We start from the raw sequence: 57,671 nt of genomic DNA, 5'->3' as shown, positions 1-57,671 counted from the left end.
GCCGGAGACGATTCTCGAGTACACGAACAATGTCATCAATTGCGACATTCATACCCGATTCAGAACCAGAAATAAGCTGAAGGATCTGGGCGCAAATGTTTACGGCATGGATGAGATTCTGAATGCACCGGTAAACGGAAGCGGCTTCAACGAAGAGTACGGCCTTCTGGGAACCAACAAATCCACCGACGACCGCGTAAAGCTCTTCCCGAGAGATTGTCAGCCTTTTGTGGATGAGGTTCAGGCCATCATGAAGAAGAAAACCGGAAAGCAGGTGGAAGTTCTGGTATACGGAGATGGCGCTTTCAAAGATCCGGTGGGCAAAATCTGGGAACTGGCGGATCCGGTGGTTTCGCCGGCATATACGGAAGGCCTGAACGGAACACCGAATGAGCTGAAGCTGAAGTATCTGGCCGATAACGAATATTCGGATCTTACCGGAGATGAGCTGAAAGAAGCGATTAAGCAGGCCATCAGCGATAAGCCGGAGGAGAGCCTTGTGGGAAACATGGCATCGGAAGGCACCACGCCGAGAAGGCTCACCGATCTGATCGGTTCGCTTTGCGACTTGACATCGGGATCCGGAGATAAGGGAACACCGGTAATTCACATTCAGGGATACTTTGATAATTACACCACCGGAATGTAAAGGAAAAAGAGCGGAACGGAGGTTTGGAGGATGAGTAACAGGCGAAACTTCTTTTATTATGTGATCCCCTCCGTGTTGTCCTTCGCACTCTCCGGAATTTACGCCATTGTGGACGGTTTTTTTGTGGGCAATTCCATCGGGGATGCGGGGCTTTCCGCAATCAATATCGCGTATCCGATTACTGCGGTGCTGGTTGCCACCGGAACCGGAATCGGCATGGGCGGTGCTGTCAAATACTCCATACTGAACGCCGGCGGGCACGAAGAAAGGGCGCGGGATTACGCCGCCGAGGCGATATGGATGATGCTGTTGTTCAGCGTGCTCCTTACCGGATCTTTCTACGTGTTGTCGGAACGGCTTCTTTCCGCGCTGGGGGCATACGGCGAGCTGCTGGTCCTGGGAAAAGAGTACACGACGGTAATCATCCTGGGAACCGTGCTGCAGGTATTCGGCACCGGAATGGTTCCTTTTATGAGAAATTACGGCGGCGCGATGTGGGCCATGATCGCTATGATGTGCGGTTTTGCCACCAATGTGATATTGGATTACATCCTCGTATGGGTGCTGAACCGGGGAATGACCGGTGCGGCCCTTGCGACGGTGAATGAACGACAAACTGAACATCCCGCACTGCATTAAGAACTACGGCGGCGACAGCTATCCGACCGAACAGGGCTTCGTACCGGAAGATGTATTCCTGGAAAGACTCCCGGAAATCGCTGCAAACGCAATTCTGGATGCCTGCACCGGTTCCAACCCGAGACAGCCGAGTCAGGAAGACATGGAAAAACTGCTGAAGTGTTGCTACTACGACACCGAAGTAGATTTCTAGAATGCGTTGTATAATTCGAGACAACTTAATTCAAAATAGTCACTAGAAGAAAAGGACCTCCGCATTTCAATCCAATGCGGAGGTCCTTTTTTCTATACACATAAAACAAAATGCACTCGCCCCGGGTCGAACCGATCTTCCTGAGGGCGGACGTTTTCCGGCTTTACCCCGATAATATCACAGATGACAAATTTTTGAAATATACGAGCGAATAGGCTATAATGATAAAGTTCGAGAAAAAAATATTCAGAGAGAAGATTGCATTATGAATAAAAGAAATATTGTTATTGTAAATGGAAATTTATGCGATGCGTCAGAGTACGATGCCCTGATTAATTCCCAGGAAGCGTATGCGTACGAAGTGATTCGGGTTATTGGGGGAAAACCGCTTTTCTTGGAGGATCACCTGGAGAGGCTGAAGAATACCCTGGCGGGAATCGGGATGCAATGTAATTTTACGGCGGAGTCGCTTCGGGCGGATTTCGGACGCCTTTGCACGGCAAACGGTGTTTCGTCGGATAACGTGAAAATCATCATTTGGGAGGACACGGTGTGCATGATGTTCACCGGGGCCACCTATCCCAGTGAAGAGATGTATCGTGATGGCGTGGGCGTAGGGGTTCTGGCGGCGGTTCGGGAGAACCCACAGGTGAAGATCAGCAACTTCTGGCTGCGGGAATTCGCCAATCGCATGATTGCGGAGAACGGGTTTTTCGAGGTGATGCTGGCCAATCGGAAGGATTGCATCACGGAAGGCAGCCGATCCAATATGTTCTTCATTAAAGACGGCGTTGTGGTGACCAGTCCGGCCGAGAGCGTTCTTCTTGGAATTACTCGTAAAAGAATCATTTTGGTGTGCGAGGAGCACCGGGTGCCCATCGAATATCGGGAGATTTCGCGGAAGGAACTGGGGGATTTCGATGCGGCGTTTATCAGCGGAACGTCGCCGAATGTACTGCCGATTCGCTTTGTGAAGGATGAGAATCGGATGATAGAATATGATGTGAATGATGCAACTCTGAGACGCGTGATGGCGCTGTACGACTCGGAGATTGCCGGATACCTTGGATGTTAAGAAAGCTGTTTTTAGAGAGTACAGGAGGACGTTATGAATAAGGCAGACCGAGCGGAAGAATTATTCCGCAAAGGATACAACTGCAGCCAATCGGTATTTGTGGCTTTTGCAGAGGAACTTGGAATGAGTGAGGAAGAGGCGGCGAGAATGGCATCTCCCTTCGGTGCGGGTTTCGGCAAGCTCCGGGAAGTGTGCGGGGCCGTCTCCGGAATGACGATGGCAGCCGGTGTTCTTCGGGGATACTCCGACCCGGCAGATGCGCAAGGGAAAAAAGCACTGTATGCGCTGGTGCAGAAGATGTGCCGGGAATTTGAGGAGAAAGAGGGATCCCTCATCTGCCGCGAGCTGCTGGGACTGAAGAAGGGACAGGATTTGGAGGAGCCGGCGGTGAGAACCGAGGAGTATTACCGGAGCCGCCCTTGCGTGGGCGCCTGCCGCACTGCGGCGGAAATCGCAGAGAAATATTTGCAGAAAGAGAATGGTTAAGATACAAAAAATTAATCTAAGCACACATTTATATTGAAATCGTGAATTTGACTTCACTTTTTTCGGCGATTACAATGATCGGGGAATTTGTATCATCTGAGAAAGGATTGAATAATATGCCTAATTTAGAATTACCGAAGTCATTTGACGAATTTGTGGATGCGAGAAAAGCCGGCTTCATTCACGTAAAAGATTACGTGGAAAACGGCGGACATCTAGTCGGAATCTTCTGTTCCTACACTCCGCTGGAACTGTTCGATGCGGCCGGCGTATGTGCGATTGGTCTGTGCGGAACCAGCAATGAGCCGATTGCGGATGCGGAGAAGGTGCTTCCGAAGAATCTATGTCCACTGATTAAAGCAAGCTACGGTTTTGCATATACGGACAAATGCCCGTATACCTACTTCTGCGACTTTATCGTTGGCGAAACCACCTGCGACGGGAAAAAGAAGATGTTTGAACTGCTCAACGACATCAAGGAAACCTACGTAATGCAGCTTCCGCAGGGTCAGAAGAGAGCGTATGCGAAGGATATCTGGTACGAAGAAGTCAAACTCCTGAAAGAAAAGCTGGAAGAAAAATACGGTGTGGAAATTACCGACGAAAAGCTGAGAGAGGCGGCCGGAAAGAGAAACGCCCTGAGAAGAACTCAGCTGGAGCTGTACGCACTTCAGGGAATGAATCCGCCGGCATTGAAATCCACCGAGGTGATGTCCACCCTCGCTCAGGGACTCTTTCACTTCGGCGTGGATGCACAGCATGCAACTTACCGGGCAAGGGTCGATGCGGCAAAAGCAGCATATGAAGCGGGAGAAAGACCGGTTTCCGAGAAGGCCAAGAGAATTCTCCTGACCGGCTGTCCATCCACCGGTGTTATTCAAAAGGTGGGCGTTACCATTGAGAACAACGGCGGCGTAATCGTCTGTCTGGACGACTGCGGCGGTGAACGTACCACAAAGATGATGGTAGACGAGGATGCGGACGATATTCTGAGAGCGATTTCGGACCGTTATCTGGAAATCCATTGTTCCGTTATGACCACCAATGAGGGCCGTATCGAGAACACAAAGGAAATGTGCAAGAAGTATAACGTGGACGGCGTGGTAGAACTGGTACTTCAGGCGTGCCACACCTTCAACGTGGAAGCAACCCGTATGCAGGAGATGTGCGACGAAGAAGGAATTCCGTATATGAAGCTGGAAACGGATTACTCCACAACCGACAGCGGTCAGATTGAAACAAGACTTGCAGCGTTCCTGGAAATGTTATAGACTTTCAATAGCATCACAAAGAGCAAGATTTCTCTTGCTCTTTTCTATAGGAGAAAAATATGTATCAAGTAGGAATAGATATCGGCTCCAGTGCCGCCAAGGTGGCTGTAATCAAGGATGACGAAGTGGCAAAAACAATGCTGCTGGACACCGGGTTCAGCAGCCGAAAGGTGGCAGACAAAATCTATGAGTCATTAGCGTCCGAAGGAATTACCAAGGACAATGCGAAATACGTGGCCACCGGATACGGCCGGGTTTCCGTTCCGTATGCGGACAATGTGGTAACGGAAATCACCTGTCACGGAAAAGGCGCAGACTACCTGTTCAAGGAAAACGGAACGGTAATCGATATCGGCGGACAGGACACCAAGGGAATTTCTCTTAAGAGAGGGCGCGTCATGAAATTTATCATGAACGACAAATGCTCCGCGGGGACCGGCAAATTCCTGGAGGTTATGACCGGCCGGCTGGGATTGACATTGGAAGAATTGTCGGATTTGGCAAGAGAAGGAAATGAGATTTCTATCAGCTCCATGTGCACCGTGTTTGCGGAATCGGAAGTGATCAGCTTGATTGGAAAGGGGACACCGAGAGCGGATATTGCGTTTGGCGTAATCGAATCCGTCATCAACAAGGTAGTAGCATTAATTGCCCAAGTGCCGGCGGATAAATACTTCCTCACCGGCGGACTGTGCGAGGATGACTATGTGCGGGAGCGCTTGGAGCTGGCATTAAATGCGCCGGTAAAGAGCACACCGCTGGCAAGATATGCCGGAGCCATCGGTGCTGCAATTCTGGCAGCGGAGGAATAACTGATTAAAACGGAAAAATGAAACCGGCATCTGAGGGGGATGCCGGTTTTGCATGAGAAAAAGCACAGATTTATCTTGTTAAATTAGCCTTTCTCTCTGTACAATAACAAAAAAATAACAAATAAACTACAGGTAGAATCCCTTGATACCATAGGTACATTGACATCATAAAGAATAGCATGTAAAATAAAAATACGAAAATGCATATGAATTTTCTTTGCAAAAAGGAGAGGGATATGATTGATTTTCATTGTCATGTTTTGATGGGCATTGATGATGGAAGCCGAAATTTGGAAACCTCCGCATCTATGTTGGAGGCATCGAAAACGCAAGGGGTGCAGCAGATTGTGTGTACACCCCATTTTGATGCGGCCAAAGATCGGATGGAAGAATTCCTGATAAACCGGGATCACGCATTTCAAGTACTTCAGAAATGGATCGATGCGTCGGACGCAGTTGACATTCGGCTATATCCGGCTGCAGAGGTCTTTTTTTTCCGCCACATGAGCGAAGTGAAGGATCTGAAGAAGCTGACCATCCGGGGTACAAACGTGTTGCTTTTGGAAATGCCCTTTGATATCTGGGAGGATTCCTACATAAGCGAGATTGAAGACCTGTGCCGCGAATATCGAGTGGTGCTGGTTCATTTAGAACGGTATATGAACTTCAAGAATCGAAAGTATATTCGAAAGGTAATTGAAATGACGCATCGGCTGCCGCTGTACGTTCAGATTAATTGTCGATCGGTTGCAGAAGGATTGATGCGAAAAAAACTCATCAAGATGTTTCGGAACGGAGAGGCTCATTTCCTAGGGAGTGATTCTCATAACATGACTCGCCGGCCGCCGAACATGGACAGCGGTATGAAGGCGTTGGAAGACAGCCTGGGAACGGCTTTTGTGAAACAGCTGAAAGCGCAGAATCGGAAGTTTCTTCAGGATGCTCGGGACGAAGGGCACGATAAGTAAGAAATAGAATAGAACAAACAGATATACAGGTATGGAGTGAGTGGATGAACGATAGGAACCGAAAGGCAAAATTAAACAAAAAATCCATGGTGATGATCGGCGCAGCATTTTTGATAGTTCTGGCGGTGGCCGCCCTTATGTACTATATGGATCACCGGTCCACCGGTACAAGCGAGGGCTCCGGCAAAAAGGTCTACACCATTGACGGGGAGGAATGTTACAAAAAACAGAACATCGAGACGTACCTGTTCCTCGGTGTGGACGCTGCCGGCGACAGTAAAAATACGAAGCAGAAAAAGAATCAATCCGTTCAGTGCGATTCCGTGATTCTTCTGGTAATCGATCGGGTGAACAAAAACTTTGCCATTCTGCCGTTAGATCGGGATGCGATGGTATCGTTGGAGATCCCGGACGAAGATGGAAACATACTGGGCGAGAATACCATGCAGCTGGCATTAGCCTATGCCTACGGAGACGGCAAAGAACAGAGCTGTGAGCTGGCCGAGGATGCGGTTTCCGGACTGCTGCACGACCAGCGCATAGATGGATACGTGTCTTTGAGCATGGACGCTATCGGCACGGTGAACCACCTGGTGGGCGGTGTGGATGTTACGGTAACGGATGATTTTGCCGGAGAGAGCGGCCTGGCAAGCGGTCAGACCGTACACCTGTCGGATGCTCAGGCGGAAACCTTTGTGCGCGGACGAAAGTCTGTCGGGGACGGCACCAACGAAAATCGAATGAACCGGCAGCAGACCTACATCGAGGCGCTGTATCCGGCGGTGATTGACCATGCAAAGCAAGACAATAATTTTGTTTCAAACGCCCGCAAAAAGTTGGACAAGTACATGGTCACGAATATGACGGATTCGGATTTCAGCAAGATTATCGAAGCACTTTCCTCCGATAAAAAAATAAACGTATCGGATATCAAGTATTCCCGTACAATCAACAAGGATACCGGTTATGCGGAAGTGGAATACGACGAGGGGAGTCTGGAGGGCGTGATTAAGAAACTTTTCTACGAACCGGTGGAAGAGTGGCCGGATGATTCGGACGAGAAATAATTTCAAAAGAAACGGAAAGAAAGATATTGAGAGAGAGCAGTTACGGAAGGAGTACACAGACAGATGACAGAGAAAACGATTGCGGAATCGTCGAGAAGGGGGAATGAGGTACGAGAAGATGAAATCGATCTTCTGATGTTGGCATCTCATTTCCTGGAACATGCGAAATTTATCATTGTAAGTTTATTTATCGGGGCATTCCTTTTCGGTGCCGTATCGATGTTTTTAATTCATCCGAAGTATGAATCTACGGCGAAGTTGTATATCATTTCCGCTTCCAAGGGTTCTATTGTGGATTTAACAGACTTGAATGTAGGTACTACTTTAACAGCGGATTACGAAGAACTGATTATTAGTGAACCGGTGGCGGAACAGGTTATTAAGAATCTGAAGCTGAAGGAAACTCCGGAAAAACTATTAAAGAAGATTTCCATCTCCAATCCGCAGGATACTCGTGTACTGTACATTACCGCTACAACGGAATCTCCGTCCGAGAGTATGAAGCTGGCCAATGAATTCATGGATGTCTCCTTGAAATACCTCCCGGATACCATGAGCACGAATCCGCCGAATGTGGCACAGCGTGCGAAGATGCCGGATAAGAAATCCGGACCGAGCAACAGCCGGAATACGCTGATTGGCGCGCTCCTTGGTTTTATCCTGGCATGCGGAATTCTGACCGTACAGTATCTGAAGGATGATACTATTCACTCGGCAGAGGAATTCGAAAACTACTTCGGAATTATGCCGATTGCATCCATTCCGGAAGGAAGCGGAGACCTGTTTGACAAGGAAGAAGAAGGCAAAAGGCGAGAAAAACGAAAGGGACGGAAACATCGTACGAAGAAAAATGGAGGTGCAAGATAAATGAAAAGTTTAAATATAGAATTACCGGCACTTCCGTACATGATGGAAGAAGCGTTTAAGAAGCTGAAAATCAATTTTCAGTTTGTGGGAAATGATACGAAGAAAATTCTGATTACCAGTAGCATTCCCAACGAGGGAAAAAGTTTTGTGGCGGTGCAGCTGTGGCAGATGCTGGCGGAATCCGGAAGCAAAACCCTGTTCCTGGATTTGGATATGAGAAATTCAGTGCTGATCAAGCGGCTGAATATGGAGTTTGAGGACGAGAATCCGTTGGGCATCGATTACTACCTTTCCGGACAGTGTGAATACGAGGACGTCATCTACAAGACCAACGTGGAGCACGGCGATTTCATTCCGTGCATCAACCTGTTGGAAAATCCGACATCGTTGATTGAGGACCATCGGTTTGAAGAGCTGCTGGATCGGCTCAGCAAGGAATATCGATATATTATCATCGACTCCGCTCCTTTGGTGGCGGCAGCGGATGCCAATGTCATTGCGACAATGAGCGATGGGGCGGTATTCGTGGTACGAAACGAATACACATCCCGGAAGTTAATTCGAACATCCATTCAGCAGCTGGAGCAGATTCACTGCAAATTGCTGGGGGTCGTATTGAATCGGGAATCCGTTTCGTCCAAGTCCTACGGGAAATATGGCTATTACGGTTATGATGGCTATTATGGAGGAGACCGGGAAGACAAATAGTGGATACGGTTATCAGATTACGTGGCGAATCGTTAATGATAATAATATAAAGAAAGGAGATTTTAGCTTGAAGAGACTTAAGTTAATTTTGTTAACGGCTATTCTTGCATTTACCATGGTAATGCCTTCGTTCGCTTTTGCGGCAGTGGACAGTCCGGCGAAGAACCCGACTTACACCGCAGTTGTAAAGGGTGCGAATTCCAAGACCTACGATGGAAAGTCTGCTGTAGTAAAGGTATACGTAATTACCGATGACGGTAGCGACAACATTAAGACGGAAGTAAAAACTATTACAACCCCTGTTAATGCCGGAACGTATAAATATACATTTAACGGCAAGACTGTGTATTACACCATCAAGCAGGCAAAGAACGTAGTATCTGTTACAAAGAACAAGACTTACACCAAGAAGCAGCTCAAAAAGAAGGGCAAGAGCTTCCAGATTAAGACGAAGAGCAAGAACAAGGGTAAGGTAACTTACAAGAGTTCTTCCAAGTATGTCAAGGTAAGCAAGAAGGGCAAAGTTACTATTTCCAAGAAGGCAAAGAAGGGTACTTACAAGATCAAGGTTACCGTTGCGGCAAAGGGCAACTACGGTAAGTGCGTAAAGTACATCAAGATTAGGGTAAAGTAATTATAAACAACCTTTTTACTTAAATACAGTTGCGAAATCTCCCCTCATTATTCTGGCCACGAAGAATATTCCGGGGGAGGTTTCGGCGGTTGTAATGAAATTTAAAAACAATAAAAATAGGAAGCAACACAGTACATTTTTACAATAGACATATTTTTGCTGGGGGGAGCGAAAATGCAGCAGAAAAAAGAAACAAGAAGACCATTCATCGAACATTGGCAAGTAATTAAAGCCATGTTGGTTATATACGACGTTATTTCAATTGCGGCAGCTTATTTCATCGCATTGCTGCTGCGGTTTGATTTTCATTATTCCGAAATTCCGTACGAATATCTTTCTCCGTACAAGAAGTATATCCCGTTCTACATTGTAATATGTGTCATAATCTATGCCGGAATGCGGCTCTATCGAAGCATTTGGCGATTCGCCAGCTACGATGAACTGTTGCGGGTGGTGAAATCTACCGGATTATGCGTACTGGTTCACGCAGCATTTGCGATTACTGTTCGCATGCCGATTTCTTACTATTTAATGGGACTAACGCTTCAGTTCGGTTTTACAATCGGTATTCGTTTTGCATATAGATTCATTCTTCTTTTACGATCTGATAAATACAAGAAGAGTCATAAGGTGAAGAACGTATTGGTAATCGGTGCCGGGAAAAGCGGATCCATGGTTATCCGAGAACTGAATACCACCAAACATCTGAACGACGAACCGCGATGCATAATCGATGATAATCCAAATAAATGGGGACGATTCATCGACGGGGTTCTGGTGTTCGGCGGCAGAGACCGCATTCTGGAAGCGGTGGATCAATTTAACATCGACAAAATCTATCTGGCAATTCCGTCTGTATCGCCGCAGATTCGGAGAGATATTTTGAACATTTGCAAGGAGACGGACTGCGAGTTGAAGAGCCTTCCGGGAATCTACCAAATCGCTAACGGAGAAGTATCTCTGTCGAAGATGCGTAAAGTGGAAATTGAGGACTTGCTGGGCAGAGATCCCATTAAGGTCAACCTGGATGATATTTGCAGCTATATTGAAAAGAACGTAGTTCTGATCACCGGCGGCGGCGGATCCATCGGATCGGAGCTGTGCCGGCAGGTTGCCGCACACAACCCGAAACAATTGATTATTTTCGATATATACGAGAACAACGCATATGATATTCAGCAGGAATTGATTAAGAAATATCCGGATTTGAACCTGGTAACGCTAATCGGTTCGGTTCGAGATAACAGAAGAATTTTCCAGGTGGTCGAGCAGTATCATCCGAATATCGTATTCCATGCGGCGGCCCACAAACACGTACCGTTGATGGAGGGCAGTCCGTGCGAAGCGATTAAAAACAATGTCATCGGTACCTACAATACCGCATTTGCGGCAATGATTCATAACGTCGATAAATTTGTGCTGATTAGTACGGACAAAGCGGTAAACCCGTGCAATATCATGGGCGCCACCAAGCGATTGTGCGAGATGATTGTGCAGGCCTTCGACCATTTGGTGAAGACGGGCAAAGCGGATGAAGCACCGCAGCTGTTCTGCAATCCGATTCTCAAAAAATGGGCGTCGACGCCGGAGAAGGATGAACAGCTGCGCCAAAGCAAGACGGAATTCGTTGCAGTACGGTTCGGCAATGTACTGGGCAGTAACGGCTCCGTGATTCCGCTGTTCAAGAAGCAAATTCTTGCCGGTGGTCCGGTTACCGTCACCCATCCGGATATCATTCGTTACTTTATGACAATTCCGGAGGCGGTCAGCCTGGTGCTTCAGGCCGGATGTTACGCCCACGGCGGCGAAATCTTCGTGTTGGACATGGGCGAGCCGGTAAAAATAGATACGTTGGCACGCAACCTCATCCGTCTGTCCGGACTGAAACCGGATGTGGACATCAAAATAGAGTACACCGGTCTCCGTCCGGGGAAAAGCTGTATGAAGAGAAGCTCATGGCGGAAGAAGGTCTTGAGAAGACGGACAACGAGCTGATTCATATCGGAAAGCCGATTCCCTTCGATGTGGAGTGGATGTTGGATCAATTGGAGCCTCTGATGGATGCGGCATATAAGAATAAGGATTATATCCGCGATTTGGTAGCGGATTTGGTGAGCACCTATCAGATTACTGACGAGAATCGGATGGTAAAGGGTGCTCAGTAGGGCAAATACGAACCGGCATGGAAGCGAACTCCATGCCGGTTATTTGTTGAGCAAGAATTGATTTTCGGGCAGAAAAAAAGAGACTTTGTTCATTTTCACGAATAAGCCTCACAACACTCTTATTATACCACTAAAAAATTTTAAAATTAAGACTGTTTTTAAAATTCTTTCCGCGCTATTATATAGACAACAAAAGAAGAAGTCCAAAGAACCAAGCGACAAACCTAACGGTTTTGGATATAGAAGGGTGTATCTGAAAGACTTCGGAATCGGAGGAAAGACCAATGGGTAAGTTCGAAGGATAGCTGATCCGAAACAGCAAATTTAGTCGAAAGGAGGTTAGACCAAAGGAAAAATTTAGCAGACAGGCTGGTCTGAAATAAAGCCAATGAGCTTTCATTAAAAAATCGGGGAAGCAGAAAGTGGAGGTAAGACCAAAAGTAGATTAGAAAACGGTAACTGACCTACAACAGTAATCTATCACAGGGAGGACGGACCAACACACAGTCTTAGCAGATAGCTGATCTGAAACACAGCAAATAGCCAACGGCAGAAAGTAGAGGTTAGACCAATGGGTAACGTAAAGGAAGGTATCCGAAAGTAGAAAATCCGTAAATTGTGGCTGATTAAGCTAAAGTAAAAACGGTTGATACGATAGAGGACGGAAGTTAATTTTCAGGATATCAATAAAGAAAGAAGTGGAAAAGTTAATGAATATGAAAGAAGAGTGCTAGGAGCCAGGTGAAATGAGGATATGTCACCTGGCTCTTGTGGTGCTATAAGAAAATAATGGCCCGTACCGGGCATACCGGCGCACAGTAGCCGCAATGAACGCATTTCTTCGGATTGATTTCCGCCAGCCCATTCTCGTTCCAGAAAATTGCTTCACTGACGCAGCGATTTTTGCAGGTGCCGCACCCTTCGCAGTCGGACTGATCCACCATCAATCGCTTGTTCGAAACATCCGGTTGGTAGTCCGCAGAAAGGCGTCCGCTAAAGAATTCCACCGCTCGATCTACCTGTTCCGTGTCCGCCATCCCAATCATTACCGAGGTATTACCTGGGATTCCGGCAGCGTACTCCAGACAACTCCTGTAATCGTGAATCAAGTTTCCGCCCCCAAAAGCTTTCATGGTAAAAATACCCTTTCCCGCATCCGCACATTTCCGAATTGCCGCTTCCATCTCCTTTCGGGTTCCCGGTTCCAATCCTTTCCGAATGCCCATTCCATCTTGATTAATCAGCGTAAATACCACATCGCATTCTGAAATTGCGGCCATTTCCGCGCAAGCATCCACATGATGGGTGGAGATGCCGATTGCTTTTATAAGACCTTTGGCTTTCAAATCGCAGAGCGACCGCCATGCATCTTTCCTTGCATAGAAATCCTCTGTTCCGCGGACTTCATGAAGCAGGAAAAGATCGACTGTATTAATATCCAATTGTTCCAGGCATTCCAGAACGGCCGCTTCCGTTTCCGCATATCCTTCCTCTAAAGTCTTGCTGCAGATGATCGGAAAGTCCAGATCCCTTTGGCGGATTTCATCCAGTGCCGGCCGGAGATATCGATAGGTATCGTAATACTGAGCGGTATCCAGGAAATTAATGCCCTGTTCCACCGCGTGTACAATTATCCGGGAACCAGCTTCGATATCTAAATTTTTCTGGGAAAACCCCATCGTCAGGGTCCCCATACCTACGGGCGTGACGGAAATCCCCGTCCGGCCCAATATTTTTTTTACCATAAATACTCACCTTCTGAATGTAATAACCCTAGTATTATAGCACGAAATAGAAACGTCAGGGAATGGTATTGAAAAACACCGATTTTTCGTGGGTGGAATATAAGTTTCATCTATTGGTAAAGCGGTAAATTCTTCGATATATTAAATTATATAATGATTTTTGAGATTCGGAAGGAGATGGACGAGATGATAAGAGGGGAGGAAAAGGCTTCAAGAGGCGGAGCGTGTGCCGCATTGCAGTACTGGCCGCATTACTGGTGGTAATGCTGGGCAGCACGGTGTTCGGGGCGTCGACGGTTAAGAAATACCACGATATTCCGGCGTACCAGATGCGGGATGTGTATTCTCAGAAGCAGGTGAAAATCGGGCCGATTGATGTACGGGATGGTGAGAAGTTGTACAGCGAATCAAATGTGAAAGATGATGTTACATTTACGATTTACAACAGCACTTTACAGAAAATCGATCAAGTGGTGACCACGAAGGACGGAAAACTACCGGAGCTGACTTTGACGGAAGATTTCAATTACATTTTCATGGTGCTGGATAACGGATCGGAAAGAAGCCAGCGCCGGATGAATCGTTGCTATATTTGGATTCATGATGGAAAAATGTTAGATATCAAGAGTTATGAAAAGAATCTGGCCCAGTGGGAAAAAGATAACCCGGATAAGAAAGTAACCGATACGGTCCGCGTAAAATGTTACAACGAAATTACGAGTTTTAAGGTATACAACAAGGAATTCAACGAAGATACCAGCCGCCTGGACGCCAACAAAAATGCACCGCAGGAAACGAAGGAACTTGGAAATATCTTCGTATACTACAAAGGAAAGCCGGTGGGTGAAGGGGTAAATATCATTTTTACCAGCGACCGGGAGACCGTCGAAGCGAAAACGGATGTGAACGGAAAGGTGCATCCGGTGCTGTTGGAGGATGTGAACTACATGGTTTCTACGGATGACTCCAGATACGATATTGAACCGTTCCCTATCGCTGCAAAGGATAAGAGCGAATACGATGCGGGCAGATATTTTTATGACCACTCTACTTGTCATCGTGTGGGTCTGCGCTACGAAGTGCGAGATCCGAAGACCGGCGAAGTGCGCATCGAACCGAAAGACGATGCGCTGAATCCGATTGTCCTTCTGGACAAGGGGCAGGCTCATAAGCATGACAAGCCGCTTACCAGCCTTTCCGGCAACGTAACGGTGGAAGGCATGCAGTTCAAGGATATCGTGCTTCTGGACCGGAAGGTGAATCGGGATATTCCGGAACTGGGTGAAAAGGACTATCGGGTGATGGATATCACTACCGTGAACCCACACCGGGGCGAAATCTGCAAGCTGGCCAGTGGAGATTTCACGGTAACGACTTCGTCTTTTGGTCGGACCGTGGACAACGTCTACCGCATCGATGCCAACGGCGCGCTGCAGGAATGCGACTTTGAGCAGAAGAACGGTAAGGTGCGTTTCCATGTAAACGCGTTGCCGGCGGAATCCGTGGTTCTGGAATATTCCAATGAAATCAATCCGGTGCTGAAGCTTTCTGCCACCGCATACACATACAACGGCAAGGTTCGGAAGCCGAGCGTTGCGGTAAAAGCAGGGGAAAAGACGTTCTCCGCCTCCGAGTTCGCCGTGAAGTATTCCGGTGGCCGAAAGAACGTGGGCAAATACAGCGTGACAGTCACCATGAAGGGCAAATATACGGGCAAGAAGACCGTTACTTTCCGCATCAATCCAAAAGGGACAGCGGTGCAGAAGCTGACAAAGGGAAGAAAGCAGATGAAGGTGACTTGGAAGGCGCAGAAGACCCAGGTGAGCGGATATCGGATTCAGTACAGCACTTCTTCCAAGTTCAAGAAAGGTACTCACATCAAGACGGTGAAGAGTTATAAGACGAAATCGCTCAAGGTAAAAAAATTAAAGGCGAAGAAGAAGTATTACGTTCGGATTCAAACCTATAAGACGGTGGGTGGAATCAAATACTACTCCGGCTGGTCCAAGACGAAGAGCGTAAAAACAAAATAAATGGAGTGCATGGAGGCGGCTTCCGAGGCGGAGCCGCCTCTTCCTATGATTTTCTTTTTTGCATGTAAGAGGTACCGAAATATGCGTTATTGTAGCATTTCCTTCGATATGATAAAATAGTAACGTATCTATAAAGGGATTCAGAGAACGAGGAGGAGAACGTGAACGACTACAATAAGGAATATAACGCAAAACTCACCACCCCGGAAAAGGCGGTGAAGGTGATTAAAAGCGGTGACTGGGTGGACTACGGTTGCTTGCATGCGTATCCGGCGCTTTTGGACCGGGCACTGGCGGACCGCAAAGAGGAACTGGAAGACGTGAAGGTGCGAAGCCTGCTGATGCATGGCCCCCTTCATATTGTGGAGGAAGACCCGAATCAGGAGCATTTTACGTATAATTCGTGGCACATGGTTAAATTCGAACGGAATCTGTGCGACCGAGGCCTGTGTTATTTTATCCCGATGCTGTTCCGAAATCTGCCGGGATACTACCGCCGTTTCCTGGACGTTGATGTGGCCATGATGGCGGTCACACCGATGGATGAAGAAGGGTATTTCAATTTTTCCGTAAACAACGCAACAGCTCGTGCCGTGCTGGATACGGCGAAAGTAATCATCCTGGAGATTAACGATAAGCTTCCGAGACTGTTCGGAAAAGAGAATAAGGTGCATATTTCGGAAGTAGATGCCATTGTGGAAGGCGAACACCCGGATTTATTTGAAATCCCATCCGCTTCCGGCAGCGAAATCGATGAGTTGATTGCCAATCAGATTGTTTCACAGATGGAGGACGGTTCCTGCGTACAGCTGGGTGTGGGCGGTATGCCGGATTTGATTGGAAAGAAAATTGCCGAATCGGATTTGAAGAATCTGGGTGTTCACTCGGAACTGATTGTAAATGCCAACCTGGATATGTATAAGGCGGGCAAAATCACCAACTCCAACAAGACCGGCGAGATGAAGGGAAAGACCGTCGGCGGACTGGTGTACGGAACAAAGGAGCTGGTGGAATGGACGGCAGAAAATCCGGACGTAATGATTTGTCCGATGGACTACGTGAACGATGTGAACATTATCCGAAGTCTGGATAAGTTTACATCGATTAACAGCTGCGTCGGAGTGGATTTGTTCGGTCAGATTAGTTCTGAGTCCGCAGGAACTCGTCATATCAGCGGAACCGGCGGACAACTGGATTTCCTTACCGGAGCCTACGATAACCCTACGGGAAAGAGTTTTATCTGTATGCCGTCTTCTCGCGTGGATCGAAAGGGTGTGCGCCATTCCAACGTACATGCCACGTTCCATGGGGATATCATTACGGATCCGAGAAGCCAGAGCTATCAGTTGGTGACCGAATACGGAATGGTGAACCTTGCCGGACGTTCCACTTGGGAGCGGGCCGAAATGCTGATCAGTGTTGCTCACCCGGATTTCCGGGAGGAGCTGATTCAGTCCGCGGAAGAAATGAAAATCTGGCGCCGAAGCAATAAGCTGAAGTAGGGGAGGAGAAACCGTTTCTCAACACAGCATAAAAAAGAAGTGTATCTCGTTTATCGCGAGATACACTTCTTTTGTTCTAAAGATTAATCATCATCGTCGTCGTCGTGATCGTCGTGAGAACTCTTTTTCGATGATGCCGCTTTCTTCTTGGCAGCGGCGGCTTTTCGTTGAGCCGCTTCACGTGCTCGATCGGCAAAGTAGGTGGAACGTCCGCTTTCCGTTCCCTTGGTATAGTATTCGCCGTTGACGTGAGTTACGTCACTTGGTTGGGATTTATAATGTCCCTTCTTCGCTTTCGGAATCTGGTTCATAATCTTTCCCCACAGAGCTGCAGCCGGTCCGGACATGGAAGTGAGCTGCATGTTCACGTCGTTTCCGATCCACAGCGCTGCCGCGTAGGATGGGGTGAATCCATCGAACCAAATATCGAACTCGCTGGAGGTCGTACCTGTTTTACCACCGGCCTGTACGCCGCTGATTCCAGCCGGGGATCCGATTCCCTGGCTGACAACGGATTTCAGCATGTCTGTCATGACAAAGGCAACGCCTTCATCCAGCACCTTTGAGGATTCAGACTTGCTGGTGAGCAGTACCTTTCCGTTGCGGTCGGTGACCTTGGTATATGCAATGGAGGATTGACGCACACCGCCATTCGGGAATGCCGCATAGGCCTGTGCCATCTCTAGCGGAATAACACCGTTGGTGAGACCACCCAGAGCCAATGCTGCCGGGTTCAAGTCGTTGGTACCGCCTTCCCGGTCTAAAGTGGTGATTCCGAATTTCTCCACAAGATCGGCAATGTACTCCGCACCGACCTGGAGTTCCAGCTTAACGGCGCAGACGTTGATGGAATTTTGCAATGCCTTTCGCATCGTTACCGCACCGCTGAAGGAGTTGCTGGCGTTCTGCGGCCAGGTCTGTCCGTTAAAGGTCATTCGTTCATCCACAATAACGGAGGACGCGGTCAGGTAATCGCCATAATACTTGCTGCCTTGTCGGTCATGGCCGGTATCCTTGAACGGGAATTTCTTTCCTTCGGATGCCAGGTCATAACTCTTCTGGAGTGCGCCCGAATATACGGAAATCGGCTTGATGGAGGATCCGGACTGACGCGGATTCAGTGCTCTGTTGTAAAGCTGACGTCCTTGCTGTTTTCGTCCGCCTACCATCGCCTTAATCTTACCGGTTCCGACCTCTACGATAACCATGGATGCCTGCGGCTCGATGGTTTTCTCCGGAAGGGTATAGGCATTCTCGGTGATGGTTGCCGTGTTTTTGCCCAGTTTAATCCAATCCGGATACTTCTTGAAGAATTTAGCAGAGATGACAAGATTATCGTTGTCATCCATGCTCTTGTATTTCTCCGGAATATTGATGTATCCGCCGTTATACATGTAGAGCTTGCCGCCTTCATTCACGTAAGTCGGTTTGAACTCCAAACTGTAACCGGCACTGGTGTTGTAGATGTTCAAGCGGTAGCCGGATTTGATGGTCAGAGAACCGTCCTCGTTAACTTTGCATTCCTGGCTTTTCAGCTTAAATTCATTCTTGCTGTTAAAGAAGTTGCGGTAGGAATACAACATAATTCCGCCGCCGGAATTGATGATATTTCCGTTTCCGTCGGTGCTGTAACCGGCGATAGACGGGAAGTTGGAATCCTTATTGAATTCTTTTACGATCATTGCCTGGGCATGGGAGTCTACCGTGGAGTAGATGTTCAAACCGCCGGTGTATACCAAATCCGTTGCCTTGTCTTCGGAATAATCGTACTTCTCCATCAGATCCTGAATAACTTCATCCAACAGGTATTCATGGAAGTAGGAATATTTGCTGGCCTTGTTGGAAAGCTGTGCATTCAAGAACTTCGTCAGCTTCTGTCCCTTGGCTTTGTTGTACTGGTCTTCGGTGATGTAACCCTGATCCTTCATCAGCGCCAGACAGGTTTCCCGGCGATTCTTGGATTCGTCGTTAGCAACGTATTTGTTCGGACGTTTTTTGATGATGGTATCGTTGTCATCCGGTGTTTCACCGCTACCCAGCATTTGAACCAGTGCGTAGCTGTCCGGTGCCTGCGGAAGAGCTGCCAGAGAAGCGCACTGTACCAGCGATAAGTCTTTCGGCTTCTTTCCAAAATAAGATTCGGATGCCGCTTCGACACCGTAGTTACCGAAGCCCAAATAAATGGTGTTCAGGTAGGCTTCGACGATTTCCTTCTTCGAGAGCTTTCTTTCGATTACAGCAGCGTAGTACATTTCCAGCACTTTACGCTTGATGCTTCGGGTACTCATGGTTTCCGGCAGATAGACGTTACGCGCCAACTGCTGGGTAATGGTACTGGTACCGCTGATTTTTCCGGAGCCGGTGATGGACTGGAACACCGCACCAATCATACGAGTCCAGTTGAAACCGTGGTGCTTCCAGAAGGTTTTGTCTTCCAGTGCAACAAAGGCGTTTACCAGGTTTTCCGGCATATCTTCATATTTGCAGATTTTCCGGTCCTGCGTGTAGTAGGCCGAATCCACTGCTCTGCCTTCATCATTGTAGATGACAGAACTCTGCTGGATATTGTCGTAGATGTTCACCGGATCAATTTTCGGGGCCTTTGTAATAATCACAAAGGAATAACAGATGAAAATCATGACACAGAGAACACCGGCGAGGATAATATCTCGGAAAAGATGGAAGAAGCTGAATTTCTTCGGCTTATTCTTGATGTGCTTTCCTTCTTTCACTATAGTCTCTCCTTGAGAGGAATCGTAATCCGGATTCTCCACGAAAAGAGAAAGGAAACGAGCAGCGCGTTTGCCTTTCTTCTGGCGAGCAGCCTTCTTTTCCTGGCGAGTTAATTTCGGTTCCTTTATTTCTTTGACATCTGCTGCGTCGTCTTCCAGAAGAACATCGGAAACGGCGGAGATTTCCTTGCTTCGAATCAAGTCTTCCGAAGAAACTTCGTCCGGTTCTGTTTCTTCGGCATCGTGTGAATTTCCCTCATCGTGTGGATTTTCATCCGCATTTTCTTCTGACTCGGCAGGCTCCTCCGTCGGAGGCACTTCCGTTTCTGTTTCGGCTGTGTCATCAGCCTCAATCACATCATCATCGGAAAGGGGAAGGCCGGTATCATCCGGTTCCGTATCAGTATCGTCAATGACCTCCAGTGGTGTTACATCCTCTGTGGCATTTTCTTCTGATTCTTTGGAGACATCTTCTTCAGCATCGGAGTCCGGGCATTCCGATGCGCCATCTTCAATCGGCTCCTCGGCATCTGCCGCTGCAGTTTCGCTTTCAGATGATATCAATGAATTAGCGTAGGCTGCACCTGCTGCCGCATCGGAGCTCTCCAAATCGGCATCCGAGGCAATGTCGTCGTTTAGATCTTCCAGATTCAAATCCGTCTCATCGGAATTGCGGGAATCGATGCTTTCGAAATCGAAATCGTCTGCTTCCGAAGGTGGGGCATCCGTTTCAGGTTCTTCATCTACAAGCTCCGGTTCCAATTCCGTTTCTGAAGGAGTCGATTCTGCATTCAAGGATTCTTCCGGATCGTCAATCAAGAAGGACGAGATATCCGTATCATCCTGAACTTCTTCGTCGGCGCCGAACTGAGAAAGATATTCTTCTACTTCTAAATCTTTGTCAGTCCGCTGATCGTTGTCTTTTTGCATGTTATATCCTCCCATAAAGATATTCCATTATATCATAATATGGATACATCTTGTAGCTTTTTTGAATTTAAAAACAAGATGATTGATTCGATTCGGTGTTCGTTAGAATCCAAAAATGTTTCGGTCCATTATCGGACTGTTCAGAATGCCGTTGGCAATTTTTGCGGCGGTCTTGTCCGTAATCTGCAGATGAATTCCATCCATGTTCCGATTCTTAGCGGAAAGGAACGTCAGAATTGTGAAACCGCAATCCGGCTTTTCCGGAATCGTTGCATCGACGGTGGAAACGTCATTGGCTTTGTTATATGCATCCTGAATCAATTGGAATAATTCGTTTTTCGTATTCTCATAAGGAGAATCGGTGATTGTTGTATTGATTTTCACGTCGGACAACTCAGCAGCGTTGAGGTTTTCTTTTACAATCTGCTTAAGATATTTGTCGTTCATGCCCATCGTATTAAGTCGGAGGTTCAGCGTGGAGGAATCTGCACTGAGATTCTGAATGCTGTTGATGCCGAAGATATCTTTCTCCTTGTATCCTTCCGGGACGTTGTCCTTGTCAAAGCGGTAGGTGCCGTTTTTGAAGGTGTAGAGGAAGGTGATCAAGCGATTTACCGCTTTCTTGGAATAGGCCGTGCTCGGCAACTGTTCCGTAAGCTCCTTGTATTCATAGTAGGAATCCGGAAAATCCTTCTTGTTGTCATCCTCAAAGTCCTCAATCCGGTCGTCCAAATAGGTGGTCACGGATTCCATCGAATAGGAATCAATTAGAATTGTGGCCTGAATTCCGGTAGGGGACATATTGCCGTTATTTTCGACCTTTACATCCGCCAGCTGGAAGGAAACGGATTTGCTCTTCAGATGCGTGAGAATGTTTCCCAGAAGCGAAATCGGGTTCGGTTGTGCGGCCGTAGATTGAGAAGGAACGCCGGTCGGAATGCCGCCGATTCGAATTCGGAGTGCGGAGTCGCACCGACGAGAAACCTTTTTATAAGGGATCGACACCGTCTGAAGGCTGTTCCCGAAAGAATTGCGGGAAATATAAGAAGATTCCCCTTGGGTCAGCAAGATAATTCGAGATTTCTTCGGAATATATTTTTTCGAAATATTCCGTGCGCCGGTGTGGTGATTGTTGTCATTATAAAGGAAGACAACGTTCACTTCGCCGTGGTTGAGCCCGTGCTTTGCGAAGTATTCCGCAACTGCATAGGCGGAGATGTCTTGCTGAAAAGTTTTGTTGTTGTATTCCATTGCCAGCACGGTGGTCGGAGTGTGTTTGTCCGCCTTGGAATTCGTCTTTCGGATAATCACATTCTTGTTGTCATCGATGGTAAACTTTACGTTATTCACATCGCACCAGTCGGTGAGCAGGTGGGTGATGCGGTCGGTGCTGTCAACATCTTCCATATGGCTCTCGATGGAGTCTCGCATGTTGCTCAGTTCTCTTTTATCCACGAGGTCGTACATTCGATTCAGGCGAGCGATGCTGTAGCTGAAGATTCCAATCACCACCGCGGCGAACACTGCGATACACAAAATGATTTTTTTCTTTTTTGTCATTGAATTATACCGTCTTTCCATATATAATTAACCGAATTCATTATAACCCGATTCAGCAGATTTTAAAAGTGAAAAAAATAAAAAAACTGTTGCAAGGGATTGTGAAAGTGTGCTATAATACTAATTGCGTCAAATGAGATGTAAATTTTTGAGAACAAAGGAGGTGCGGCAAATGTCCAGGAAATGTGAAGTTTGCGGTAAGGGACAGACTTCGGGAAACGCTGTTTCTCATTCGAATAGACACTCCAGAAGAAAATGGAATGCGAATATTCAGACAGTAAGAGTCAGTGAGAACGGTTCGGTCAGAAAGGCGAATGTTTGCACAAGTTGTCTGAGATCTGGCAAGGTTAACCGTGCCATCTAGTCCATACAGGCTGTGTAAAAGTCTTAAACGGATTTCCGTTTAAGACTTTTTTTATATGCAAATATTGTATGCAGAGCAATTGCGCTGTGATACAATTTATTCGATACGAGGTGAAGGAGGTTTCAATATGGCAACGATGTCGAAGAATGAATACGGTGTCATTTCCGTCGCGGGAAGTGCAATTACCCGGATGATTGTGGACAACCTTCTTTCTTTTGAAGATACCTTGCTGCCGTGCAATCGGAAAGGCAAGCTGCTTCGGAAGGGTATTTTTACCGGAAACCATGAGCTTGGAAATTCCGTCGAAATCCGGGAGAAGTCGGAAGGCATTCACGTGGATATTTTTGCGGTGGCGGCCGTTCACGGAACTTTGGCGGGAGCTTCTCAGCAATTGTTTAACATGGTGGAGGAAGATTTCGGCGTGCTGTGCCTGGAGAAACCGGCGGAAATTCGAATGAATATCATGGGCTTTCTGCCGGAGGGCGGGAAGCAGCCGGTGGGAAGAAAGTATACCTTGAGAAGAAGAAATGTACGGGAAAAAGAGTGACGGGATGCTGAAATTATCGGATGACATTGCCTCGGTTCGAGGTATCGGGAAGAAGAAAAAAGAGCTTCTCGGAAAGCTGAAAATCGCCACGGTACGGGATTTGATGGACCATTTTCCGGTGCGGTATCGGGATTGGCGGTGGAACTGGTTTTCCAAGGATTTGGAAGACGGCGGGGAGTATCGCGTTGCCGGAAAGCTGGAGCGAAAGAGGTTCAGCGCGTACGGCGGCCGAAACGGAAAAACCCCGATGCTGGAATGCATCTTTCGGGACGGATACGGTCAATACAAGGTGTGGTTCTACAATATGCCTTTCTTGGATAAAAATCTGCGGCTGAATAAAGGGTACGTCGTCTTTGGCAGATGCCGGAGACGGGGCTGGGACGATTTGCCGATTTTTGACAATCCGGAAATCTGTCCGGAAGGCAGTGCGAAGGATCTGGAGCGAAAGGGATATCTCCCGGTATACGGGTGTACGGCGGGCGTTACCACCAATGATTTCAATCGGTGGATTAAGTATGCGCTGCAGGCACTGGAATACGATGCGGAATGGATTCCGGAGGACGTGATTCGAAAGCGAAAACTCTGCACCGAAAAATATAAATACGAACAACTTCATTTTCCGGAATCGCTGCAGGGGTATCGGATTGCTCGGTCGCGCTATATATATGAAAAATTGTTTTTATACCAACTTGTCACGCAGTGGAATCGAGCGCAGCTCTGTCACGAGGCGGGGGATTCCTCGGTGGCGGAAACCGATCTGACGCCGTTTCTGGAGAAGCTGCCCTTCGAGCTGACGGAGGGTCAGAAAAGTGCGGTGTGGGACATTCAGCAGGATTTGAGCTCTTCAAGACCGATGAATCGGTTGGTTCAGGGAGATGTGGGCTGCGGTAAGACGGCGGTGGCGGAGACGGCGCTGTACCGGGTGGCGGCGACCGGCGGACAGTGTGCGTTCATGGCGCCCACAGAGATTCTGGCGCGGCAGCATCATGAGAAGCTGTCGAAGGATTTTGAACCTCTGGGGATTCGCTGTGTTCTGCTCATTAGCGCTTTGAGTGCGCCGGAGAAGAAGAAGGTGCTTCAGGAAATTCGGGAAGGAACGGCCGATGTGGTGGTGGGAACGCATGCCATCATCCAGGAGAATGTGATTTTTCAGAACCTGGAACTGGTGATTACCGACGAGCAGCATCGATTTGGTGTGAATCAGCGGCGTTTGCTGATGGAGAAATCCCGAATTCCTAACGTGCTGGTCATGTCCGCAACGCCGATTCCGCGGACGCTTCAGGCCACAGTGTACGGAGATATGGATTTTTCCATGATTCGGTCCAGACCGGCAGAGCGAAAGAGCATCATCACCCGGGTGGTAAATCACCGCTTGCGGTCGAAGGCGTATGCTCAGGTGAAAAAAGAAGTTCAAGGCGGAAATCGGGCCTATATCGTGGCGCCGGCTATCGATGAAGGGGAAGAAATGGTTTCCGTGACAGCACTGTATCGAGAGGCAAAAAAATGGTTTTCCCCGGCGGTGGTGGCCGTGCTTCACGGAAGGATGGACCCTTCGGAAAAAGAACGAGTTATGGCGGAGTTCGCTGAAGGAAAGATTCAGGTTCTCGTATCCACGGTGGTAATCGAGGTGGGTATCGATGTGCCGGAAGCCACTGTGATGGTTATCGAGAATGCCGATCGGTTCGGACTGGCGCAGCTGCACCAACTTCGCGGAAGAGTGGGGCGGAGCAATCGGCAGTCCTACTGCTGGCTGGTAAACTACAGCGATTCGGAAGGTGCGGCGGATCGACTTCAGATTATGCAGGAGACGGATGACGGGTTCCTGATTAGTGAGGAAGATTATCGCCTTCGCGGACCGGGAGATGTGCACGGAACCATGCAGCACGGAAGCATGAGCATGTTAGGAGAATTTCTGAAATACGAACACATTCTTCAATATGCAAAAGAGGATGTGGAAGAGATGGATTTGCTTCATCTGGATGAAAACGTGCGAAACAAAATGAAGCAGTACCTTTGGGATAATTACGAGAATACGATATAAATATTGCTATAGAAAAAATAAGGAGCGTGAATCAATGAGAATTAATGCGGGAGATTATAAATTTCGAAAAATTGAGCTTCCGGCGGATATCCGGCCGACCACCGAGAAGGTTCGGGAGGCCATCTGCAGCATGGTGATGCCGTCAATTCCGGAGGCCAACGTTCTGGATCTGTTTGCCGGATCCGGGGTGCTGGGATTGGAACTGCTTTCCCGTGGGGCGGGTCATTGTCGGTTCAATGACTGTTCCAGAAAGCATGTTGCTATCGTTCAGGAAAACATCGACCACTGCAAGGCGAATGACAAGGCCACCGTATCCACGATGGATTTCCGAAAGTGCCTGGATTCTCTGCAGAAAAAAATGGATTTGATTATCCTGGATCCGCCGTACCGGGCCGGCTATTACGAAGAAGCAATCGAGAAAATAATGGAGAACGACCTCCTTGCGGAGGGAGGCTTAATTGTTGCAGAACATCTGTACGAAGAAACTCTTCCGGAGGAAATTGCCGGCCTGAAAAAGATGAAAGAGAAGAAGTACGGAACCATTGGAGTGGATATCTACACAAGAGCCTAAAATGGTTGCATAGCTTGTTGTATTTTGATAGAATTAACTGAAGAGGTAGGTGAAAATATGAAACGTACCGCATTGTATGCCGGTTCTTTCGATCCAATCACAAACGGTCATCTGGATATCGTGGAACGGGCGGCACATATGTTCGATTCGATTACAGTGGGAGTTCTGGTGAACAACTCAAAGAAACCGATTCTGACACTGGAAGAACGAATTCAGGTAGTGAGGGAGGCGACGACCCATCTCGACAATGTGGAAGTGGAAAGTTTCGGCGGCCTTTTAGCGGATTATGTAAACCGGAAGCAGTTCAGTGCAGTGATTCGAGGTCTTCGCGCGACAACGGATTTCGAATATGAGATTCAGATGGCGCAGATGAACGATCGATTGTACACCGGAAGTACGGAAACCATTTTTTTAATGACGAATCCGAAATATTCTTTTATCAGTTCTTCATTAATAAAGGAAGTGGCGTCTTTGGGAGGCGATGTATCCGGCCTTTTGCCGGAGTGTGCGCTGCAAGCGATTCAGCGGAAATTTGTAGAGCGAACAGAAGACGGACATAATTCGAATTTATATGTATAAATGGGAGGATTAATGCTATGAGTGATGCATCCATTAAAGTAATGCAGCTGCTGGATGAATTGGAAGATATCCTGGAGACTGCCTCGAAGGTTCCTTTCTCGGACAAGGCCATTGTGGATAGCGAAGAGATTTCGCAGATTATCAGCGACATTCGACTCAGCATGCCGAAGGATATTCAGCAGGCACAGTGGGTGAAGGATGAACAGGATCGAATCATCAACGAAGCAAAAGCAGAGTACGACAAGGTAATCGTTGCAGCGAAGAAGCAGGCAGAATATCTTGTGGAGACGGATGTAATCAAGAGAGAAGCAGAGAAACGTGCCGGTGCGGTAATCGCAGAGGCGGAGAGCCACGGACGGTACATGAAGCTGCGTTCTTACGAATACATCGACAAGATGTTGTACGATATGCAGAATGAAATCGCAAAGCTGGCGACCGATTACATTCAGCCGATGAACGATCACTTCACGGAGATGCTGAATGGAATCAACACCCAGGTGAACAGCAACCGTCAGGAAATGCGGGATATGGCAGAGCGCATTCAGAGCCGGGAAGCGGCTTCTGATGACCGCTATGCATCCTACGGAGAAGATGAAGAGTAACATCGTTGGAATTGTTGCGGAATTCAACCCTATGCACTTCGGCCATCGCTATCTGATTGAAGAGGCGAAGCGCCGGACGGGGGCGAGTGCCGTGGTATGTGCCTTGAGCGGTAATTTCGTACAGCGAGGCGCACCGGCTGTTCTGGATAAATGGCAGCGAACGGAGATTGCCTTGCAAAACCACGTCGATTTGGTGCTGGAGATTCCGACGGTACACTGCCTCGGAAATGCCGCGATATATGCGGCTTCTGGAGTTCAGTTGCTGGAGGCTTTCGGTGGAGTTACCCACATTGCGTTCGGAAGCGAATCCGGTGATTTGGAAGGATTGCGGAAGGTTTCTGACTATATGCGGGAACATGAGTCCGAAATTCGCCGGAAGATTGCTTTGCGCCGAAAGTCGGGGGAGAGCTACCCCATTGCTCGGGAGAATGTACTGAGAGAATCCGACATGAAGGAAGTCTCTATGTATCAGGCATCTAACGATATTTTGGCTTTGGAATACCTGAAGAATATCCGGGCTATGAAACCGGTTGCCGTGCAGCGACAGGGAGCCGGATATCACGAGACGGATTCACCGGAAAAAGAATTCTGGAGCAGTACCGGAATCCGAAAGGCGATTTCGGAAAATCGACTGCCGGAGGATCGGGTACCCTGGTCTTCCGAGAAACTGGATTTCCATATTTCGGAAGAGAAATGGTTTCAAGGAATTAGATATGCGATTCTCATGAAAACACCGGAGGAACTGGACTCTGCTCCGGGTGGAGGAGAAGGTCTGGGAAACCGCTTGAAGGAGGCAGCTCGAAAGGCGCAGTCCTTGGATGAGCTGATTCTGAATACGAAATCCAAGCGATATACCTATACCAGAATTTCCAGGTGGCTGTATCAGATTCTTCTGGGGATTACCGTTGAACTGCAGAATCGGTCGCCGGAATACCTGCGGGTACTGGGTTTCAGCGAGAGAGGTCGGGAAATTCTTCGGGAAACCAAGAGAAACGAATGGAATCGACTGCCTTTTGTGGATAATATCAACAAATGCGGGTTGGATTCCCGGATGCTTCAGATGGATGTACTGGCTTCGGATGTGTATAATCTGATGACCGGTCAATCGGTTTGGGACGGTTCCGACAACTGCCGAAGGGTAGTTATAAAATAATTTAGAAAAGACTTGACAATATGCATGTGCAAAGCTATAATTAATTGTTGTAACGCGTAAATAAACAAAATCAGATAGAGTTATAAGGAGGTGTCGACAGTGGCAGTACCTAAGAGGAAAACATCAAAAGCAAAGACTGGAAGCAGAAAGTCTGCGAATATGAAGATGGGCGCTCCTGGACTTTCAATTTGTCCTCAGTGTCATGAGCCTAAGCTTCCGCACAGAGTTTGTCCAAACTGTGGTTACTACGACGGAAAAGACGTTGTAAACGAAAACTAATTGATGTTTGATTGTGAGTGATTCAAGCATAGCTTGAATCACTTTTTTTATGCAAAGTATACGGATTTTGCAATCCAATTGAATATGGAGTATAATAATACGATATTTAGGTTTAGCTTATTTTGAGTGATATACAGGGAGGGACGATGGCAGTCGGTTCTGGAAAGAAGAAAAAACAGACGAAAAAAACTGCAGCAAAAACAAAAGAAACTGCATCCTCTCCGCATCTAAAGGAATGGCAGGAGCAGATTCGAGAGCTTCAGGAGCAGCGGAAACGGGATTACCGCATTCTGGATAAGATTTGGGGCATCATATTTTTGGCCGTAGGAATTTTTCTGGTGATTACGACGCAGCTGAACACCACCGGCACCTTTGGAAATGCGATTCACAGTCTCGCGTTTGGACTTTTTGGGCTGATGGCGTATGCTTTGCCGTATTATTTTATTGCGCTGGCTCTCTGCCTGTTCCTTCGAAAAATGCAGCACATCAATGGAAGGACGACATTTTTCTCCTTCCTGATTTTTGTCGTGCTGTGTATTCTGAATTCCTATCGTTACTTGGATGAGACGAACATACAGCTGTCCATCTCCGCAATCGGTGATTTTTTCGACGGTGGAATTCAGCTTCGGAACGGCGGCGTTTTCGGCATGTGGCTGGGAGGATTGATTATCAAGCTGCTGGGAAAACCGGGCTTGATTATTTTTGCGGTGGCGGTGATTGCCATCTCCGTTCTCTTGGTTGCGGATACGCCGATTTCCAAGTATCTAGGCAAGAAACGAGAGCAACGGGAAGAAAAGACTATTCTTCGGGAAATGCTGACCGAGAAGAGAGAGGCTCAGGCGAAGACCATGCCGGAAGAGAGCGGCGTCCCGATTATCACCCCATCTCATTCGGTGCCGCAGGTAAAGAACCCGCTGGCATTTCCGATGGAGGAAGGGGCTCGGCAAAACTTCATGCAGAACCTAGAGGGAGCGGATTTCGGCGAGTCGATTGTAACGCCGAAAAAGGAAGATCCGACGATTTCGGAGATACCGGCAGAACTGCCGGAGGAACCGAAAACAGAATCACTGCAGTACGGACTGGACGGAGGCGATTCTTCGTATGACAATACCGGTTTTGGGCTGGACGGCGGAAATGCTTCCGGCGCAGGTCTTGGACTGGGACTCTCGGGAGGCTTTGCATCGCCGGAAAACGCGGCTACGGCGCCGAATCCTTTTATGGATGATTTTATAAGTGTGGATTCGGCAACGACGGAGTCGATGGGGCTGAATGCGGAACCGGAAAAAGTGTCGGCATTGTCGACACCCGCGGCTACGGAAAATATCAAAGAAATCCGGAAGGAGAATACTCCGACGGCACTGGAAAATACGGAGATGGCGCTTCAGGCGGAGGAGAATTTGGCCAAGAAGATTCCGGCCACATCCTATGTGTTCCCGCCTGTGGATTTGATGAAGAAGCCGAGGGCAAAGCAGATGCAGATGAATGAACATCAGCTTCAGCAGAAGGCGGCTTTGCTGGAGAATACATTGCAGAATTTTCATGTGGATGCGAGGGTGCTGAATGTCACCCAGGGATCGTCGGTAACGCGGTACGAAGTGCAGCCGGCGGTGGGTGTAAAGGTCAGCAGCATTACGAAGCTGGCAGATGATATCGCCTTGAACCTTCGGGCGAAGAGCATCCGAATCGAGGCCCCGATTCCGGGAAAAGCGGCCGTGGGAATTGAAGTGGAGAACGAGAAACCGGATATGGTTTCCATTCGGGAACTGATTGATTCCAAGGAATTTCGGAACGCTGCATCGAAGATTAGCTTTGCGGTGGGAAAGGACATTTCCGGACGCAATGTAATTGCGAACCTGAAAGAGATGCCGCATCTTCTGATTGCGGGAGCGACCGGATCGGGAAAGAGCGTATGCATCAATACGATTATCACCAGCTTGCTGTATAAGGCTTTGCCGGATGAGGTGAAGCTGATTCTGATTGATCCGAAAGTGGTGGAGCTGGGAAATTATAACGGAATACCCCATCTGCTGGTTCCGGTGGTGACAGATCCGAAGAAAGCGGCGGCTGCGCTGAACTGGGCGGTAAACGAGATGACTCAGCGGTACAAGTTCTTTGCCGAAGAAAGCGTAAAGGATTTGGATTCCTACAACGAATTGATGAGAGCCAATCAGGAGCCGGATAAGGTATTGCCGAAAATCGTCATTATTATCGACGAGCTGGCGGATCTGATGATGGTGGCACCGTCTCAGGTGGAAGAATCCATTTGCCGATTGGCACAGCTGGCCCGGGCAGCCGGAATGCACTTGATTGTGGCAACCCAGCGACCGTCGGTAGATGTGGTGACCGGTTTGATTAAGGCCAACATCCCGTCTCGGATTGCGTTCAGCGTGTCTTCTCAGGTGGACTCTAGAACCATTCTGGACGTGGGAGGCGCCGAGAAGCTTTTGGGCAAGGGCGATATGCTCTATTCCCCGGTGGGCGAGAATAAGCCCCTCCGAATTCAGGGGCCGTATATCTCTGATTCGGAGACCGCGCGAATCATTGAATTTGTGAAAAAGCAGGGGGAGAACGGTTACGATGAGTCGGTGATTCAAACCATTGAAACACCGGAAAAATCCCAGTACGGAGAGGTTTCCGATGAATTGACAGAGGATGCCATTGCGTTTATCCTGAAACAGAAAAAGGCTTCAGTGTCCATGCTGCAGCGACGGTTCCGTATCGGATATAACCGTGCGGCCAGCATCATTGATGAAATCGAAGCCCGAGGGATTATCAGCCCGGCGGACGGCAGCAAGCCGCGCCAGGTGCTCTATACAGAAGAAGAATATTACGACGCGATTGATTCGCAGAATAACGGAGCAGAGGAAACGACACATGAGTAAAAAAATTTTTATTGACACCTTGGGATGTGCGAAGAATGAGTACGATTCCCAGAATTTAGCGGCACAACTGCTGGAACGGGGATGCGGCTTGGCGGATTCGCCGGAAGAAGCGGACATCCTGATTGTAAACACCTGCGGTTTTATTGAGGCCGCAAAGGTGGAATCCATCGAACATATTTTTAGCATGGCGGCACTGAAAGGGGAGAGCAAGAAACTGGTGGTTACCGGCTGCCTTTCCGAACGCTACCACGAAGATTTGTCCAAGGAGATTCCGGAGGTGGATCTGTTCACCGGCGTAAACGATTACGACGACCTGCCGGGATTGCTGCTGGCGGAGAGCACCGGCGACAAAGTGCAGGGGGAAGTGGAAGATGTGCTTCCGTATCGGAAACGCGTTTTTCCGGAGGGAACCTACACTGCCAGCCTGAAGATTGCCGAAGGGTGCAACAACACCTGTGCGTTCTGTGCGATTCCGAAGATTCGCGGACCGTATCGCAGCAAGCGCATCGAGGACTGCGTGCGCGAAGCGGAGGATATGGCGGCGGCAGGCGTTCGGGAATTGGTTGTGATTGCTCAGGACACCTCGTATTACGGGAAAGACCTGTACGGCAAGGCGATGCTCCCGGAACTGCTGCACGAATTGTGTAAGGTGGACGGAATTCGGTGGATTCGTCTGATGTACGTGTACGATGACGGAATTACCGATGAGCTGATTGAAACCATGAAGCAGGAGGATAAAATCTGCAACTACATCGATATTCCGATTCAGCACGTGGCGGATCCGGTGCTGAAGGGCATGCGCCGAAAATCCACCGGGGATTCGATTCGGAAGACGATTGCGAAGCTGAGAAAAGAAATTCCGGATATCCATATTCGAACCACAATTCTCGTGGGATTCCCGGGAGAGACGGAAGAAGATTTCAACGAGCTCCTGGATTTTGTAGAAGAAACACGGATTCCTCGGTTGGGCGCATTTGCTTTTTCCGATGAAGAAGGAACCCTGTCCTATCGGATGGCGGGAAAGCTGGATGAAGAGACGAAAAATGAACGTGTAGAGGTGCTGATGCGCCTTCAGTCGGGAATCAGCGATTCTCTGAATGAAGAGAAAATCGGAAAGACCTACGAGGTGATGGTGGATGAGGCCGTGGATGAAGAGGCCTGCCGGTACCTGGGTCGAACTCGGTACGATGCGCCGGAAATCGATGATGCGGTGGAATTCACCGGAACGACATCCCATCAGCCGGGAGATATTGTGTTCGTTAATGTAACAGACAGTTCAGAATATGATTTGTATGGTGAGGAGGTTTCACATGAATTTACCAAATAAGTTGACCGTTCTTCGAATTATCATGGTGCCGTTTTTCATTGCAGCCTATATGGAAAAATGGTTCTTTGTGGCATTTGCGCTATTTATCGTCGCGTCGCTGACGGATATGCTGGATGGAAAAATTGCCCGAGCACGCAACCTGGTGACCAACTTCGGAAAGATTATGGATCCGTTGGCGGACAAAATCCTGGTGTATTCCGCATTGTGTCTGTTTGTGGAAAACGGGACCATTCCGGGCTGGACGCTGATTATTATTCTGGCGCGGGAATTTGTTGTTTCCGGAATGCGCACCGTGGCGGCATCCGAGGGAATCGTTATTGCTGCGGCCATGAGCGGTAAAATCAAGACCGTTTTGCAGATGGTTGCCGTAATCATCCTGATTATTGCGGTAGGTCCGGTTCCGCAGCTGAAGACCATTGGCATGCTGGTGTTCTGGGCATCCCTGGTAATGACCGTATATTCTGGAACGGAATATGTGCTGAAGAACAAGAGCGTATTTTCAATGTAGGAGCGAAGGAGAATGAACACATCGATTATCGCTGTCGGAACGGAGTTGCTGTTCGGACAGACTGTTAATACAAACGCGGCCTATTTGTCGGAGAATCTAAATCATCTGGGCTTCAATGTAATGTATCATTTTGTGGTAGGCGATAACGACGGCAGATTGGAGCATACGCTGAAGCGGGCACTGACGGATACGGATCTGGTAATTGTTACCGGTGGCCTGGGTCCCACCCAGGATGATATGACGAAGGAAACGGTTGCGAGGGTGATGGATGCGCCGCTGTACTTGAATGAGGAGTGCCTGGCGGAGGTAAAGAGATATTTTTCGATTCGAAATCGGGAAATGGCGCCCAACAATGTTCAGCAGGCGTACATACCGGAGAATGCAGTGATATTCCGAAATGAAGCCGGTACGGCTCCGGCCTTTGCTGTGAACAAAGGGGATAAATGGGTCATCTGTTATCCGGGACCGCCTCGGGAACTGAAGTGGATCTTTGAAGACAGCGGAAAGGATTTCCTGCGTAAGTTCAAGGAGAAGCAAATTTATTACCGGGTCATTCGAACCATCGGAATTGGAGAATCGGATCTGGAGACGCTCCTGATGCCACTGATTGACAATCAGACGGATCCAACCATCGCCACCTATGCGAAGGAAGGGGAATGCACCATCCGTGTAGCCTCTCAGCGAGATACAATGGAAGAGGCGCAGGCGGCGGTAGAAAATATGATTTCCCGGATGAATAATCTGATTGGATCGTATATCTACAGTTACGATGATGAGGAATTGAAATCGGTCGTAGTGCATAAGCTGCAGAGGCAGGGACTGACCATTTCTTCCGCGGAATCCTGTACTGGTGGTGCATTTGCCGCATCCATTACGGATGTTCCGGGTGCATCCAAGGTCCTGAGCCGAGGCTATATCACCTACGATGAGGAAGCGAAAATTTCCATGCTGGGTGTGGATCCGACAGTAATCGATCAATACACGGTGGTAAGCTCGGAGGTGGCCATTGAAATGGCCAAGGGTGCCCGCCTGGAAGCAGGGAGCGATATCGCCGTATCCATCACCGGATATGCCGGCCCGGAAGCGGACGAAGGTCGGGAGGCCGGAAATGCGTATATCGGCTATGCTTATGACGATACCGTCGGTGCGGTGGAACTGTTCACCAAAAGAAATGACCGGGCATGGAATCGAAACTATTTTCGACTGATGATGCTGAAAGTCGTGAACGAAATATTGGATGAAATAAAATAGTACTTTTTCTTCGGAAAAAAGTACCCAATGCCTCGTTTCTTAAACCCGGCAGAATTGACCCCATAAAGTGCAGGAGGGTATAATGGTATCATAAAAGGAAGCCCGTAAGAGGTTGACAGAAACCGGAGAAACAGGTATTATAAACGAGAACAAATGTTCGATACAGGAGGAAACATGGCAGGAAAATCGACCGCATCGGCAGCGGAGAATAAAGAGAAAGCATTGGAGCAGGCGCTGGAACAGATTCAGAAACAGTACGGAAAAGGCGCAATTATGAAGCTGGGAGAGGAAGGCCTCACCGGATCGGTAGACGTGATTTCCACCGGATCTATCAGTTTGGATTTGGCGACCGGCGTGGGCGGATATCCGCGGGGAAGAATCATTGAGATATACGGACCGGAATCTTCCGGTAAGACTACATTGACTTTACATGCCATTGCAGAAGCGCAGAAAGCGGGCGGAAAGGCTGCATTCATCGATGCGGAGCACGCGCTGGACCCGGTATATGCGAAGAATCTTGGGGTAGACGTAGATGAACTTCTGGTATCTCAGCCGGACACCGGAGAACAGGCGCTGGAAATCTGTGAGATGCTGGCACGAAGCGGAGCAATCGATTTGATTGTCATCGACTCGGTAGCGGCACTGGTTCCGAAAGCGGAGATTCAGGGTGAGATGGGTGATTCCCACGTGGGACTTCATGCCAGACTCATGTCTCAGGCACTTCGAAAAATTGCCGGAACCGTGAACAAGACCAATACCTGCGTAATCTTCATCAACCAGCTTCGTGAGAAAATCGGTGTGATGTTCGGAAATCCGGAGACCACCACCGGTGGTCGGGCGTTGAAATTCTATGCCAGCATGAGATTGGACGTGCGGAAGATTGAAACGCTGAAGCGAGGGGATGAGATGCTGGGAAACCGGACTCGCGTGAAGATTGTAAAGAACAAGGTGGCTCCGCCGTTTAAGAAATCGGAATTCGATATTATGTACGGTACCGGAATTTCTCTGGCCGGCGATGTATTGGATACGGCGGTAGAGGCCAAGATTGTGGATAAGGCCGGATCCTGGTACAGTTACAACGGAGAACGTATCGGGCAAGGCAGAGAGAATGTAAAGGATTATCTTCAGAGTCATGAAGAGATGCTGGAAGAAATCCGTAAGAAGGTGATGGATCAGTTCAAACCGGAATCCATCGATGATGACATTAAGGTGGACGAAGACGGCGTTGTAATCGAGGACTAGACGTACGGCGGTTCATGGGTGTTTGAAACACCTCAATTTGAAAATAATGGCAGAATTGTATTGACATAATGCGAAAATCGTGCTACTATTTAATGGTTAGCCGCTCGGGTAGGGTTATAAGCAATCGCACCCGTTCCCGGCGAGTCTGGATAGAGGAGGAAAAGTATTATGTATGCAATTATTAAAACTGGCGGAAAGCAGTACAGAGTTCAGAAGGACGATGTATTCAAGATCGAGAAGATCAATGCTGAAGCAGGCGACACCGTTACCTTTGATGAGGTAATCGCTGTAGGTGGTGACACCCTGACAGTAGGAACTCCATTTGTTGAGGGCACTGCTGTACATGCTGAAGTAGTTGAGCAGGGTAAGAACGACAAGGTGATTATCTACAAGTACAAGGCAAAGAAGGATTACAGAAAGAAGAATGGCCACAGACAGCCATACACACTGGTTAAGGTTACCGATATCGTATCCGGTGGTCAGAAGGCAGCTGCAGCTGAGAAACAGGACGATGTAAAGCCAAGCATGTCCATGAAGAAAGAGGAACTTCTTGCAATCGCAAACGAGAAGGGAATCGAAGTATCCAGCAAAGCTACTAAGGCAGAGATTCTGGAAGCAATTGAAGCATAAGAAATTGACTTTAATTTAGGAGGTGTCATTATGTCAAGTAAAAAAGGAGTAGGTAGTTCCAAGAACGGCCGTGACTCTGAGTCGAAAAGACTTGGACTGAAGATTGGTGCTGGTCAGTACGTAAGTGCAGGAAGCATTCTCGTAAGACAGAGAGGAACCAAGTTCCACCCGGGCAACAACGTTGGTATCGGTGGAGATGATACTCTGTTCGCTAAGATCGACGGAAATGTTAAATTCGAGAGATTTGACAAGAAGAGAAAGAAGATTAGCGTATACAGCAACGAAGCTTAGTTTTTTATGGCCCTTTCTTGGAAAGGGCCATATTTTTTTGTAAAACGGGAGATAAACATGTTCGTAGATAGAGCAGAAATTAATATCGTTTCCGGTAAGGGCGGAAACGGAGCGGTTACCTTCCGTCGGGAACCATTTGTGCCGGAAGGAGGCCCGGATGGCGGCGATGGCGGTAACGGCGGCAGTGTAATCTTTGAAGCGGATAACAACCTGCGTACCCTTATGGATTTCAAATACAAGCGTGTGTATAAGGCGGAATCCGGTCAGGATGGAATGCGCCGGAAACGTTTCGGAAAGAAAGGTCAGGATCTTATCATTCACGTTCCGGTGGGTACTTTGATTATCGACAAAGAAACCGGGCTGCTGATGAAGGATATGAAGAATCCTGGAGATCGACTGGTTGCCGCAAAGGGTGGCAAAGGCGGAAAGGGAAACGTGCATTTCAAGAACTCTGTACGTCAGGCACCAAATTTTGCAGAAGCCGGAGCGTTGGCAAAGGAACGTACCGTTATTCTGGAGCTGAAGTTGATCGCCGACGTTGGACTTTTGGGATTCCCGAATGTGGGGAAATCCACTCTTCTGTCGGTGGCTACCAGTGCAAAACCGAAAATTGCGAATTATCATTTTACCACAATTGATCCGAATCTGGGTGTGGTGAACATTCACGACAAGAGCTTTGTGATGGCGGATATCGCTGGCATCATTGAAGGTGCTCATATGGGCTTTGGCTTGGGAATTCGTTTTCTGAAGCATATAGAGCGTACTAAGATGCTGATTCATGTCATCGACGTTTCCGGAAGTGAAGGTCGGAATCCAATCGAGGATTATAAGAAAATAAATGCGGAACTGGAGCAGTACGATCCGTCACTCTTGAAGAAACCGCAGATTATCGCTGCCAATAAGATTGATTTGGTGGAGGATGAAGAAGCGCTGAACGCATTTATGGATTTAATGGAAAAGGAAGGTCGAGATGTCTTCCCGATTTCCGCAGCGACCCGCCAGGGCGTGGAAGAGCTTCTCAATGAAACATTAAATCGGATTGAGAATTACATTCCTCCGGAAGAAGATGAAATCGAACTCTTCGACTTTGAAAAGGATGAATACGATGCGGATTACAAGAAGCTGGAAGCATTCGTGGCAGAGGATGGCGCTTACGAATTAACCGGCGGTCAGTTGCTGAAGATTTTCCGTTCTACCAACTTTACCGATGTGGGATCCATGCGGTACTTGTATCGGTATATTGTGAACAAGGGCGGAATCGATATGCTGAAGGAACTGGGTCTTCAGGAAGGGGATACGGTTCGAATCGAGGATTACGAATTTGAATATTATGACGATTAGTCTCATAATGCGGCTCCCGGCCGGCATGTTGAGCTAAAACGAAAACCACAGGGTTTGTAAATTCTGTGGTTTTATTTTTTGTGGAAAAAATCTGTTTTTAAACGGTTTTTTCGGTTTTTTAATTCATTCTACGAGAAACGTAAACCTTTTGCGGGAGTTTTCAGACCTTTGCGCTTTCTTCTTTTTTCAATTATGATGGAAAAAAAGAAGGAGGATGAGATATGATTAGTTTTATTAGAAAAATATATGAAGAAAATTCCAAAATAGTATTTAAATTTCTATTGATATTGATTATAGTTATATTGACTGTTGTAGTTAGTGTCCGACAGAATGCATCGAATGAAATTGATTTGGGCGCGGCGAAAGAAACGGACAAGGTTTCCGCTGAGGAAACTTCAGAGAAGGAATACTATGTGGATATCAGTGGGGAGGTGAAGAAACCGGGGGTTTACAAGGTAAAGAAGAAAACCCGCCTGGTGTTTCTCATCGACAAGGCCGGGGGATTAACCGGAAAGGCGGATTTGGATGCAATTAATCAGGCTTCCTATGTGGAAGACGGTGCAAAGATTATCATTCCGAAGAAAGGAGAGAATAAGAATTCGGATGAGGCGGGGGCAGATGCGTCGGAAACGTCTGTCGGCAATACGAGTGGAAAAATTAATATCAATCAGGCTTCTGCAGAGGAATTGACATCGATACCGGGCGTCGGGACTGTAATTGCTCAACGAATTGTAGAGTACAGGAACGGTGCGAGGTTCAACAGTATTGAAGAAATTAAAAACGTGAAGGGAATCGGGGATGCGACTTTTGAGAAAATGAAAGGCAGTATTACGGTGTAGACAGGAGTATTTGTTATGAATGATCGCTCTGTGTTAGATAATTCATTGGATAAGAAAAAGGATTGGTTAGAGAAACTCCACAAGACATTGAAGGAATCACAACATTCCACCATTGTGTTCACGTTGCAAAACGAATCGGATTTTCCCTCCATGATGCGGGAATATGCACCGATTATAACGTACGACCGAATTATGGAATTGGAAACGGGAAATCGTGTGATGGATAGTATTCACACGTTCTTGGAAACATGCAACATACCGGACTCTCGAAACGGTACATCCTATATTTACGAATGCATTTTTTTGATTCGAAAGTATAAGGATGAAAAGTATGCGGTGACGAAGGATATTTATCCGGAAATCGCCAAGAGAAATCGAACTTCCGCAGCGGTAGTGGAATCGGCTATTCGCTGCTGTATCAAACAAACTTGGGAGGAAACCCGAGAGGGAAGTGAGAAAGGCATGCGAGCGCTGTTTCAGAAGCGTCCGTCGAATTTAGTTTTTATACGGAAATTATGCGACTATATAGAAAATGAAGAATTGCATTTTTGTAAGTAATTCACAAAATCAATACCTCAACTCATTGATAAGTACTAACTTCCGTGCTATTATGTAAATGCTTTGAAAAAATTGAAGGGGGTATTTACGATGGGTAAAAAAAGAATATTAAAAACCATGGATGGTAATACTGCGGCTGCACATGTAGCATATGCTTTCTCCGAGGTATCCGCAATATACCCCATTACACCATCGTCAGTGATGGCCGAAAACATAGATGCTTGGGCAAACCAGGGCCGGAAGAATCTGTTTGACCAAGAAGTAAAGATTGTAGAAATGCAGTCGGAAGGCGGCGCTGCCGGTGCCGTCCATGGTTCGTTAATTACCGGATCGCTAACATCTACTTATACCGCATCGCAGGGTCTGCTCCTGATGATTCCGAACATGTATAAGATTGCGGCGGAACGGTTGCCGGGCGTTTTTCATGTAGCGGCAAGAGCTATCACCACGCAGTCTTTGTCTATTTTTGGAGACCATTCGGACGTGATGGCCACCAGACAAACCGGTTTTACCATGCTGGCCTCTAACAGCCCGCAAGAAGTAATGGATTTGGCGGCAGTGGCGCATTTGGCGGCAATTAAGGCTAGCTTGCCGGTACTCCACTTCTTTGATGGCTTCAGAACCAGTCATGAACAGCAGAAAATTGAAGTATGGGATTACGATACACTGGGAAAGATGCTGGATTGGGATGCCGTTGCGGCATTCCGAAAGAAAGCACAGAACCCGAATCATCCGCACCTTATGGGTTCTGCGGAGCAACCGGAAACATTCTTCCAGCACAGCGAATCCAGAAATGAGGCATATCTGGATGCGGTAGAAACAGTTGCTTCGGTAATGGAACAGGTGAACAAAGAAGCGGGAACGGATTACAAGCCGTTCAATTATTACGGTGCGCCGGACGCCACCGAAGTAATCGTGGCAATGGGTTCCGTTTGTGAAACGGCAGAAGAAGTCGTGGATTATCTGAATGCGCAGGGACGCAAGGTGGGTCTGGTGAAAGTACACCTGTACCGTCCGTTCTCTTCCAAGTATCTGTCCGCAGCAATCCCGGTATCTGTTCAGAGAATCGCCGTGCTGGATCGAACCAAAGAACCGGGATCACAGGGCGAACCGCTGTATTTGGATGTGGTAAGTGCGCTGAAGGAACAGTCCCGCAGCGAAATTACCGTTTCGAGGGGCAGATACGGACTAGGATCCAAAGATACTCAGCCGGGAGATCTTATTGCGGTATACGACAATCTCGGTGCCGCAAATCCGAAAATGGAATTTACGATTTCCATCACCGACGATGTGACGCATCTGTCCTTGCCGAGAACCTGCAATCCGGTGGTTTCATCGCCATCCACGATTTCCTGCAAGTTCTGGGGACTGGGTGCCGACGGAACAGTGGGCGCAAATAAAAACAGCGTAAAAATAATCGGAGACAACACTGACAAATACGTTCAGGCGTACTTCCAGTACGACTCGAAGAAATCCGGCGGTGTTACCATTTCCCACCTGCGTTTCGGCGATGAACCGATTCGCTCCACCTATTATGTAAACAACGCAGACTTTATTGCCTGCCATAATGCATCCTACATGCATAAATATCAGATTGTGCAGGATGTCAATCCGGGTGGAACCTTCCTGCTGAACTGCAGCTGGAGTGATGAAGAATTGAATGCAGTACTTCCTGCATCGGCAAAGAGATACATTGCAGAGAACAATATTCGGTTCTACACCTGTGATGCGGTGGATATCGCCGTGAAACTGGGCCTGGGTGCTCGGAGAACCAACACGGTACTGCAGGCGGCCTTCTTCAAGCTGTCCGAAGTCATTCCAATTGATAAAGCGGTTGGATATATGAAGGAAGCGATTCGGAAGACTTATGGCCGCAAGGGAGAAGACATCGTTGCCATGAACTGCGAAGCGGTGGATGCCGGAATTACCCATGTTCATCAGGTAGAAGTACCGGAAGCGTGGAAGAATGCGGTTGAGGAACCGGCCGACAAGTCCGTAGAGACAGATCGACCGGACCTGAAACAGTACGTCGAAGAGATATTGATTCCGGACTCGGCAATGGAAGGAGATTCCATTCCGGTGTCTCGATTTGTAAAGACGAACGACGGAATGATTCCTTCCGGCACGGCAGCATTTGAGAAGCGAGGCGTGGCCATTTCCGTTCCGAAGTGGATTCCGGAAAACTGCCTCCAGTGTAATATGTGTTCCTTCGTGTGTCCGCACGGTGCAATCCGTCCGTTTGCGGTTACCGAGGATGAAGCGGCAAAGTCCGGTGCGGCTGCATTGGAAATGAAGGGAAAGGATGGAGACGGCCGGAAATTCGCTCTGGCAATCTCTTCCTATGACTGTGCAGGCTGTGGTTCCTGTGTCGAATCCTGCCCGGCAAAGAACAAGGCTCTGGAGATGGTTTCCTTCGAGTCTTCGGAATCCCAGGAGGAGCAGAAGGTTTTCGATTACCTGGAGAAGCATGTGGGCCAGGAAATCGGTGCGACGGAGGCAAAATCCGTTAAGGAAGTGGGCTTCCGGAAGCCGTATTTGGAATTCTCGGGTGCGTGCCCGGGATGCGGTGAGTCGCCTTATGCAAAGCTGGTAACACAGCTCTTTGGCAACCGCATGATTATAGCGAATGCCACCGGCTGCAGTTCCATCTGGGGCGGCAGTGCACCGAGCACTCCGTATACCGTTGATAAGAACGGAAGAGGTCCGGCGTGGTCCAACTCCCTCTTTGAGGACAATGCGGAATTCGGACTGGGCATGGCAATTTCGGTTCAGGCTCGTCGCAAGGAGCTTTGCAGTAAAGTTGCTCAGCTGGCGGCACATCCGGAGTGTGCGGAAGCCGCGGAAGCGTGGATGAATCATATGAATGACGGCATTGAGTCGGAGGTGACCGGCGATAACCTGCTGAAGGCAATTTCGGACTGCGAACTGCCGGAGGCGGCGTATGTACGGGAGAATTCCGATTTACTGGTAAAACCATCCGTATGGATGTTCGGCGGAGACGGCTGGGCATATGATATCGGTTACGGCGGTCTGGATCACGCACTGGCATCCGGTGAAAACATCAATGTACTGGTATTCGATACCGAGGTATATTCCAACACCGGCGGACAGGCATCCAAATCCACTCCGACAGGTGCGGTAGCACAGTTTGCCGCAGGCGGAAAGAAGAACGGAAAGAAAAATCTGGCACAGATGGCAATGGCGTACGGTTATGTATACGTGGCACAGATTGCGATGGGTGCGAACCCGAACCAGGCGATTCGCGCGATTCGGGAAGCAGAGGCGTATGATGGCCCATCCATCATCGTGGCATATTCCCCGTGCATTAACCACGGTATTCGTACCGGCATGAAGAATTCCATGCAGGAGATGAAGAAGGCCGTGGAATCCGGATATTGGAACCTGTTCCGCTACAACCCAACAAACGTTTCGGAGAAAAAGAATCCGCTGACCGTGGACAGCAAGGAACCAACCGTAGACTATAAAGACTTCCTGATGGGAGAAGTACGTTACAGATCGTTACAGCAGGCGGATCCGGAGAAAGCGGAAAGACTCTTTGATGAGGCTTCTGAAAATGCGAAGAACAGATATGACGCATTGATTCGCCAACGAAATTCTTTGGAGAAATAATTTTATGGAAAAAGAGAAAATCAATAGAATCAACCAACTGGCAAAACTATCGAAAGAGCGAGCGCTGACGGCCGAAGAAAAAAGCGAACAGCAGGAACTTCGGAAAGAGTTTATCAAAGAAATCCGTGCCGATGTACGGAGTCAGCTGGAGAGCATTGAAATCGTTGATTAAGTACAACAAAATGGACTGCCGATGCGGCAGTCCATTTTGTTGTACAAGCTTTTCTTTTCGCGTTTACGCCTGTTCCTGCATAGCCTTCAATGCTCTGGACAGCTGATCCGGACATGAAGTATCCTTGAAACCGCAGCGAATGCCGCTGAGGCGGTCAATGGCATTTTCCACGGTCATTCCTTTCAGAAGTGCGGAGATTCCCTGGAGGTTGCCGTTGCATCCGCCGGTAAAGCGAACGTCCTGAATGATGTTTCCTTCGGTTTCAATCTCGATAAGCTGGGAACAAACGCCCTGCGGTCTGAATGTAAACTGGTTCATGGTTGAATAATCCTTTCATAATAATTTGCGTTTGGAAATAACTTACAGGCCCAAAACATCCGAAATCTTCTTCATGGAATCCATCGCGATGAGGATAAACTCGTCGAAGGTGATGCCTGTTTCTTCAATGGCCATCATGAACTGACGGTTTGCACCCTTTGCGAAACGAGTTTCGTTGAAACGCTTCTTGATGGACTTTGGTTTAACGCTGGCCAGCTTTTTATCCGGATAAATCTGGGCAACGGCTTTCACGAATCCGCTCATCGGATCCGCCGCCAGAATGGCATACTGCAAAGTAGTGTGGGCGATTACGCCGGATTCCGGATTGTGTGCGCAGATGGCATCAATCAGAACTTGATCGTCGTAGCCTTCCTTCCGAAGAATGTCTCCGGAAACCGGTCCGTGAGTGGACATATCGTTCTTCCAGTCGCAAGTCTCTTCGTCCAGATCGTGAAGCAGACCCACAATGCCCCAATATTCTACATCTTCCGGTGCCAGGCGTTCTGCCAGCCCGCGCATGATGGCTTCCACGGCATACATGTGCACGATGTAATGATCCGCCTTCACATATTTGTGCAACAGCTCATTGGCTTTTTCTCTTGTCAGTGGTTCACTCATGATATAAATCTCCTTTTATAAAAATAATTTTTTGCAGCAACATCTTACAGCAGTCCATTAAACGTTTACGGCAATGTCCACGACGGTCCGGAAGGAATCCGCAATCTGTGCAGAAGCCTCCAGCACATCGGAGCCGCTGAGGGGTACCGGTGAAATTCCCGCCGCCGCATTGGCCAGCGCAGAAATGGCGATGATTTCCAGTCCGGCATGTTTTGCCGCGATGGCTTCCGGAACGCTGGACATGCCCACCGCATCGCAACCGATGGTATGGAGGAAACGAATCTCCGCTGGTGTCTCGAAGCTCGGACCGCTCATCATGGCATACACGCCTTCATATAATTCAATTCCGTCAGCCTGTGCTTCCCGCAGCACTTTTTTTCGCAGATCCCGATTATATACATCGGACATATCCGGAAAACGATCGCCCAATTCGTCCAAGTTCGGCCCAATAAGGGGATTCATACCGGACATATTCACGTGATCCCGAATCAGCATCAGATGACCCGGGCGAAAATCCGGGTTGATGGCACCGGAAGCGTTGGTGATAATCAAGCGGCGAATTCCCAGCAGTGCCATAACCTGAACCGGAAAAATGACGTCCTTCATGGAGTATCCTTCATAATAGTGAAAGCGTCCGGACATCACCAGGAGGGAATGACCGCCTTTGCGTCCTGCAAAAAGAACCCCTTTGTGGTTCGGGGCTGTAGAAGTGACAAAGCCGGGGATATCTCGATATGGAATCTCAACGGGATTCTCCAGAGAGTCGGCGTAGGTTCCCAGTCCGCTGCCCAGAATGATTCCCGTGTCCGGCAAATCTCCGGAAATCTGTTCTCTGATATATTGCGCCGCCTGTTTCAGCTGTTCCAATCGGTTCATCGCTTGCACCTCCTAATATTCTTTCAACTTCTAGATGTTACCACAATTCCTCATGTCTTTCAATCGGAAGAAAAGGGATTTGAGAAGGGGGAAAAGAACAAAAAGGAGGGTATCCCAGCAGAAAATGTGCTATAATTTAGTGATTGCAATTGTTGCAACAGACAGAGATTTGAAAAAGCAATGGGAGGATAGATGGAGACTTTTAAAGAATTGTTAGTACGGTCGGTCGAGCAGTTCGGAAGCGGAACTGCTTTTACCCTGAAGGAGGGGAAAGACCGTTATACGGACATCAGCTTTATTCGATTCTACGAAGAAGTGAAATCGCTGGCGACCGCTTTTATTTCCAGGGGATTCAGCGGCGAGCGGATTGCCGTTACCGGCAAAAATAGCTATCACTGGTTCATGGTGAACGCGGCAGCGCAGATTAGCGGATGCGTAACCGTACCGCTGGATAAGGAATTGAAGTATGGAGAGTTCGAACAGTCCCTGGAGCGGTGCAAGGCTAAGGTAATTTTCTTCGACAAGAAACAGGAGAAGGAGACCAAAGAAGCGATTCTTTCCGGAAAGACATCCATTGAGTTCGCATTCCCGATGTACGAAGCGGAGGACCTGGAGACGGTCACCACGCTGCTGGAAGAGGGAAAGGAACTGATTGGAGAGGGAGATGTGTCCGTGGATCATGTACAGATCAATCCGGATGCGGTATCCATGTTGATTTTCACTTCCGGAACCACGTCTCAGTCCAAGATCGTTATGCTGTCTCAGCGGAATATCTGTTCCAATGTGACCAACATGATTCGAATCATTCCGTTCAAGACGACGGATACCAATATCGCACTGCTCCCGTATCACCACATGTTCGGCTCCACCGGTCAGTGGGTGATGCTGGCGAACGGTGTTCGCACGGTGTACTGCGACGGACTGAAGTACATCCAGAAGAATCTGAAGGAATACGGCGTATCCGTATTTGTGGGTGTGCCGCTGATTATCGAACAGATGTACAAGAAAATCATGAAGACGGCGGAAAAAGAAGGCCTGGACGGCCGGATTCGTCGGTTCTCCAAGGTGACCCGTCTGCTGAATAAGGCGAAGATCGATATTCGGCGTCAGGTGTTCCACGGCGTGCTGGATGCGCTGGGCGGAAAGCTGCGCATGGTGGTTTTGGGTGCATCCGCGGCGGATCCGCAGGTCATTCAGGGCTTCAATGACTTCGGTGTGCTTTGTGTGCAAGGATACGGTTTAACGGAAACCGCACCGGTACTTACCGCAGAACGTCCGGACAAGCGGAAAGCGGGTTCCGTGGGAGTGCCGCTGGATAATGTGGAAATCCGAATCGACAATCCGGATGAAAACGGAATCGGTGAGGTCATTGCCAAAGGCGACAATATTATGCACGGCTACTACGACAACGAGGAAGCCACGGCAGCGGTTCTTCGGGATGGCTGGTTCCATACCGGAGACCTGGGATATATTGACAAATCCGGATATCTCTTCCTGAGCGGAAGAAAGAAGAACGTTATCGTACTGAAGAACGGAAAGAATGTTTTTCCGGAAGAGTTGGAGACAGAAATCTCCACACTTCCGTATCAGATGGAGAATATCGTCGTAGGACTTCCAAAGAACGGAGACGATCGGGATCTGGTGGTCGCCCTGAAGATTGTCTACGATCCGGAACAGTTTGCCGGTATGAGCAAAGAAGAAATTGAGAAGCGGATTCACGAGGATGTGGAGAAAATTAACGACCGCATGCCGCTGTACAAGCGCATCAAGCGAATCTTTGTAACGGATGAGCCGATGATTAAGACCAGCACCAGCAAGGTTCGCCGATTCCTGGAAATTGAGAAGATGCTGGAAGAGGAGAATAAAGATGGGGGAACACATGGAAAACAGATTTGATCATTATTGGTACACTGATATCCGTGAAATTGTCACACTGAAGGATATGTTGGCCGGAAGTGCGGATAAGTATGCGAAGAACCCGGCATTTTGGGTAAAAAGAAAAAAGGGCCAGCCATACAGCCCGATTTCCTACCGGCTTCTTCAGCATGACGTAAATGCCATGGGAACTTGCATGACGGAAATGGGATGGCAGGGAAAGAGAATCGCTGTGATGGGGCAGGGATGCTACGAATGGATTGTCACCTACCTTGCGGTCATGAACGGAATCGGCATTATCGTGCCGATTGACAAGGAGCTTTCCGGCCCGGAAATCGAGAACCTGCTGAGAACGGCGGAGTGCGATACGATTTTTTGCACCAAAGCGGAGTGCTCCAAGCTGAAGGGGCTTCCGTCCATCCGCAATCTGGTGGTGATGGATTTCTACGGAGATCGGCTGGATGAAGAGGAAGTGCCGGACGATTCCAATTTGAATTTGGAGAAATACGAAGGCTGGTTTGAACAGGAAGAGGAGAAGAAGGTGAATGTGACCTCTTGGAGGGAAATGCTCCGAGACGGCGATCAGCTTCTCAAAAGCGGGAAAGACGAATACCTGAAGGCCGAAGTGGACCCGGATGCCCTGGCGGTAATTCTTTTTACCTCCGGAACCACCGGAACCCCAAAGGGAGTGATGCTGAGCCACCGAAACATTACGGTGAACATCATGGACGTATGCCGAATCGCGCATGTCACCACGACGGACAAGACCCTGTCCATCCTTCCGATTCACCATACGTACGAATGCACACTGGGTATGCTTCTGGTCCTCTACCGAGGCGCCAGCACCGCATTCTGTGAAGGCATGAAATACATCACCCAGAACATGAAGGAAGCCCAGAACACGGTCATCATCGTAGTTCCGAGAGTGCTGGAAATGATTAACGACCGGATTCAGAAGGGCATTGAAAAGAGCGGCAAGGCGGACACATTCCAGAATATCATGGGCATGAACAAGAAGCTCCGGAAGATGGGGATCAACTTGAGCCGGACGATTTTCAAGAGCATTCGGAACGAGCTGGGCGGAAAGCTGCGCTTGGTCATCACCGGAGCGGCAGCGTTGTCTCCGACCATTTATCGGAATTTTGAAGATCTGGGAATTACGGTTTTGCAGGGGTTCGGCATGACGGAGTGCACACCGCTGATCTCCGGAACGCCGATGAGCGCGCCGAAGGAACGGTATCGAAAAGCCGGCTCCGTAGGCGTTCCGGTCAAAACCGGCGAGGTAAAGATTATCAACAAGGATGAGAACGGAATCGGCGAGATCCTTTTCCGCGGTCCGAACGTGATGATGGGATATTACAACATGCCGGAAGCCACCGCAGAGGTTCTGGAAGAGGATGGCTGGCTCCACACCGGAGACTTGGGCTTTATGGACAATGAAGGTTGGATCTACCTCACCGGCCGAAAGAAGAATATCATCGTGACTAAGACCGGCGAGAACGTGTATGTGGAGGAGATTGAGGAATACATCAATCAGAGCCCGTACATCGAGGATTCCATGGTATTCCCGTACGACAACAATGGCGAGGAAATCGTCGGCGTGCAGATTTTGCCGAATATGGAATATGTTCGGACAAAGCTGGGGTACGAGCCGGATCGGGAAGAACTGAAGGATTTGTACAAAAAGGTCATTCAGGAATTGAACCAGGGCATGGCGGTGTACAAGCGCATTCGTGCAGTATTCGTGCGAAAGGATGATTTCGTTCGCACCACCACAAGAAAAATCAAGCGCCACGAAAATCCGGTTCCGGAGGATTAGAGGGAGCGGGTCAATCCCGTTTCCGGACACGCATTGAAGCATCGTAAATACAAAAGGACCTGCCCGGCGGCAGGTCCCTTTACTTTATGAGATGGATTATTTTAATCTCTGGAAATCAGCAGCTGCGCAATCTGAACCGCGTTGGTTGCGGCACCCTTACGCACTTGGTCGCCGCAGCACCAAAGGTTGATGCCGTTCTCGCACACCAGATCCCTGCGGATGCGGCCCACGTATACCAGGTCCTGATCGCTGGTTTCAATCGGCATCGGATAGATGTTTTTCTCTGTATCGTCCTTCAGCTTGCAGCCTGCCGCCTCGGAAATGGCCTTCCGAACATCCTCCAGCTCCAGACGGTCCTTTGTGATGACGTTTGCGGAAATGGAGTGGGAACGCTCTACCGGTACCCGAACGCAGGTGCAGGAAACCTTCAGCTCCGGCAGGTGGAGAATTTTCCGGCCCTCGTTCTGAAGCTTCATCTCTTCCGATGTGTAGCCGTTCTCGCCGAATCCGCCAATCTGCGGAAGCAGGTTATACGCAATCTGGTACGGGAAAGTGCTGCATTCGATGTCCTTGCCCTCCAAAATATTGCGGCTCTGCTCATACATTTCCTTCGGTCCCTTGATGCCGGCACCGCTTACGGCCTGATAGGTGGAAGCGTAGAGCGCTTCAATCGGGGACAGACGGTTGATGGCGTTGATTGCCACCAGCGTGATGATGGTGGAGCAGTTCGGATTGGCGATGACACCCTTATGGGTGAACGCATCCTCCGGGTTGATTTCCGGAACCACCAGTGGGACCTCCGGATCCATACGGAAGGCGCTGGAATTATCGATGTAAGCCGCACCGGACGCCTTGATGGCATCCACAAATTTCTTGGAAATATCATTTTCGGCGGCACCCAGCACGATATTCATTCCTTCAAAAGCAGAATCCTTCGCTTCCTGAATGGTGACGCTGCCGTATTTCTCCGTCTCGATTACTTTCCCGGCGCTGCGGCTGCTGGCCAGAAGGCGCAGCTCCTGAATCGGGAAATCCCTTTCCTGCAGTACCTTTAGCATTTCCATACCTACGGCGCCGGTAGCACCCAGAATCGCAACATTGTATTTTTTCATTTGAACCTCTCCTTTATTTCGCAAAGCTTTCGTACAGAACCTGAATGGTCTTCTCAAAATCCTTCGTGAACACGCCCACCATAATGTTAATCTCATCGGAACTCTGCTCGATGGTGCGGATATTAATCCGGTTTGCACCCAGAGCACCGAAGATTTTGCCGGAAATGCCGGTGCGGTACGCCATCTGGCGTCCGACAATGGCAATCAGGCTGATATCATCCTGCACGTTGATGTCCGTAATCTGACAGTTCCGCTTGATATCGGAAATCAAATCATATTTCACCGGTGCCAGCTTGTCCGTCGGGACCACCAGGGAAAAGCTGTCGATACCGCTTGGAATCTGTGCAATCGGAATCCGATACTGTTCCAGAACTTCCAGCACGCGACGGATAGCCCCCACCGCATCGCTCATATTGGCCTTGTGTAGGCTGATGATAGAGAAGTCCTTCTTGCCGGTGATTCCGGTAATAAAACGGGACGTTTCCTCCGCATTGTCCGCTTCAAAGGATTCCCGAATGATGGTTCCCTCCGCTTCCGGATCGTTGGTGTTCCGGATATTAACCGGGATATCCTTCCGGCGAACCGGCACCACTGTATCCTCGTGAAGAACCGCTGCGCCCATATAGGACAGTTCCCGCAGTTCCGCATAGGTAACCCGGGAAATAGTCTTTGGATTAGAGACGATTCTTGGGTCCACCATGAGAATTCCCGTTACGTCCGTCCAGTTCTCGTAGATGTCCGCATCCAGAGAGGCGGCGGCAAAAGCGCCGGTGACGTCAGATCCGCCTCGGGAAAAAGTATGAATCTGGCCGTTCGGAAGGGAACCGTAGAAGCCGGGAACCACGATCCGGTTGTATACATTGTATATTTCCTGGAGCTGCTGCTCGGTTTTTTCGTAATCCACTTTTCCATCGTATCCAAAGGCCACCCAGTCGGCAGAGTCCACGAAATGGTATCCCAGATATTCCGCCATCAGCTTAGCGTTCAGATATTCACCTCGAGAAACCAAATAGTCCACGGACATGTTTTTCGTCATCTTGCTTCGGATTTCCGCAAGCTCGGAGTCCACGTCCAGCGTCAGTCCCAGCTGATCGCGGATCTCCCGATACCGGGCGGAAATCATCTCGAAGATTGGATCCGGTGACACGTCGTATTTGAGGTGGGCTTTGCAGAGATACAGCAAATCCGTGATTTTATTATCGTCGGAGGTTCTTCTTCCCGGTGCGGAGACCACAACCACCTTGCGGGCATCATCGGATTCCACGATGTGTTTCACCTTGGCGAACTGCGCGGAATCGCTGAGGGAGGATCCTCCGAATTTAGCAACTTTCAGCATATTTTTACTCCTTGTAGCCGGCGACAAAAGCATTTTCGTATCGGGATGCCAGTGCATGGGCGTCCGAAACGGTCATCGGCTTCGTTGTGATATAACGATACGAATTTCGAACCTGTTCCGAAGCAATCGGCTCTTCAGGGAAAGAGGCGCCGGCCGCAATTCGGAAATAGTACGGATGACTGGTCTTGGTGTTGTCCACCTTCGATGGCGCCGGTCCCGTGGAAGCGGACGGGCTGAATGAAATGCCGTCTTTGATATCGATGATATCGTGCACCAGAGAGGTGCCTGTCGGCATCTTTCCCGCTCCCTGACCGTAGAAGCTGAGCGGACCTACGTTCTTTCCGGTAAGGCTAACCATGTTGTAATTAGTACCAACGCCGGATTCCAACGCTGCGGAGGTGAGTAGGGTTGGCTCGACATACGCGCTGACTGTATCGCCCTGAAGGGACGCGTTCATCAGAAGACGGCAGGTGAGGCCGTTTTCATTGAAAAATGCGATGTCCTCTGCCAGAATATGGTGAATGCCCAGAACCGGTACCGAATCCTCCGGGATGACCGTGCCAAAAGCAAGGTTGGCAGAAATCACACATTTCCGCTGGGTATCCCAGCCCTCGATATCCGCTCCGGGATCGCTCTCCGCATAGCCCAGCTCCTGTGCGTCCCGGAGAACTTCCGCGAAATCCAATCCTTTGGTATGCATGAGATCCAGAATGTAGTTGCAGGTACCGTTCACGATGCCGTGTACTTCTTCAATGGTGTCGCACCGTCCGGCTCGCTGCAGATTGTACAGCCACGGAATGCCGCCGCCGGCAGAAGGGGTGAATCGGAACTGAACACCGTTCTTCCGGGCACAGTTTTCCAATTCTTCGAAGTGAGCGCTGACCAGTGCTTTGTTGGCGGTAACCACGTGTTTTCCGTGCTCCATGGCCCCCAGCACGTATTCCAATGCAGGATGGATGCCACCGATACATTCTGCTACCAGATCGATATTCGGATCGTTCAGAATATCGTCGATATCTTCTGTCTGCAGGTCCGCATATTCCGGCTTCGGCCGGCGAACCAGGATGCGAGTCACTTCCAGGTCGATGGCAGATTTCACCGCTTCACAGGCACCGCTCCCCACGGTTCCCAAACCTAAAATTGCAATATTCATATGCATCTCCATTTCATTCATTATCCAGTGAAAAAGGTTATTTTTATGTAAAATGTCATAAAATTAACCAAACATACTTGTTTTCATACCATAAATAATGTATCATAATTACATAATTTTTACAATAAAAAGGATGAGATAATGATAAAATATTTAAGCACAAGAGACAACACGCATACGATTACTTCTTCTCAGGCCATCATCAACGGATTGGCAGAGGACGGAGGACTGTATATTCCGGAAAATCTGGAAGATTTGAAGCTGGATTACCACGAAGTGATTCAGCAGGATTATCCGGGAATGGCCGAAACTGTTTTCGGAAAATTCTTCTCGGATTTTGATGATGAAACGATTGAGAAGGTTGTTTCCAGAAGCTACACCGGAAAGTTTTCGACAGAAGAAATCACTCCGTTGGCAAAGGTGGAGGACGCTTTCGTACTGGAACTGTATCACGGTCCGACTTGTGCGTTCAAGGATGTGGCGCTTTCCGCACTCCCGAATCTGATGGTGGAATCCATGAGAATGAATGATTTTCAGGATGAAATTTTGATTCTCACCGCTACCAGCGGAGACACCGGCAGTGCGGCACTTCATGGATTCTCGGACGTTCCGGGCACAAAGATTATTGTTTTTTACCCGGAAGGCGGCGTGTCGGAAACCCAGCGTCTTCAGATGGTGACGCAGGACGGAAAGAATACCTGTGCCGTGGCGGTTCGCGGGAACTTCGACGATGCCCAGAGCGGGGTGAAGAAGCTGTTCCGTGAGATTCCGAAGCCGTGCGACGGAGTATCCCTGTCCAGTGCCAACTCCATTAACATCGGCCGGCTGGTGCCGCAGGTGGTATACTATTTCTCCGCATATCGCCAGCTTCTGGACATGGGCGAGATTCAAGACGGAGACAAGGTGAACTTCGTAGTTCCTACCGGAAACTTCGGTGATATTATGGCGGGATATTTTGCCCGGGAGATGGGCCTTCCGGTGGGCCGCCTGGTATGTGCATCCAACAGCAACGATGTGCTGCGGGAGTTCCTGGAAACCGGTCACTATAACCGGAAGAGAGACTTCCACAAGACCACATCTCCATCCATGGACATTCTGGTATCCAGCAACCTGGAGCGTCTGCTCTGCTTCGTGTGCGGCGTGGAGCGGACGAAGATTTACATGGATCTTCTGGCGAAACAAGGCGAATACACGATTACGGAAGACGAATTGAAGAAAATCAACGAGGTATTCAGCGGTGTGGCGTGTGATGATGCGCGGGGAGCAAAGGCAATCGGCGATGTGTTCCGGGCGGAGCATTATCTGATGGATACCCATACGGCAATCGCTTGGGCAGCCTATGAGGAATGCCGGGATAGGGGCGAGGAATGGACAAAGGATAAGACCGTGGTTCTTTCCACGGCATCTCCGTACAAGTTCACCCGTGCGGTTCTGGCGGCTCTGGGTGAAGAAGAGTGCCCGACAGATGAAGAGTGCATGCAGAAGCTGAAAAAGGTGACACAGGTGGAGGCACCGGTGCCGCTGCAGGGAATTTTTGAGCGGCCGATCTGCCACACCGATGTAATCGATGTGCCGGATATGAAGAGCTATGTCGTGAAGCATGCCGAAAAGTAAAAACATCTATGCGATAAAGATGTAGATGTATAGAAAAAATCTATAGAAAAACAGGACCGGATTAAACTACCGTTTCGGTCCTGTTTTTATGTTCCTTGAAATCCGCTAAGAAATTGAGTAGAATGGAGTCAATGGAGTTATAGATAGAAAGAATAGGGATGATATGGATTTTAAACAGATTGAAGCTTTTGTAAACGTGGTCCGGTATAAGAGTTTCAGCCGAGCTGCAGATGCGACATTCTTTACGCAGCCTACTATTAGCACGCACATCAGCATCTTGGAGAAGGAGCTGGGGACGAAACTTCTGGATCGGAAGGGACGTATTGTGGAAATGACACCCCAGGGGCGTCAGTTCTACAAGTATGCGGTAGAAATGGTGAACACCCGGGCACAGGCGATTGATGCGCTGGACAAGGATAGCGATAAGGTGGAGGGGGTTCTGGAACTTCAGACTTCATCCATTCCTGGAATTACTTTTCTTCCGGAGATGTTGGCGGGATTTCGCAAAGAACATACGAAGACCATGTTCTATGTGGATCAGTCCGATAGTGCGACTGTAGCGGGCAACATCTGCGAGCGCCGAGGCGAACTTGGTTTTGTGGGGGAGAAGGGGAACAACCCGAATCTGGAATACAACAAATTGTTCTCCGACCGCTCGGTACTGGTGGTGCCGAACGGCATGTTCACGGATTCAGAGGAAGTGGATATTGAAGAAATTGTGGGGCTGCCGTTTATCTGGAGAGAAAACGGTTCCGCAACGCAGAAATCCTTCGAGGATGCGGTGATACGAAAGGGTTACGATCGAACCAGTTTCGAAGTGGTGGCAATGTTCAACGATTTGGATGCGATTATTCGCTCCGTGGAGTCGGGATTGGGAGTGTCCATCCTGTCGGAACAAACCGTGGCGAAGCTGAGTTCACCGGGCATTCGTGCGGTGAATATCAACGGTTTCAATGCGAACCGGGATTTCTACATGATCAACATGAAGAGCGTGGCGCTGTCTCCGGTGGCGGAATCCTTTAAACAGTACGTTCTGGAGAGACGGCCGGCAGGTGGTCGAAAGAGAAATAAGAAATAATGTATGTTTTTTCTCATTGATGTGTTTTCCATATAAAAAAAGGTGTGGCTTATGCCGCACCTTTTTTCGTATAGAATATATTTATTTGTTGAGAATTTCGATGGCGTGGGAGGTGCGCTTCTTGAAACGTCCGATCACGGCGTTCTGGCAGCCCTTTTCCCCCAATTGATACTGCAGCCTTTCCAACTCGTTCTTCTTGCAGGCAATGAGGAGACCGCCGGAAGTCTGCGGATCGTACAGGCAGTCCAGGCGTTCCTGAGGCACCCGAATGGTGTAATCCATCACGTCTTTTTCCAGATAGGACATGTTGTTGTGGGCGCCTGCCGGAAGGATTCCGTCGGCGGCGAATTCCAAAGCTCTGTCAAAAATAGGAATGCGTTCGGCATAGAGCTCCAAAGTGACGTTTCCGGCTTTGGCCATCTCCGCGGCGTGACCGATCAGACCGAAACCGGTGATGTCCGTGCAGCCATCTACTTTTACGCCCTGCATTCCTTCATAGCCGTACTTGTTCAGCTCCGCCATGGTGCGGTTCATTTCCGCATCTTCTTCCGGCGTGAGCAAATCCACCTTTGCGGCAGAGGTAAGAATGCCAATGCCGATTTTCTTGGTGATTACCAGATAGTCTTCTTCCTCGGCGCTGTTGCTGAGAATATCGTCCGGATGGGCGAAACCGGTGACGCTGAGGCCGTACTTCGGCTCGTCGTCGTTGATGCTGTGACCCCCTACAATCATGGCACCGCACTCGTTGACCTTCTCGTTTCCTCCCGCGAGGATGGCTTCCACCGCATCAATCGGAAGACAGTTCGGGAAGGTGAGCAGGTTCATGGCCAGCTTCGGAGTACCTCCCATGGCGTAGATGTCGCTGAGGGAGTTTGCCGCTGCAATCTGACCGAACATATATGGGTCGTCTACAATCGGCGGGAAGAAGTCGATGCTGTTAATCAGTGCAACGTCATCGGAAACCCGATAGACGCAGGCATCGTCACTGCTGTCGAATCCGACCATTACGTTCGGATCTTTGATTTTCGGCAGATTGGAAAGAATATCGCTTAGGACTCCCGGCCCTACTTTAGCGCCTCAGCCGCCGGCGCTGGTCATTTCTGTCAGCCGTACCTTCTGAGGAATCCCCGGAATCGGGCAGGCCATTTTTTCGTTGTTACTCATAGACAATTTAACTCCTATAGTTTTTTTCAATAGTTAAAATTACTCGTTGGATTCCTGTGCATATTTGCGGATGGCTTCAATTGCCGTGTCGATTTCTTCCTCCGTGTTGAACGGTCCGATGGAGAATCGAACGGTTCCTTCCGGGAAGGTGCCCAGGGATTTGTGGGCCAGTGGGGCACAGTGCAGTCCCACCCGGGTCATGATGCCGTATTCCTGCTCCAGCTGAAAGGCAATCATGCCGTTATCGCCATTGAGAAAATCCACGGAAACCACTGCGACTCGGCCTTCCTCCGTCGGCATACCCGCAATGCGGATTCCCTCCACATCCCGAATACCGTCCAGCATTCTTTTTACCAGTTTCTGCTCGTGTTCGTGAACCTCCTGCTGATGCTCCGCCAGCCAGCCGACGGATGCGTGCAGTCCAAAAATACCCGGCAGGTTCATGGTTCCGCTTTCGAAACGGTCCGGCAGTTCCTCCGGCATCTCCGCCATATCGGAATGGCTTCCGGTTCCTCCGGAAATAATCGGGGTTAATTCTCCGGTTATCGCCGGGTTCAGGAGAAGGGCCCCGATGCCCTGAGGTCCCAGCATGGATTTGTGTCCCGGCAGGCTGAGACCGTCGATGTGGCAGGCTTTCATGTCAATCGGCACGTTTCCTGCAGTCTGGGCGGCATCTACGAAGAAAAGAACATTCTTCTCGTGACAGCGCTGTCCCACCTCCCGGATAGGCATCAGCGTGCCGCTGACGTTGGATGCGTGAACCATCACCACTGCCCGAACGGACTCATCAATCATGGCCAGGGCTTCTTCCAGCTTCAATTCTCCGCGCTCATTGCACGGCATATAGCCTACTTCAATCAGGCCTTCCTGCTCCAGCTGATATGCCGGGCGGTACACGGCGTTGTGTTCCATGCCGGAAATCAGAATCTTATCGCCTTTCCGGGCAAGTCCCTTAATCAGGAAATTCAGGGAATAGGTGTTGCCCGGCGTGAAAATCGTGTACCGGGAACCGTAACCGTTCATCATTTTGCTAATCATCTCTCGGGTTTCCAGCACAACACCGGCAGCGGAGTAGGCCTTGGCGTATCCGCCGCGGTTGATATTGCTGCCAACATTTTTTATATAATCGTATACTGCATCTCCCACAACATCCGGCTTCGGATAAGATGTGGCACCATTATCCAAATAAATCATAGTGTCCTCCTTCGCATAACATACCAAAATACATACTATATTAATAGGAAATAAAAGTCAAACATGATACTTCCTCAAAGATAGCTTACTCGGAAAAAAATGATAGAACAAATTTGTTTTTTCTATTGCGTTATAGCCCTAACAATGATAAAATCTATAGCTGTGTTACGGGAGTAGATAGGTGCTGGTGTGCCTTACGGTCTTCAAAACCGCTATGTGGCGTTAGGAGCGTCATGGGTGGGTTCGATTCCCACGTACTCCCGCCAATAAATCCTTGATATTGTTGAGATACAAGGGAATGAATGTGACGTAAATGCATGGAGTGTAATCGGCTGTAGCCCGATGGACTCCATGTTTTTTTTGTTCTCTCACCGGCTTGTGCGTGTGGAATGGTGTGACGTCGGGATTCTTATTTTAAGCATAAAGACATCATGGCAAGGTGAGCTTCAAATCAATTCAGCGGATTTAGAATCAGCTTCTTTGGGTGGAAATTGAAAATGTAATTGATTGAGAAGCAAAAAGAGAACAGCAATGGTGAATTGAAAAAGTAAGTTCCAGTTCAGCAAAAAACTTTCAGCTTTGCAAAAGTAAATTCTGGTATGGGGGGTAAAATTAGAGTAAATAGTGAAAATACCGTGCAAATATGGCGAATACGGAAGGATAGTTTGTAA

At 48.8% G+C, this 57,671-nt stretch carries 51 protein-coding genes, 1 tRNA gene and 1 pseudogene (1 of these 53 running past the window's edge); 41 read left to right on the top strand and 12 right to left on the bottom strand.

From position 1 onward, the window contains the following. From PUE40_RS07570 to PUE40_RS08245, 14 genes are all read left to right on the top strand, one after another. On the top strand, positions 1-649 hold the 3' portion of the coding sequence (locus PUE40_RS07570) for a coenzyme F420-0:L-glutamate ligase (protein ID WP_154555024.1). The gene continues 554 nt to the left of window position 1, outside the view; the window shows 649 of its 1,203 coding nt (coding positions 555-1,203); its start codon lies beyond the left edge, outside the window; its stop codon occupies positions 647-649. Between the two features lie 30 nt (positions 650-679). Further along, positions 680-1,288, top strand: a complete 609-nt coding sequence (locus PUE40_RS07565; protein ID WP_330681558.1) for an MATE family efflux transporter — start codon at positions 680-682, stop codon at positions 1,286-1,288. After that, positions 1,254-1,481, top strand: coding sequence for a hypothetical protein (locus PUE40_RS07560; protein ID WP_330681557.1), 228 nt, complete (start codon positions 1,254-1,256; stop codon positions 1,479-1,481). Before PUE40_RS07565 ends, PUE40_RS07560 begins: the two co-directional genes overlap by 35 nt. A gap of 265 nt (positions 1,482-1,746) precedes the next feature. Beyond that, positions 1,747-2,556: an aminotransferase class IV gene (locus tag PUE40_RS07555; RefSeq protein ID WP_277672390.1), complete on the top strand. Its 810-nt coding sequence runs from the start codon at positions 1,747-1,749 to the stop codon at positions 2,554-2,556. A gap of 33 nt (positions 2,557-2,589) precedes the next feature. Beyond that, positions 2,590-3,042 (top strand): C-GCAxxG-C-C family protein, encoded by a 453-nt coding sequence (locus PUE40_RS07550; protein WP_154554434.1) that lies wholly within the window; start codon positions 2,590-2,592, stop codon positions 3,040-3,042. 116 nt (positions 3,043-3,158) lie between these two features. After that, entirely contained in the window at positions 3,159-4,313 is a 1,155-nt protein-coding gene (locus PUE40_RS07545; protein WP_154554435.1) for a double-cubane-cluster-containing anaerobic reductase, read from the top strand. Between the two features lie 59 nt (positions 4,314-4,372). Beyond that, entirely contained in the window at positions 4,373-5,125 is a 753-nt protein-coding gene (locus tag PUE40_RS07540) for an acyl-CoA dehydratase activase (RefSeq protein ID WP_154554436.1), read from the top strand. A 236-nt stretch (positions 5,126-5,361) separates the two neighbouring features. Beyond that, positions 5,362-6,093, top strand: a complete 732-nt coding sequence (locus tag PUE40_RS07535; RefSeq protein WP_277672389.1) for a CpsB/CapC family capsule biosynthesis tyrosine phosphatase — start codon at positions 5,362-5,364, stop codon at positions 6,091-6,093. 44 nt (positions 6,094-6,137) lie between these two features. Then, complete coding sequence (locus PUE40_RS07530; RefSeq protein WP_277672388.1) at positions 6,138-7,160, top strand: LCP family protein; 1,023 nt, start codon at positions 6,138-6,140, stop codon at positions 7,158-7,160. A 63-nt stretch (positions 7,161-7,223) separates the two neighbouring features. Continuing rightward, positions 7,224-8,027 (top strand): YveK family protein, encoded by an 804-nt coding sequence (locus tag PUE40_RS07525; protein ID WP_277672387.1) that lies wholly within the window; start codon positions 7,224-7,226, stop codon positions 8,025-8,027. After that, complete coding sequence (locus PUE40_RS07520; protein WP_277672386.1) at positions 8,028-8,735, top strand: CpsD/CapB family tyrosine-protein kinase; 708 nt, start codon at positions 8,028-8,030, stop codon at positions 8,733-8,735. Then, entirely contained in the window at positions 8,683-9,369 is a 687-nt protein-coding gene (locus tag PUE40_RS07515) for a hypothetical protein (RefSeq protein WP_206157328.1), read from the top strand. The genes PUE40_RS07520 and PUE40_RS07515 overlap by 53 nt, the downstream gene beginning before the upstream one ends. Positions 9,370-9,543: 174 nt before the next feature. Further along, complete coding sequence (locus PUE40_RS08325; protein ID WP_330681555.1) at positions 9,544-11,364, top strand: nucleoside-diphosphate sugar epimerase/dehydratase; 1,821 nt, start codon at positions 9,544-9,546, stop codon at positions 11,362-11,364. Beyond that, the gene (locus PUE40_RS08245; protein ID WP_330681554.1) at positions 11,325-11,534 is read left to right on the top strand and encodes a hypothetical protein; all 210 of its coding nucleotides are present in this window, start codon (positions 11,325-11,327) and stop codon (positions 11,532-11,534) included. Before PUE40_RS08325 ends, PUE40_RS08245 begins: the two co-directional genes overlap by 40 nt. A gap of 776 nt (positions 11,535-12,310) precedes the next feature. Here the strand turns inward: PUE40_RS08245 and PUE40_RS07505 are convergent. Beyond that, on the bottom strand, positions 12,311-13,279 hold the full coding sequence (locus PUE40_RS07505; protein WP_277672385.1) for an aldo/keto reductase: 969 nt from the start codon (positions 13,277-13,279) through the stop codon (positions 12,311-12,313). 224 nt (positions 13,280-13,503) lie between these two features. Here PUE40_RS07505 and PUE40_RS07500 point away from each other — a divergent pair, with 224 nt between their 5' ends. Continuing rightward, positions 13,504-15,312 (top strand): fibronectin type III domain-containing protein, encoded by a 1,809-nt coding sequence (locus PUE40_RS07500; RefSeq protein ID WP_277672384.1) that lies wholly within the window; start codon positions 13,504-13,506, stop codon positions 15,310-15,312. A gap of 161 nt (positions 15,313-15,473) precedes the next feature. Next, positions 15,474-16,814 carry an acetyl-CoA hydrolase/transferase family protein gene (locus PUE40_RS07495; RefSeq protein WP_277672383.1) on the top strand — a complete coding sequence of 447 codons (1,341 nt, stop codon included), beginning with the start codon at positions 15,474-15,476 and terminating at the stop codon, positions 16,812-16,814. Between the two features lie 83 nt (positions 16,815-16,897). On the opposite strand, the gene PUE40_RS07490 is transcribed toward PUE40_RS07495, so the two are convergent. After that, positions 16,898-20,476: a transglycosylase domain-containing protein gene (locus PUE40_RS07490; protein ID WP_277672382.1), complete on the bottom strand. Its 3,579-nt coding sequence runs from the start codon at positions 20,474-20,476 to the stop codon at positions 16,898-16,900. 102 nt (positions 20,477-20,578) lie between these two features. Continuing rightward, a complete protein-coding gene (locus PUE40_RS07485; RefSeq protein ID WP_277672381.1) occupies positions 20,579-22,036 on the bottom strand; it encodes a zinc-binding metallopeptidase family protein in 1,458 nt (485 codons plus the stop codon). 133 nt (positions 22,037-22,169) lie between these two features. On the opposite strand from PUE40_RS07485, the gene rpmB reads away from it, so the two are divergent. From rpmB to PUE40_RS07385, 20 genes and pseudogenes are all read left to right on the top strand, one after another. Beyond that, the gene (gene rpmB / locus PUE40_RS07480) at positions 22,170-22,400 is read left to right on the top strand and encodes a 50S ribosomal protein L28 (RefSeq protein ID WP_330618867.1); all 231 of its coding nucleotides are present in this window, start codon (positions 22,170-22,172) and stop codon (positions 22,398-22,400) included. A 127-nt stretch (positions 22,401-22,527) separates the two neighbouring features. After that, positions 22,528-22,947 (top strand): hypothetical protein, encoded by a 420-nt coding sequence (locus PUE40_RS07475; RefSeq protein ID WP_277672380.1) that lies wholly within the window; start codon positions 22,528-22,530, stop codon positions 22,945-22,947. A gap of 4 nt (positions 22,948-22,951) precedes the next feature. Further along, complete coding sequence (recG, locus tag PUE40_RS07470; protein ID WP_277672379.1) at positions 22,952-24,988, top strand: ATP-dependent DNA helicase RecG; 2,037 nt, start codon at positions 22,952-22,954, stop codon at positions 24,986-24,988. Beyond that, a complete protein-coding gene (rsmD, locus tag PUE40_RS07465) occupies positions 24,966-25,559 on the top strand; it encodes a 16S rRNA (guanine(966)-N(2))-methyltransferase RsmD (RefSeq protein ID WP_330681560.1) in 594 nt (197 codons plus the stop codon). Before recG ends, rsmD begins: the two co-directional genes overlap by 23 nt. Positions 25,560-25,616: 57 nt before the next feature. Next, positions 25,617-26,138, top strand: a complete 522-nt coding sequence (gene coaD / locus PUE40_RS07460) for a pantetheine-phosphate adenylyltransferase (protein WP_277672378.1) — start codon at positions 25,617-25,619, stop codon at positions 26,136-26,138. 17 nt (positions 26,139-26,155) lie between these two features. Next, positions 26,156-26,740, top strand: coding sequence for a hypothetical protein (locus PUE40_RS07455; protein ID WP_154554451.1), 585 nt, complete (start codon positions 26,156-26,158; stop codon positions 26,738-26,740). Next, entirely contained in the window at positions 26,703-27,893 is a 1,191-nt protein-coding gene (locus PUE40_RS07450; protein ID WP_277672377.1) for a tRNA(Met) cytidine acetate ligase, read from the top strand. The genes PUE40_RS07455 and PUE40_RS07450 overlap by 38 nt, the downstream gene beginning before the upstream one ends. A 99-nt stretch (positions 27,894-27,992) precedes the next feature. Then, positions 27,993-28,172 carry a 50S ribosomal protein L32 gene (gene rpmF, locus PUE40_RS07445; RefSeq protein WP_277672376.1) on the top strand — a complete coding sequence of 60 codons (180 nt, stop codon included), beginning with the start codon at positions 27,993-27,995 and terminating at the stop codon, positions 28,170-28,172. Positions 28,173-28,318: 146 nt separating this feature from the next. Next, entirely contained in the window at positions 28,319-31,054 is a 2,736-nt protein-coding gene (locus PUE40_RS07440) for an FtsK/SpoIIIE family DNA translocase (RefSeq protein WP_277672375.1), read from the top strand. Next, complete coding sequence (gene rimO, locus PUE40_RS07435) at positions 31,047-32,381, top strand: 30S ribosomal protein S12 methylthiotransferase RimO (protein WP_154554454.1); 1,335 nt, start codon at positions 31,047-31,049, stop codon at positions 32,379-32,381. The genes PUE40_RS07440 and rimO overlap by 8 nt, the downstream gene beginning before the upstream one ends. Continuing rightward, positions 32,365-32,889 (top strand): CDP-diacylglycerol--glycerol-3-phosphate 3-phosphatidyltransferase, encoded by a 525-nt coding sequence (gene pgsA / locus PUE40_RS07430; protein WP_154554455.1) that lies wholly within the window; start codon positions 32,365-32,367, stop codon positions 32,887-32,889. Before rimO ends, pgsA begins: the two co-directional genes overlap by 17 nt. Before the next feature lie 12 nt (positions 32,890-32,901). Continuing rightward, on the top strand, positions 32,902-34,140 hold the full coding sequence (locus PUE40_RS07425; protein WP_154554456.1) for a competence/damage-inducible protein A: 1,239 nt from the start codon (positions 32,902-32,904) through the stop codon (positions 34,138-34,140). 174 nt (positions 34,141-34,314) lie between these two features. Continuing rightward, on the top strand, positions 34,315-35,382 hold the full coding sequence (recA, locus tag PUE40_RS07420) for a recombinase RecA (RefSeq protein WP_277672374.1): 1,068 nt from the start codon (positions 34,315-34,317) through the stop codon (positions 35,380-35,382). Between the two features lie 168 nt (positions 35,383-35,550). Then, a pseudogene (gene rplU, locus PUE40_RS07415) lies at positions 35,551-35,850 on the top strand (50S ribosomal protein L21); the annotation flags it as partial. Positions 35,851-36,042: 192 nt separating this feature from the next. After that, positions 36,043-36,303 (top strand): 50S ribosomal protein L27, encoded by a 261-nt coding sequence (gene rpmA / locus PUE40_RS07410; protein ID WP_154554459.1) that lies wholly within the window; start codon positions 36,043-36,045, stop codon positions 36,301-36,303. A 57-nt stretch (positions 36,304-36,360) separates the two neighbouring features. Next, the gene (obgE, locus tag PUE40_RS07405) at positions 36,361-37,644 is read left to right on the top strand and encodes a GTPase ObgE (RefSeq protein WP_277672373.1); all 1,284 of its coding nucleotides are present in this window, start codon (positions 36,361-36,363) and stop codon (positions 37,642-37,644) included. 221 nt (positions 37,645-37,865) lie between these two features. Then, entirely contained in the window at positions 37,866-38,483 is a 618-nt protein-coding gene (locus tag PUE40_RS07400; RefSeq protein WP_154554461.1) for a helix-hairpin-helix domain-containing protein, read from the top strand. Between the two features lie 15 nt (positions 38,484-38,498). After that, positions 38,499-39,041, top strand: a complete 543-nt coding sequence (locus tag PUE40_RS07395) for a sporulation initiation factor Spo0A C-terminal domain-containing protein (RefSeq protein ID WP_277672372.1) — start codon at positions 38,499-38,501, stop codon at positions 39,039-39,041. Positions 39,042-39,131: 90 nt separating this feature from the next. Beyond that, positions 39,132-42,671, top strand: coding sequence for a pyruvate:ferredoxin (flavodoxin) oxidoreductase (gene nifJ, locus PUE40_RS07390; RefSeq protein WP_277672371.1), 3,540 nt, complete (start codon positions 39,132-39,134; stop codon positions 42,669-42,671). A 4-nt stretch (positions 42,672-42,675) separates the two neighbouring features. Then, positions 42,676-42,843 (top strand): DUF896 domain-containing protein, encoded by a 168-nt coding sequence (locus PUE40_RS07385; RefSeq protein ID WP_154554463.1) that lies wholly within the window; start codon positions 42,676-42,678, stop codon positions 42,841-42,843. Between the two features lie 63 nt (positions 42,844-42,906). Here the strand turns inward: PUE40_RS07385 and PUE40_RS07380 are convergent, their stop codons facing one another. From PUE40_RS07380 to PUE40_RS07370, 3 genes are read right to left on the bottom strand one after another with little or no spacing between them, the layout of a single operon-like run. Next, positions 42,907-43,161, bottom strand: a complete 255-nt coding sequence (locus tag PUE40_RS07380; RefSeq protein WP_154554464.1) for a TIGR03905 family TSCPD domain-containing protein — start codon at positions 43,159-43,161, stop codon at positions 42,907-42,909. 42 nt (positions 43,162-43,203) lie between these two features. Then, a complete protein-coding gene (locus tag PUE40_RS07375; RefSeq protein ID WP_154554465.1) occupies positions 43,204-43,779 on the bottom strand; it encodes an HD domain-containing protein in 576 nt (191 codons plus the stop codon). A 57-nt stretch (positions 43,780-43,836) separates the two neighbouring features. Next, positions 43,837-44,655: a purine-nucleoside phosphorylase gene (locus PUE40_RS07370; RefSeq protein ID WP_154554466.1), complete on the bottom strand. Its 819-nt coding sequence runs from the start codon at positions 44,653-44,655 to the stop codon at positions 43,837-43,839. A gap of 192 nt (positions 44,656-44,847) precedes the next feature. Between PUE40_RS07370 and PUE40_RS07365 the strand changes: the two genes are divergently transcribed. After that, entirely contained in the window at positions 44,848-46,551 is a 1,704-nt protein-coding gene (locus PUE40_RS07365; RefSeq protein WP_154554467.1) for an AMP-dependent synthetase/ligase, read from the top strand. After that, a complete protein-coding gene (locus PUE40_RS07360) occupies positions 46,535-48,349 on the top strand; it encodes an AMP-dependent synthetase/ligase (RefSeq protein WP_277672370.1) in 1,815 nt (604 codons plus the stop codon). Before PUE40_RS07365 ends, PUE40_RS07360 begins: the two co-directional genes overlap by 17 nt. A 101-nt stretch (positions 48,350-48,450) precedes the next feature. On the opposite strand, the gene PUE40_RS07355 is transcribed toward PUE40_RS07360, so the two are convergent. Genes PUE40_RS07355 through PUE40_RS07345 form a run of 3 tightly spaced genes read right to left on the bottom strand, consistent with a single transcriptional unit; the run spans position 48,451 to position 51,950 of the window. Continuing rightward, positions 48,451-49,461, bottom strand: coding sequence for an aspartate-semialdehyde dehydrogenase (locus PUE40_RS07355; protein ID WP_154554469.1), 1,011 nt, complete (start codon positions 49,459-49,461; stop codon positions 48,451-48,453). Between the two features lie 13 nt (positions 49,462-49,474). Beyond that, positions 49,475-50,797: an aspartate kinase gene (locus tag PUE40_RS07350; RefSeq protein WP_154554470.1), complete on the bottom strand. Its 1,323-nt coding sequence runs from the start codon at positions 50,795-50,797 to the stop codon at positions 49,475-49,477. Positions 50,798-50,801: 4 nt separating this feature from the next. Then, entirely contained in the window at positions 50,802-51,950 is a 1,149-nt protein-coding gene (locus PUE40_RS07345) for a homoserine dehydrogenase (RefSeq protein WP_277672369.1), read from the bottom strand. Between the two features lie 141 nt (positions 51,951-52,091). Between PUE40_RS07345 and thrC the strand changes: the two genes are divergently transcribed. Both thrC and PUE40_RS07335 read left to right on the top strand, forming a co-directional pair. Then, on the top strand, positions 52,092-53,564 hold the full coding sequence (gene thrC / locus PUE40_RS07340; RefSeq protein WP_277672368.1) for a threonine synthase: 1,473 nt from the start codon (positions 52,092-52,094) through the stop codon (positions 53,562-53,564). Between the two features lie 163 nt (positions 53,565-53,727). Next, positions 53,728-54,642 carry a selenium metabolism-associated LysR family transcriptional regulator gene (locus PUE40_RS07335; protein WP_154554473.1) on the top strand — a complete coding sequence of 305 codons (915 nt, stop codon included), beginning with the start codon at positions 53,728-53,730 and terminating at the stop codon, positions 54,640-54,642. An 81-nt stretch (positions 54,643-54,723) separates the two neighbouring features. Here PUE40_RS07335 and selD read toward each other — a convergent pair whose 3' ends face one another. Continuing rightward, positions 54,724-55,740, bottom strand: coding sequence for a selenide, water dikinase SelD (gene selD, locus PUE40_RS07330; RefSeq protein ID WP_277672404.1), 1,017 nt, complete (start codon positions 55,738-55,740; stop codon positions 54,724-54,726). A 105-nt stretch (positions 55,741-55,845) separates the two neighbouring features. Then, positions 55,846-57,000 (bottom strand): aminotransferase class V-fold PLP-dependent enzyme, encoded by a 1,155-nt coding sequence (locus PUE40_RS07325; RefSeq protein ID WP_277672367.1) that lies wholly within the window; start codon positions 56,998-57,000, stop codon positions 55,846-55,848. A gap of 169 nt (positions 57,001-57,169) precedes the next feature. Here PUE40_RS07325 and PUE40_RS07320 point away from each other — a divergent pair. After that, positions 57,170-57,266, top strand: a tRNA-Sec gene (locus tag PUE40_RS07320). 180 nt (positions 57,267-57,446) lie between these two features. Here the strand turns inward: PUE40_RS07320 and PUE40_RS07315 are convergent. Further along, positions 57,447-57,671, bottom strand: a 225-nt coding sequence (locus PUE40_RS07315; RefSeq protein WP_277672366.1) for a hypothetical protein, incomplete at its 5' end; no start/stop codon positions are given.

This window comes from Mogibacterium kristiansenii, from assembly GCF_029224645.1.
Taxonomy (GTDB): Bacteria; Bacillota; Clostridia; order Peptostreptococcales; family Anaerovoracaceae; genus Mogibacterium_A; species Mogibacterium_A kristiansenii.
This window is presented reverse-complemented; position numbering and strand designations above follow the sequence as displayed.

Coding starts and splice junctions, on each gene's coding strand:
- PUE40_RS07565 (WP_330681558.1), top strand. CDS start 680: ATGAGTAACAGGCGAAACTTCTTTTATTATGTGATCCCCTCCGTGTTG.
- PUE40_RS07560 (WP_330681557.1), top strand. CDS start 1,254: ATGAACGACAAACTGAACATCCCGCACTGCATTAAGAACTACGGCGGC.
- PUE40_RS07555 (WP_277672390.1), top strand. CDS start 1,747: ATGAATAAAAGAAATATTGTTATTGTAAATGGAAATTTATGCGATGCG.
- PUE40_RS07550 (WP_154554434.1), top strand. CDS start 2,590: ATGAATAAGGCAGACCGAGCGGAAGAATTATTCCGCAAAGGATACAAC.
- PUE40_RS07545 (WP_154554435.1), top strand. CDS start 3,159: ATGCCTAATTTAGAATTACCGAAGTCATTTGACGAATTTGTGGATGCG.
- PUE40_RS07540 (WP_154554436.1), top strand. CDS start 4,373: ATGTATCAAGTAGGAATAGATATCGGCTCCAGTGCCGCCAAGGTGGCT.
- PUE40_RS07535 (WP_277672389.1), top strand. CDS start 5,362: ATGATTGATTTTCATTGTCATGTTTTGATGGGCATTGATGATGGAAGC.
- PUE40_RS07530 (WP_277672388.1), top strand. CDS start 6,138: ATGAACGATAGGAACCGAAAGGCAAAATTAAACAAAAAATCCATGGTG.
- PUE40_RS07525 (WP_277672387.1), top strand. CDS start 7,224: ATGACAGAGAAAACGATTGCGGAATCGTCGAGAAGGGGGAATGAGGTA.
- PUE40_RS07520 (WP_277672386.1), top strand. CDS start 8,028: ATGAAAAGTTTAAATATAGAATTACCGGCACTTCCGTACATGATGGAA.
- PUE40_RS07515 (WP_206157328.1), top strand. CDS start 8,683: ATGGCTATTACGGTTATGATGGCTATTATGGAGGAGACCGGGAAGACA.
- PUE40_RS08325 (WP_330681555.1), top strand. CDS start 9,544: ATGCAGCAGAAAAAAGAAACAAGAAGACCATTCATCGAACATTGGCAA.
- PUE40_RS08245 (WP_330681554.1), top strand. CDS start 11,325: ATGGCGGAAGAAGGTCTTGAGAAGACGGACAACGAGCTGATTCATATC.
- PUE40_RS07505 (WP_277672385.1), bottom strand. CDS start 13,279: ATGGTAAAAAAAATATTGGGCCGGACGGGGATTTCCGTCACGCCCGTA.
- PUE40_RS07490 (WP_277672382.1), bottom strand. CDS start 20,476: ATGCAAAAAGACAACGATCAGCGGACTGACAAAGATTTAGAAGTAGAA.
- PUE40_RS07485 (WP_277672381.1), bottom strand. CDS start 22,036: ATGACAAAAAAGAAAAAAATCATTTTGTGTATCGCAGTGTTCGCCGCG.
- rpmB (WP_330618867.1), top strand. CDS start 22,170: ATGAGATGTAAATTTTTGAGAACAAAGGAGGTGCGGCAAATGTCCAGG.
- PUE40_RS07475 (WP_277672380.1), top strand. CDS start 22,528: ATGGCAACGATGTCGAAGAATGAATACGGTGTCATTTCCGTCGCGGGA.
- recG (WP_277672379.1), top strand. CDS start 22,952: ATGCTGAAATTATCGGATGACATTGCCTCGGTTCGAGGTATCGGGAAG.
- coaD (WP_277672378.1), top strand. CDS start 25,617: ATGAAACGTACCGCATTGTATGCCGGTTCTTTCGATCCAATCACAAAC.
- PUE40_RS07455 (WP_154554451.1), top strand. CDS start 26,156: ATGAGTGATGCATCCATTAAAGTAATGCAGCTGCTGGATGAATTGGAA.
- PUE40_RS07450 (WP_277672377.1), top strand. CDS start 26,703: ATGACCGCTATGCATCCTACGGAGAAGATGAAGAGTAACATCGTTGGA.
- PUE40_RS07440 (WP_277672375.1), top strand. CDS start 28,319: ATGGCAGTCGGTTCTGGAAAGAAGAAAAAACAGACGAAAAAAACTGCA.
- rimO (WP_154554454.1), top strand. CDS start 31,047: ATGAGTAAAAAAATTTTTATTGACACCTTGGGATGTGCGAAGAATGAG.
- pgsA (WP_154554455.1), top strand. CDS start 32,365: ATGAATTTACCAAATAAGTTGACCGTTCTTCGAATTATCATGGTGCCG.
- PUE40_RS07425 (WP_154554456.1), top strand. CDS start 32,902: ATGAACACATCGATTATCGCTGTCGGAACGGAGTTGCTGTTCGGACAG.
- recA (WP_277672374.1), top strand. CDS start 34,315: ATGGCAGGAAAATCGACCGCATCGGCAGCGGAGAATAAAGAGAAAGCA.
- rpmA (WP_154554459.1), top strand. CDS start 36,043: ATGTCAAGTAAAAAAGGAGTAGGTAGTTCCAAGAACGGCCGTGACTCT.
- obgE (WP_277672373.1), top strand. CDS start 36,361: ATGTTCGTAGATAGAGCAGAAATTAATATCGTTTCCGGTAAGGGCGGA.
- PUE40_RS07400 (WP_154554461.1), top strand. CDS start 37,866: ATGATTAGTTTTATTAGAAAAATATATGAAGAAAATTCCAAAATAGTA.
- PUE40_RS07395 (WP_277672372.1), top strand. CDS start 38,499: ATGAATGATCGCTCTGTGTTAGATAATTCATTGGATAAGAAAAAGGAT.
- nifJ (WP_277672371.1), top strand. CDS start 39,132: ATGGGTAAAAAAAGAATATTAAAAACCATGGATGGTAATACTGCGGCT.
- PUE40_RS07385 (WP_154554463.1), top strand. CDS start 42,676: ATGGAAAAAGAGAAAATCAATAGAATCAACCAACTGGCAAAACTATCG.
- PUE40_RS07380 (WP_154554464.1), bottom strand. CDS start 43,161: ATGAACCAGTTTACATTCAGACCGCAGGGCGTTTGTTCCCAGCTTATC.
- PUE40_RS07375 (WP_154554465.1), bottom strand. CDS start 43,779: ATGAGTGAACCACTGACAAGAGAAAAAGCCAATGAGCTGTTGCACAAA.
- PUE40_RS07370 (WP_154554466.1), bottom strand. CDS start 44,655: ATGAACCGATTGGAACAGCTGAAACAGGCGGCGCAATATATCAGAGAA.
- PUE40_RS07365 (WP_154554467.1), top strand. CDS start 44,848: ATGGAGACTTTTAAAGAATTGTTAGTACGGTCGGTCGAGCAGTTCGGA.
- PUE40_RS07360 (WP_277672370.1), top strand. CDS start 46,535: ATGGAAAACAGATTTGATCATTATTGGTACACTGATATCCGTGAAATT.
- PUE40_RS07355 (WP_154554469.1), bottom strand. CDS start 49,461: ATGAAAAAATACAATGTTGCGATTCTGGGTGCTACCGGCGCCGTAGGT.
- PUE40_RS07350 (WP_154554470.1), bottom strand. CDS start 50,797: ATGCTGAAAGTTGCTAAATTCGGAGGATCCTCCCTCAGCGATTCCGCG.
- PUE40_RS07345 (WP_277672369.1), bottom strand. CDS start 51,950: ATGAATATTGCAATTTTAGGTTTGGGAACCGTGGGGAGCGGTGCCTGT.
- thrC (WP_277672368.1), top strand. CDS start 52,092: ATGATAAAATATTTAAGCACAAGAGACAACACGCATACGATTACTTCT.
- PUE40_RS07335 (WP_154554473.1), top strand. CDS start 53,728: ATGGATTTTAAACAGATTGAAGCTTTTGTAAACGTGGTCCGGTATAAG.
- PUE40_RS07325 (WP_277672367.1), bottom strand. CDS start 57,000: ATGATTTATTTGGATAATGGTGCCACATCTTATCCGAAGCCGGATGTT.